General features: G+C 66.5%; 57 protein-coding genes (2 of these 57 only partly in view). 22 read left to right on the forward strand and 35 right to left on the reverse strand.

Going from position 1 to position 54320, the window contains the following annotated elements:
- The 8 genes in view from BLV15_RS06965 to BLV15_RS07000 are tightly spaced (at most 11 nt apart) and all read right to left on the reverse strand, a layout consistent with a single transcriptional unit that may run on beyond the window.
- Positions 1–409, reverse strand: the 5' end (the start) of a protein-coding gene (locus BLV15_RS06965; protein WP_090225864.1) for a glycosyltransferase family 4 protein. The gene continues 710 nt to the left of window position 1, outside the view; 409 of the gene's 1119 nt are visible here — the first part of the coding sequence; its start codon is at positions 407–409; its stop codon lies off the left edge, out of view.
- An 11-nt stretch (positions 410–420) separates the two neighbouring features.
- Positions 421–1512: a glycosyltransferase gene (locus BLV15_RS06970; RefSeq protein WP_090225866.1), complete on the reverse strand. Its 1092-nt coding sequence runs from the start codon at positions 1510–1512 to the stop codon at positions 421–423.
- Positions 1509–2621, reverse strand: coding sequence for a glycosyltransferase (locus BLV15_RS06975; protein ID WP_090225869.1), 1113 nt, complete (start codon positions 2619–2621; stop codon positions 1509–1511). Before BLV15_RS06975 ends, BLV15_RS06970 begins: the two co-directional genes overlap by 4 nt.
- Positions 2618–3814: a glycosyltransferase gene (locus BLV15_RS06980; RefSeq protein ID WP_090225871.1), complete on the reverse strand. Its 1197-nt coding sequence runs from the start codon at positions 3812–3814 to the stop codon at positions 2618–2620. The genes BLV15_RS06975 and BLV15_RS06980 overlap by 4 nt, the downstream gene beginning before the upstream one ends.
- The gene (locus BLV15_RS06985) at positions 3811–5541 is read right to left on the reverse strand and encodes an ATP-binding cassette domain-containing protein (RefSeq protein WP_090225874.1); all 1731 of its coding nucleotides are present in this window, start codon (positions 5539–5541) and stop codon (positions 3811–3813) included. The genes BLV15_RS06980 and BLV15_RS06985 overlap by 4 nt, the downstream gene beginning before the upstream one ends.
- Entirely contained in the window at positions 5538–6452 is a 915-nt protein-coding gene (locus BLV15_RS06990; RefSeq protein WP_090225877.1) for a glycosyltransferase, read from the reverse strand. The genes BLV15_RS06985 and BLV15_RS06990 overlap by 4 nt, the downstream gene beginning before the upstream one ends.
- On the reverse strand, positions 6449–7621 hold the full coding sequence (locus BLV15_RS06995) for a glycosyltransferase family protein (RefSeq protein ID WP_090225879.1): 1173 nt from the start codon (positions 7619–7621) through the stop codon (positions 6449–6451). The genes BLV15_RS06990 and BLV15_RS06995 overlap by 4 nt, the downstream gene beginning before the upstream one ends.
- 1 nt (position 7622) lies before the next feature.
- A complete protein-coding gene (locus BLV15_RS07000) occupies positions 7623–8522 on the reverse strand; it encodes a glycosyltransferase family 2 protein (protein WP_090225882.1) in 900 nt (299 codons plus the stop codon).
- A gap of 573 nt (positions 8523–9095) precedes the next feature.
- Here BLV15_RS07000 and BLV15_RS07005 point away from each other — a divergent pair.
- From BLV15_RS07005 to BLV15_RS07015, 3 genes are read left to right on the forward strand one after another with little or no spacing between them, the layout of a single operon-like run.
- Positions 9096–10148 (forward strand): Wzz/FepE/Etk N-terminal domain-containing protein, encoded by a 1053-nt coding sequence (locus tag BLV15_RS07005; protein ID WP_090225885.1) that lies wholly within the window; start codon positions 9096–9098, stop codon positions 10146–10148.
- A gap of 2 nt (positions 10149–10150) precedes the next feature.
- Complete coding sequence (locus BLV15_RS07010; RefSeq protein ID WP_090225888.1) at positions 10151–11086, forward strand: glycosyltransferase; 936 nt, start codon at positions 10151–10153, stop codon at positions 11084–11086.
- Positions 11076–12389, forward strand: coding sequence for a hypothetical protein (locus tag BLV15_RS07015; protein WP_139210693.1), 1314 nt, complete (start codon positions 11076–11078; stop codon positions 12387–12389). Before BLV15_RS07010 ends, BLV15_RS07015 begins: the two co-directional genes overlap by 11 nt.
- On the opposite strand, the gene BLV15_RS07020 is transcribed toward BLV15_RS07015, so the two are convergent.
- The 9 genes from BLV15_RS07020 to BLV15_RS07055 all read right to left on the reverse strand — a co-directional run bounded on the left by BLV15_RS07020 (position 12374) and on the right by BLV15_RS07055 (position 19965).
- On the reverse strand, positions 12374–13321 hold the full coding sequence (locus BLV15_RS07020) for a glycosyltransferase (protein ID WP_090225892.1): 948 nt from the start codon (positions 13319–13321) through the stop codon (positions 12374–12376). The genes BLV15_RS07015 and BLV15_RS07020 overlap by 16 nt on opposite strands.
- Positions 13318–14673, reverse strand: coding sequence for a lipopolysaccharide biosynthesis protein (locus tag BLV15_RS07025; RefSeq protein ID WP_090225895.1), 1356 nt, complete (start codon positions 14671–14673; stop codon positions 13318–13320). The genes BLV15_RS07020 and BLV15_RS07025 overlap by 4 nt, the downstream gene beginning before the upstream one ends.
- Positions 14670–14825, reverse strand: coding sequence for a hypothetical protein (locus BLV15_RS22070; RefSeq protein ID WP_175534310.1), 156 nt, complete (start codon positions 14823–14825; stop codon positions 14670–14672). Before BLV15_RS22070 ends, BLV15_RS07025 begins: the two co-directional genes overlap by 4 nt.
- Positions 14822–15280: a Rossmann-fold NAD(P)-binding domain-containing protein gene (locus tag BLV15_RS07030; RefSeq protein ID WP_090225898.1), complete on the reverse strand. Its 459-nt coding sequence runs from the start codon at positions 15278–15280 to the stop codon at positions 14822–14824. Before BLV15_RS07030 ends, BLV15_RS22070 begins: the two co-directional genes overlap by 4 nt.
- Positions 15281–15303: 23 nt before the next feature.
- On the reverse strand, positions 15304–16440 hold the full coding sequence (locus tag BLV15_RS07035) for a glycosyltransferase family 4 protein (protein ID WP_175534311.1): 1137 nt from the start codon (positions 16438–16440) through the stop codon (positions 15304–15306).
- Complete coding sequence (locus BLV15_RS07040) at positions 16437–17399, reverse strand: NAD-dependent epimerase/dehydratase family protein (protein ID WP_175534312.1); 963 nt, start codon at positions 17397–17399, stop codon at positions 16437–16439. The genes BLV15_RS07035 and BLV15_RS07040 overlap by 4 nt, the downstream gene beginning before the upstream one ends.
- 461 nt (positions 17400–17860) lie before the next feature.
- Positions 17861–18388 (reverse strand): inorganic diphosphatase, encoded by a 528-nt coding sequence (gene ppa, locus BLV15_RS07045; protein ID WP_090225905.1) that lies wholly within the window; start codon positions 18386–18388, stop codon positions 17861–17863.
- Between the two features lie 107 nt (positions 18389–18495).
- The gene (locus BLV15_RS07050) at positions 18496–19308 is read right to left on the reverse strand and encodes a M90 family metallopeptidase (protein WP_090225906.1); all 813 of its coding nucleotides are present in this window, start codon (positions 19306–19308) and stop codon (positions 18496–18498) included.
- A 6-nt stretch (positions 19309–19314) separates the two neighbouring features.
- A complete protein-coding gene (locus BLV15_RS07055; RefSeq protein WP_090225909.1) occupies positions 19315–19965 on the reverse strand; it encodes a DedA family protein in 651 nt (216 codons plus the stop codon).
- 142 nt (positions 19966–20107) lie between these two features.
- Between BLV15_RS07055 and mpl the strand changes: the two genes are divergently transcribed.
- The 3 genes from mpl to BLV15_RS07070 all read left to right on the forward strand — a co-directional run bounded on the left by mpl (position 20108) and on the right by BLV15_RS07070 (position 22537).
- Positions 20108–21457 carry a UDP-N-acetylmuramate:L-alanyl-gamma-D-glutamyl-meso-diaminopimelate ligase gene (mpl, locus tag BLV15_RS07060; RefSeq protein ID WP_090225911.1) on the forward strand — a complete coding sequence of 450 codons (1350 nt, stop codon included), beginning with the start codon at positions 20108–20110 and terminating at the stop codon, positions 21455–21457.
- A gap of 154 nt (positions 21458–21611) precedes the next feature.
- Complete coding sequence (gene ubiX / locus BLV15_RS07065; protein WP_090225914.1) at positions 21612–22241, forward strand: flavin prenyltransferase UbiX; 630 nt, start codon at positions 21612–21614, stop codon at positions 22239–22241.
- Positions 22241–22537, forward strand: a complete 297-nt coding sequence (locus tag BLV15_RS07070; RefSeq protein ID WP_090225917.1) for a YceK/YidQ family lipoprotein — start codon at positions 22241–22243, stop codon at positions 22535–22537. Before ubiX ends, BLV15_RS07070 begins: the two co-directional genes overlap by 1 nt.
- A 65-nt stretch (positions 22538–22602) precedes the next feature.
- On the opposite strand, the gene BLV15_RS07075 is transcribed toward BLV15_RS07070, so the two are convergent.
- From BLV15_RS07075 to BLV15_RS07095, 5 genes are all read right to left on the reverse strand, one after another.
- Positions 22603–23535: a 2-hydroxyacid dehydrogenase gene (locus BLV15_RS07075; protein WP_090225919.1), complete on the reverse strand. Its 933-nt coding sequence runs from the start codon at positions 23533–23535 to the stop codon at positions 22603–22605.
- 33 nt (positions 23536–23568) lie between these two features.
- Entirely contained in the window at positions 23569–24042 is a 474-nt protein-coding gene (locus tag BLV15_RS07080; RefSeq protein ID WP_090225923.1) for a YbaK/EbsC family protein, read from the reverse strand.
- Positions 24043–24116: 74 nt separating this feature from the next.
- Entirely contained in the window at positions 24117–24758 is a 642-nt protein-coding gene (locus BLV15_RS07085; protein ID WP_090225925.1) for an oxidoreductase, read from the reverse strand.
- Positions 24759–24803: 45 nt separating this feature from the next.
- A complete protein-coding gene (locus tag BLV15_RS07090; protein ID WP_090225927.1) occupies positions 24804–26354 on the reverse strand; it encodes a C13 family peptidase in 1551 nt (516 codons plus the stop codon).
- 91 nt (positions 26355–26445) lie between these two features.
- Positions 26446–26901 carry a MaoC family dehydratase gene (locus BLV15_RS07095; RefSeq protein ID WP_090225930.1) on the reverse strand — a complete coding sequence of 152 codons (456 nt, stop codon included), beginning with the start codon at positions 26899–26901 and terminating at the stop codon, positions 26446–26448.
- Between the two features lie 147 nt (positions 26902–27048).
- Here BLV15_RS07095 and BLV15_RS07100 point away from each other — a divergent pair, with 147 nt between their 5' ends.
- Genes BLV15_RS07100 through BLV15_RS07110 form a run of 3 tightly spaced genes read left to right on the forward strand, consistent with a single transcriptional unit; the run spans position 27049 to position 28716 of the window.
- Positions 27049–27411, forward strand: a complete 363-nt coding sequence (locus BLV15_RS07100) for a CidA/LrgA family protein (RefSeq protein ID WP_090225931.1) — start codon at positions 27049–27051, stop codon at positions 27409–27411.
- Positions 27408–28124 carry an LrgB family protein gene (locus BLV15_RS07105; protein WP_090225933.1) on the forward strand — a complete coding sequence of 239 codons (717 nt, stop codon included), beginning with the start codon at positions 27408–27410 and terminating at the stop codon, positions 28122–28124. Before BLV15_RS07100 ends, BLV15_RS07105 begins: the two co-directional genes overlap by 4 nt.
- Positions 28125–28131: 7 nt before the next feature.
- A complete protein-coding gene (locus BLV15_RS07110) occupies positions 28132–28716 on the forward strand; it encodes an LON peptidase substrate-binding domain-containing protein (protein WP_090225936.1) in 585 nt (194 codons plus the stop codon).
- Between the two features lie 12 nt (positions 28717–28728).
- On the opposite strand, the gene BLV15_RS07115 is transcribed toward BLV15_RS07110, so the two are convergent.
- Together BLV15_RS07115 and BLV15_RS07120 are read right to left on the reverse strand one after the other, a co-directional pair.
- The gene (locus BLV15_RS07115; protein ID WP_090225939.1) at positions 28729–30045 is read right to left on the reverse strand and encodes a bifunctional DedA family/phosphatase PAP2 family protein; all 1317 of its coding nucleotides are present in this window, start codon (positions 30043–30045) and stop codon (positions 28729–28731) included.
- Positions 30042–30758, reverse strand: a complete 717-nt coding sequence (locus tag BLV15_RS07120) for a DNA-3-methyladenine glycosylase (protein ID WP_090225941.1) — start codon at positions 30756–30758, stop codon at positions 30042–30044. Before BLV15_RS07120 ends, BLV15_RS07115 begins: the two co-directional genes overlap by 4 nt.
- 204 nt (positions 30759–30962) lie before the next feature.
- On the opposite strand from BLV15_RS07120, the gene BLV15_RS07125 reads away from it, so the two are divergent.
- The 11 genes from BLV15_RS07125 to lipB all read left to right on the forward strand — a co-directional run bounded on the left by BLV15_RS07125 (position 30963) and on the right by lipB (position 41058).
- Positions 30963–32228, forward strand: a complete 1266-nt coding sequence (locus tag BLV15_RS07125) for a glutamate-5-semialdehyde dehydrogenase (RefSeq protein ID WP_090225944.1) — start codon at positions 30963–30965, stop codon at positions 32226–32228.
- Positions 32228–32887 carry a nicotinate-nucleotide adenylyltransferase gene (nadD, locus tag BLV15_RS07130; RefSeq protein ID WP_090227385.1) on the forward strand — a complete coding sequence of 220 codons (660 nt, stop codon included), beginning with the start codon at positions 32228–32230 and terminating at the stop codon, positions 32885–32887. Before BLV15_RS07125 ends, nadD begins: the two co-directional genes overlap by 1 nt.
- A gap of 16 nt (positions 32888–32903) precedes the next feature.
- Positions 32904–33290: a ribosome silencing factor gene (gene rsfS / locus BLV15_RS07135; RefSeq protein ID WP_090225946.1), complete on the forward strand. Its 387-nt coding sequence runs from the start codon at positions 32904–32906 to the stop codon at positions 33288–33290.
- A gap of 9 nt (positions 33291–33299) precedes the next feature.
- On the forward strand, positions 33300–33767 hold the full coding sequence (rlmH, locus tag BLV15_RS07140; protein ID WP_090225949.1) for a 23S rRNA (pseudouridine(1915)-N(3))-methyltransferase RlmH: 468 nt from the start codon (positions 33300–33302) through the stop codon (positions 33765–33767).
- A 10-nt stretch (positions 33768–33777) separates the two neighbouring features.
- The gene (gene mrdA / locus BLV15_RS07145) at positions 33778–35673 is read left to right on the forward strand and encodes a penicillin-binding protein 2 (protein WP_090225951.1); all 1896 of its coding nucleotides are present in this window, start codon (positions 33778–33780) and stop codon (positions 35671–35673) included.
- Between the two features lie 31 nt (positions 35674–35704).
- On the forward strand, positions 35705–36808 hold the full coding sequence (gene rodA / locus BLV15_RS07150; protein WP_175534331.1) for a rod shape-determining protein RodA: 1104 nt from the start codon (positions 35705–35707) through the stop codon (positions 36806–36808).
- Positions 36809–36825: 17 nt separating this feature from the next.
- The gene (gene mltB / locus BLV15_RS07155; protein WP_090225957.1) at positions 36826–37836 is read left to right on the forward strand and encodes a lytic murein transglycosylase B; all 1011 of its coding nucleotides are present in this window, start codon (positions 36826–36828) and stop codon (positions 37834–37836) included.
- On the forward strand, positions 37836–38834 hold the full coding sequence (locus tag BLV15_RS07160) for a septal ring lytic transglycosylase RlpA family protein (RefSeq protein ID WP_090225959.1): 999 nt from the start codon (positions 37836–37838) through the stop codon (positions 38832–38834). Before mltB ends, BLV15_RS07160 begins: the two co-directional genes overlap by 1 nt.
- Before the next feature lie 95 nt (positions 38835–38929).
- Complete coding sequence (locus tag BLV15_RS07165; protein WP_090225962.1) at positions 38930–40090, forward strand: D-alanyl-D-alanine carboxypeptidase family protein; 1161 nt, start codon at positions 38930–38932, stop codon at positions 40088–40090.
- Positions 40091–40156: 66 nt separating this feature from the next.
- Positions 40157–40432: a DUF493 domain-containing protein gene (locus BLV15_RS07170; RefSeq protein ID WP_090225965.1), complete on the forward strand. Its 276-nt coding sequence runs from the start codon at positions 40157–40159 to the stop codon at positions 40430–40432.
- Positions 40432–41058, forward strand: coding sequence for a lipoyl(octanoyl) transferase LipB (gene lipB, locus BLV15_RS07175; RefSeq protein WP_090225968.1), 627 nt, complete (start codon positions 40432–40434; stop codon positions 41056–41058). Before BLV15_RS07170 ends, lipB begins: the two co-directional genes overlap by 1 nt.
- 101 nt (positions 41059–41159) lie before the next feature.
- Here the strand turns inward: lipB and lipA are convergent, their stop codons facing one another.
- The 6 genes from lipA to leuS all read right to left on the reverse strand — a co-directional run bounded on the left by lipA (position 41160) and on the right by leuS (position 48251).
- Complete coding sequence (lipA, locus tag BLV15_RS07180; protein ID WP_090225970.1) at positions 41160–42212, reverse strand: lipoyl synthase; 1053 nt, start codon at positions 42210–42212, stop codon at positions 41160–41162.
- Positions 42213–42323: 111 nt separating this feature from the next.
- Positions 42324–43619, reverse strand: coding sequence for a lytic murein transglycosylase (locus tag BLV15_RS07185; RefSeq protein ID WP_090225973.1), 1296 nt, complete (start codon positions 43617–43619; stop codon positions 42324–42326).
- Positions 43620–43676: 57 nt separating this feature from the next.
- A complete protein-coding gene (gene arfA, locus BLV15_RS07190) occupies positions 43677–43838 on the reverse strand; it encodes an alternative ribosome rescue factor ArfA (RefSeq protein ID WP_090225975.1) in 162 nt (53 codons plus the stop codon).
- A 63-nt stretch (positions 43839–43901) separates the two neighbouring features.
- Positions 43902–44939, reverse strand: coding sequence for a DNA polymerase III subunit delta (gene holA, locus BLV15_RS07195; RefSeq protein ID WP_090225978.1), 1038 nt, complete (start codon positions 44937–44939; stop codon positions 43902–43904).
- A 37-nt stretch (positions 44940–44976) separates the two neighbouring features.
- Positions 44977–45588: an LPS-assembly lipoprotein LptE gene (locus BLV15_RS07200; protein WP_090225981.1), complete on the reverse strand. Its 612-nt coding sequence runs from the start codon at positions 45586–45588 to the stop codon at positions 44977–44979.
- A 56-nt stretch (positions 45589–45644) separates the two neighbouring features.
- Positions 45645–48251, reverse strand: a complete 2607-nt coding sequence (gene leuS / locus BLV15_RS07205; RefSeq protein ID WP_090225982.1) for a leucine--tRNA ligase — start codon at positions 48249–48251, stop codon at positions 45645–45647.
- A 293-nt stretch (positions 48252–48544) separates the two neighbouring features.
- Here leuS and BLV15_RS07210 point away from each other — a divergent pair, with 293 nt between their 5' ends.
- Both BLV15_RS07210 and BLV15_RS07215 read left to right on the forward strand, forming a co-directional pair.
- Positions 48545–48847, forward strand: coding sequence for a hypothetical protein (locus BLV15_RS07210; protein WP_090225984.1), 303 nt, complete (start codon positions 48545–48547; stop codon positions 48845–48847).
- Between the two features lie 25 nt (positions 48848–48872).
- The gene (locus BLV15_RS07215) at positions 48873–49646 is read left to right on the forward strand and encodes a YdcF family protein (protein ID WP_090225986.1); all 774 of its coding nucleotides are present in this window, start codon (positions 48873–48875) and stop codon (positions 49644–49646) included.
- A 37-nt stretch (positions 49647–49683) separates the two neighbouring features.
- On the opposite strand, the gene lnt is transcribed toward BLV15_RS07215, so the two are convergent.
- The 5 genes from lnt to miaB form a co-directional block, all read right to left on the reverse strand.
- Positions 49684–51204 carry an apolipoprotein N-acyltransferase gene (gene lnt, locus BLV15_RS07220; protein ID WP_090225989.1) on the reverse strand — a complete coding sequence of 507 codons (1521 nt, stop codon included), beginning with the start codon at positions 51202–51204 and terminating at the stop codon, positions 49684–49686.
- Positions 51205–51344: 140 nt separating this feature from the next.
- Complete coding sequence (locus BLV15_RS07225; RefSeq protein ID WP_090225992.1) at positions 51345–52184, reverse strand: CorC family transporter; 840 nt, start codon at positions 52182–52184, stop codon at positions 51345–51347.
- 10 nt (positions 52185–52194) lie between these two features.
- A complete protein-coding gene (gene ybeY / locus BLV15_RS07230; RefSeq protein WP_090225994.1) occupies positions 52195–52668 on the reverse strand; it encodes an rRNA maturation RNase YbeY in 474 nt (157 codons plus the stop codon).
- Complete coding sequence (locus tag BLV15_RS07235; protein ID WP_090225997.1) at positions 52661–53686, reverse strand: PhoH family protein; 1026 nt, start codon at positions 53684–53686, stop codon at positions 52661–52663. The genes ybeY and BLV15_RS07235 overlap by 8 nt, the downstream gene beginning before the upstream one ends.
- A gap of 147 nt (positions 53687–53833) precedes the next feature.
- Positions 53834–54320 carry the 3' end of a tRNA (N6-isopentenyl adenosine(37)-C2)-methylthiotransferase MiaB gene (gene miaB, locus BLV15_RS07240; protein WP_090226000.1) on the reverse strand. 854 nt of this gene lie beyond the right edge of the window, so 487 of the gene's 1341 nt are visible here — the last part of the coding sequence; its start codon lies off the right edge, out of view; its stop codon occupies positions 53834–53836.

Consider the following 54320-nt stretch of genomic DNA (forward strand, 5'->3'; position numbering starts at 1 on the left):
GGAAGCGCCGCTCCAGCGGCCGGTAGAGCTTGAGCAGGTTCTTCTGCCGGATGATGTCCGAGTGGTAGGTGACCAGCGTCGGCTTGCGGGTGCGACTGAGGAAGTGCACCAGATCCATGAACGGCCACGGAAAGTGGTAGTGGATCAGGTCGGCCTGTTTCGCCAGGCGGGCGAACAGCGGGAATGCGGACAGCGAGAATCCAGTGGAGGCGATCTGGAAGTCCAGCCTGGCCCGGTAGCCGTGGTAGCCGTTGATCTCCATCGGCCGTTCGATGCGTTGCTCGCCCAGCGACAGCACGTCGGTGGTCACCCCGAGGCCGGCCGCGCCGCGGGCGATCTGATCGATGACCTGTTCGATTCCACCGATGCTGTCGGGAAGGGAGGTCTTGTAGAAGTGCAGCACGCGCATGGTGAAGGTACTTATTGGATGATGCTTCTGAAGGCGTCGAGGAAACGTGCCCGGGAGAACTCCGCCGCCCGCGCCTCGCAGGCGGCGCGCATGCCCAACGCCCGCTCGGCGGACATTCGTCCGACCGCCTCTGCGATGGTTTCCGCGCTCGGGTCCGCGGGCAGCAGCAGGCCCGTGCGCTGGTCGACGACGCTTTCGCGCAGCCCGCCCTCGGCGACGCCGATCAGCGGTTTGCCCGCCGCCATGGCCTCGACCGCGGACATGCCGAAATCCTCGTCCTGCGGCACGTAGAGCGCGGCGATGGCATTGCCCATGAGCTGCGCCAGGGCGTCGTCGTCGAGCCAGCCGGCGAAACGGATGTTCGGCGCGCCGTTCGCCAGCGCCTTCAGGGCCTCGAGCTGCGAGCCGCCGGAGGCGACTACCAGTTGCTTGTCCGGCATGCCGAGAAAGGCGCGGACGATGCGGTCGACCCGCTTGTTGGGTTCCAGGCGCCCCAGCGACAGGTAGTAGCCCTGCTGGCCGAGAAAGCGAAACCCGGTGGTATCGATGGGCGGGTAGACGACCTCGGCGGCAATCCCGGTGTGTTCGAGCAGGCGCTCGCGGACATGCAGCGAGTTGGTCAGCACCCGATCCATGCGCTGCAGCGCGTGCAGGTAGGCGTGGCGATAGCGTTCGATGGCCAGCCGCAGCGCCGGCCTGGCCAGCGCCGGAGTGCGCGCCAGGTAGCGCTCGCGCTGGTCGAAGGCGAAACGCGGCGGCGTGTGGCAATAGTAGAGGCGCCGCCCGCGCGGCTGTTCGAGCGCCGTCAGCGGGGCATAGAGCCCGCTGTAGATCACCTGCCGCGCCTCACGCAGGTGCGCGGGCGGACGGGAGAACGCGGCCAGCGCCCGGGGGATGCGCGGCAGCATGCGCAGGGACGCGGCGCCGATCACCTGGGGCCGCACGGCGCCGCAATCCCCGGATTCGCGGAACGCCGGGTAAACCCCCGATACTCCCAAGGAGAAACCGGGCAGTCCGTTGGCCAGGGCGATGACCAGCCGCTCGGCCCCGCCGTTCACCTGCAGGTAGTCGTGCAGGACCCAGTGCGAGGAAGGTACGTTCATGGTTGCCCCGCATCCGACAGGTTCAGCCGTTCCAGCAACTGCCGGGTGACCGCGTCGGCCTCGTAGCGTTCGACGACCTTGGCGTGACCGGCTTCGCCCAGGCGCCGGCACAGCTCCGGCGAGGAAGCCAGGCGCAGCAGCGCTTCGGCGAGCGCCTGGGTGTCGCCCTCCGGCACCAGCAGGCCGTCGACCTCGTGCTCGATCAGCTGCGCGGGCGCGCCTGTGGCGTAGGCGATTACCGGTTTGCGCCGCGACCAGGCCTCTATGACGGTTCTACCGAAGGTCTCCGGCCCGCCGGAATGCGACACCGAGGCCACCACCACGGCGCGGCAGCTGCGCAGCAGGGCGGAGGGGTCAGCCACGTAGTCGCCGAGCCGGTAGCTGGCGCCGATGCCGAGCCGTTCGATCAACTGCCGCAAGCGCTGTTGAAGCGCCGGGTCATCCTGCGGTCCGCAGGACAACAGGGCCAGTGGCTGCTGGCGCTCGTGCAGGTGATGCAGCGCCAGGGCCAGATCGGTATGGCCCTTCCAGGGATTGAGCGTGGCCAGATGCAGGATCGGACCTTCGTAGGAAACCGCCTCGTCGGGGATTTCCACCATGTCCGGCACCACCGACCAGGGCGAGGGGCCGAAGGGCGCCGTGTACGCGGGGCTCAGGTAGCCCTGGCGCTGCATCACCACGCTGTTCGGTAGCAGAATCGGCGCGCCGGGCAGGCGGGCGAAGATGAAATCCAGGTCCTGCCAGAGGTAGTCGCGCACGTAGAGATGGCAGCGTCGGGCCAGCGGGCGGACGAACCGCGCGGCCATGGCGGCGATGAGCGCCGAACGCTGGGTGTTCAGCAGGATCGCGTCGGGGCGATGGCGCAGGAACGCGAGCAGCAGTTGCAGCGCCGCGATTCGCCGGCCGGCGGTGTTCTGGCTGGTGCGCACATGAATCAGGCGCGCATTGGCCGGCAATGCTCCCGGCTGTAGCAGGCGCTCCCGGTGCGCATTGCTCTGGGCGAAGATCACCACCCGCAGGTCCGCTGGCAAATGACGCAGGACGATCTCGATGCTGCGCTCGGCGCCGCCGTAGCCCTGCTCGATGGAGAGGATGAACAGGGTTTTCATGGCCGCGCGTACTGCTGTCGGCAGAGCGCCCAGCCGGCGTTCGCGATGCGTTCGGCAAGCTCGCGCCGGGTCGCCAGGGCGACGATTGATGCGGCGAATTCCTCGGCGCCGTGGGCCGCGAGGTAGTGCTCGCCGGACGTCACCGCGAGGCCGCGCACGCCTTGCCGGGTGGAAATCACCGGGCGGCGGTGGGCGAAACCTTCGAGCGTCTTGAGCTTGGTCCCGCCGCCGGCGAACAGCGGGACCAGGACGATGTGGCTGCGCGCATAGCTGTCGTCGAGGTCGCCGACTTCGGCGGTGAACTCCACCTGCGGCGTGTCGCGCAGCAGCGCTTGCAGCGCCGTGGAGGCATGCCGGCCGATGATGCGTAGGCGCCAGGGCGACGTCAGCGTCGTCGACAGGCGGGGAATCAGGCGCGTCAGCAGGAAGCGCACGGCTTCTTCGTTGGGCGGGTAGTTCAGTGTGCCGACGAACAGCAGGCCAAGTGGCCCGTCGCAGGGGAGACCGGCAGGCGTCGCCGGCAGGGCGATCCGGTTGGGCCGGCAGGCGATGGACAGGCCGGGACGCGCCGGCAAGTGCCGCGCATCGTCGCTCGCGGCCAGGTAGAGGGTTCGGTACTGCCGCGCGATGTCGCGCTCGACCAGGCGGTACTGGATCGCCGTGGACAGCCCGCGCAGCGCGTCCCGGTACTGCCCCATGCGCCAGGAGGCCAGCGCCACGCTGGTTCGCGTGCGGGACTCCAGATCGTCCAGGTCGAGTGCGTAGTCGGCGTGCGGATAGCGCGCGGCCAGTGCTGTCCCGAGGTCTTGCAGGTAAAGCCGGAACACCACGATGCGCTGCACCGTCTCGCCGGCGAGGCGGGCTTCCAGCGCCTCCAGCGTCGATGTCGACGTCCACTGCTGCCAGTCGCTGACGAAGCGACGGGAACACAGGGCAAGCAGCGGCAGCGACAGGCCTGCCAGGCGGCGATAGCGGCGCGTCGTGCTGACCCCGTCCGCCAGCGGCCAGAGCGCTTCGGCGGGGTAGTCCGCGGGCAATGTCGGCCAGCTGTCGCGGTCACCGGCGACCAGCAGGTGCACCCGGTGGTCGCGGCTCAGCGTCTGCAGCCAGTCCCAGGCACGCAGCGCGCGGCCCGAGCCGCCCGGCAAGGGCAGGACCGGCGTGACGAACAGGGCAACCGGTCTGGATGTCATTCGGCGTTCACCGCCAGGTCTTCGAGCACGCCGTTCTGCAGGCGCACGGTGCGGTCGGCGAAGCGCAGGTTGCTGCTGCGGTGGGTGATGTAGACCACGCTCATCGCCGGGCAATCGCTGCGCAGCCGGGACAGCAGGCGGGTTTCACTGGCTTCGTCGAGGCCGGAAGTGGCCTCGTCGAGCAGCAGCAGGTCCGGCCGCCTGTACAGCGCCCGCGCCAGCGCCAGCCGCTGGCGTTCCCCGCCGGAAAGACGCGCGCCGTCGGCGCCGGCCGCGGCGTGGCGACCGCCGGCGAGGCGGGCGACGACCTCCTCCAGCCCGGCCTGGCGCAGCGCGGTATCGACCCGCTCGCCGTCACCGTCGTCGAAGCCGAACACCACGTTCTGCTCGATGCTGTCATCCAGCAGGGCCACGTGTTGCGGGATGTAGGCGATGGTGGGTGACGAGCCTTCGGGCCAGGCGTGGCGGACATTGCCCGACTGCGGTTGGTGAATGCCGCAGAGCAGCTCCATCAGCGTGCTCTTGCCGGTGCCGGACGGGCCGACGATGGCGACCCAGGACGGATGCGCGATGTGCAGCGTCGCCTCGTCGAGCACCGTCGGCAGCTGGGGGCCGTGGCGGAAGGTCACCCGCTCGAGGGTGAACGTCGGGGTGTCTGCGGCCTGCGCCGTGATGCCCACACGCTGGGTGTAGCCGGCGGCGGCGCGTTCCAGCTCGCCAAGGACCAGTTCGATGTTGTACACCGCGCCGAACAGCGCGGTGCGCGTGCCCAGCACGCTCATCATCGCGGGCAGCAGCGCCCGCGCCACCACGGCGTAGAAGATCAGTTGCGGCAGCAGCAGGTTCAGCGGTCGCCCCATCAGCATCCACAGCGAGACCACCAGCAGGAGGATGCCCAGCACGGCGAAGTCCAGCACCAGTCGCGGCAGCGTCGGGAAGACGGTCAGCCTGACGTTGGCGGCGGCCAGGGCCTTGAGCGAATGGTCGATGTGGCGCAGGAAAAAGGGCTCGAGGTGGTATACGCGAATCTCGCGGAACGAGGCGAAGGCCTCGGCCATGCTGGTGTTCCAGCGCTGCAACGCGGCCTCGCGCGCGTGCGAAGCCTGCTTCTGGCCCCTGCTCAGCAGCCGGTGGGTCAGGGTATTGAGCAGCAGGAATCCCAGGGCCAGCAGGACGGACGCCAGCGGGTACTGCCAGAGCATCAGCGCGGAGAGGAACACCAGCATCAAACTGGAGGAGATCATCGTCACGCATTGCTGGCTGACGTAGGCGGCATCCACCGCCGTGGCCGCGCAGCGGCGGAAGTAATGGGTTCGGCTCTCGCTGCGAAAGCCCATCCAGTCCAGATGCAGGTAGCCCTCCAGCAGGCGGCTGACGGTGTAGCGCTGAACCTGCTGGTTGAAGCGCGCACCGCGCCAGGCCAGCCCGGCCTGGACCATCAGCTTCACGCAGATCAGCAGGAACAGGCCAAGGCTGAGGGTCGGGATGACCGACCAGCCGAGCCGCTGCAGCGTCGATTCGATCAGTACCGGACACTGCTCGTTGAGGCAGGCGACGTAGGGGATGACGGTGGCGGCGACGAGCATTTCCAGCGCCGACAGCCCGCAGGCCCAGATCGACACCCAGTACAGCTGGCGCTTGTGCGCCGGTGACAGGAAACGTGACAGCGCGGCGCCGAACTGGCGCAGCTTCCCCCAGTTGTCGTCGAAGTCCTGGCGGGCAGTCATCGCGAGTTCAGCCAGGATCGGACGCTGTGCCGGGGATGGCTCAGCAGGGTCATCGCGCGTTGCCGCTGGTAGGCCAGCAGGCTGGGCCTGGCGTCCGCCGGCAGGAAACGCCGGGCATTGCGCGCGTAGGTGGTGTCGGCGAAGGCGACGTAGTCGACCGTCAACAGGCCGGCATGGAAATGGCTGAAGTCCAGGCGCGACTCGTCGAACCACAGGTGATTCCACAGGTGCAGGCTGCGGGCCTCGTCCGGCAGCGTCACGTTTCGCAGCAGCAGGTCTTCGATGCCCTTTGGGGTCCAGTCCAGCGAATAGAAGGAAGTGGGCGGCTGGATATCCAGCAGGTCGGGGAAGCGCTTGCTGAGGCGGTACGGCAACAGCGTGGAGTGATTGCTCCAGCTGCCGTCGAACGCCTCGGTCATCGCGTCGAGCCAGTGCCGGCAGAATTCGGCACCGGGCGCCGAGGCGATCCAGGCGTTGCACAGCGAGCGGTCGTCCTCGGCGCCGGCGGGGGCCTTTTCCTCGCCGAGGATAAATTGCCGCGAATGCCAGTCCGTCGGCAAGGGGCGCAGGAACAGGCTGTCGATGTCGGCGTAGATGCCGCCTTCTTCCAGCAGTATCCGCAGTCGCGCGAAATCGGCCAGGTGGGCATAGCGGAACGCCGCCACCGTGGGGTCGTCGTAGCGGTAGTCGGCGACGAAGCGCTCGGGGTCGATGCGCCGCAGGCGCAGCCGCGGCTTGATTCGCTCCCACCATTCGCCGTGTGGCTCATTGTGATAGTGGAAGTGCACCTCGTCGGGCTGGTTCACCTCCAGGCACGAGGCCAGGCAGAGGTAGTACATCAGGTGGAACGGCTCGGTCTGTTCGCGCAGGCCGAAGACGAAATGGAAGACGTTGGGGATCGGGCTGGTCATGCGAGGGCCTCGAGGAGGGCCGCGATCACGGCATCCGGGGAAAAATCGCGGGCGATGCTCGCCGCCTGCTGCGCCGCGCGCTGGCGGGCTGCGACGGGCTCGTCGAAGATCGTCCGCAGCTGGCGCGCGGCCTGCTCCACCGAGGGTTCGGCCCAAAGGTCGGACGGCTTGTAGCTGGCGGACCAGGTCGGTTCGTGGACGGGCACCAGGGTGTAGTCGATCAGCGCGCTGAGTGCGGGGTCGAGATAGTCCAGCTGCCCGCCATAGCCGGTGATCACCACCGGCTTGCCCTGCCGCGCCGCGTCGAAGGCACCCAGGCCCCAGCCTTCGGTACGCGTGAGCGAAACGAAGCAGTCGCCCATCTCGTGCAGTGCGAGCATTTCCTCGTCGCTCAGGGACTCCTCCGCGATCACCGCAACGGGCGCGGGATTGGCGAAGCGGCGTGCCAGCCGCGCGACGCTGCGCACCGGCGACGGATGCCGAAGGCGAAAGCCATTGCGCCAGTGGCGATGCCACTGGGTGATGTCGTTGCGACTGGTCTTCACGATCATCAACACCGGATCGCTGGCATCGAAGGCCTTCCAGTAGGCCTCCAGTGCCAGGTAGGGCGCCTTGCGGTTGGACCAATAGCCGACGGTGTAGAACACGAAGCGCTGCCGGTCGTCCCGCGGCAGGCGTGCCCGCAGCGCGGCGCGCGCCGCGGGGGCGGCTTCGGCGAGGCTCTCGAACTGGGGCAGGTGGGGCACCACGTGGATCGGCACGTTCACACCGGCGCGGCGAAACACCTCGACGTTCCACTGGCAAGGCACCAGCACCGCGTCCAGCTGGTTGAGAATCTCTGGCCAGTGCGTCGGCAGGTTTTCCAGCTCCCACACCGTGTAGCCGAGGATGCGTCGCCCGGCCTGGCGCTCCTGTTCGATCAGCGTGGGGAAATACTCCGGCACGGTGTGGATCAGCACGGTGTCGTAGTCGATCGGCCGGTTGCACACGCCGTTCAGCTTGGTTTCCGGCCAGTCGGTGACCGGCTGCAATTGATAGCGATCCGCGCCGGGCAGCATCGGTGCCCACGTCAGCTCGACGCCGGCATCCACAAGCGCGCGGACATAGGCCTTCGCCGCGACCGCGTAACCGGTGGTGTCACCCCAGGAAATGTACTTCAGCCCACGCATGTCATTTGCGCCAGGATGCCAGGTGGAAGGCGGTAAAGCCGCGCAGCATGCCGAGGATTCGCGCGGCGAAGGCCGCGCTTCTCCAGGCGTCCAGCGTGAACAGCTGGATGAACGAGGAAACCAGCGTACGCATGCCCCAGTTGAGCATATGAGGCTGCGGATTCTTCGCGATCAGCGCGCCATCGCCGATGGCATAGCTGTGGAAACGACCCACGGCCCAGGCATTCCAGGGCGGCATCTTGCTCGGGTGCTGCATCTTGATCCGCGGGCTGTAGCAGGCTTTCTGACCGTCCATGTGGTCGAACAGCCGGTTCATCAGGTCGATGCCTTCGGCCGCGGGGAAGGGGGCGCCGGGACCGAAGCGCTCATCGAAGCCGTCGGCCCGCAGGAACAGCTCGCGGCGCACGAAGAGCGTGGCTTCCGTCAGGCAACTGAACATCGTGCGGCGGGTGAACTCGGTCGGCTCCTGCTTCCAGCGCAGCACGTTGGGCGCGCCGGTTTCGTCGATGGTCTGGCCGGTGATCACCTGGGTCAGCGGGTCGTTGGAGAGTCGTTGCACTTCGCCCAGGGCATCCGAGAGCAACTGGCAGTCGTCGTCCGGAAAACCCAGCCAGATTCCCCGCGCCAGGCGCGCACCGAGGTTGCGCGCACGGGTGGCGCTGCGGAAGTCGACCTGCTCATGGCGTATATCGAGAAGCCCGGCGAAACGGGCGATCACCTCGACCAGGCGATCGTCGCCATTCTGGTCGACCACGATCACCTCGAACGTCGGCGCATTCTCCTGTTTCACCAGGCTCGCCAGGCAAGGCTCCAACTCGCCGTCGTCGTGCAGCGTAGCGATGACCAGCGAACAGTGTGGGGCAGAGGGCTGGCGCGCGACGCCGTCGGGGGAACGCTGCATGGTTTCTCGGTTCTATCGGCAAGTCGGCTGTTTCAACGGAACGCGCGGCGGGCCGGCTGTTCTATCGATCGATCGGATGATCGTATTTTCCGTACAGGCATGTCTTCTCCTCGCGCCGAGCGGTTCATGGCGTGGGAGTTGTTTCTTGGGGAGGCGCCGCGAGCAGGTATGTCCGGACGCCGCGGGAGAATGCCTTGGCGAGTGGCTATTTGCCAGTCCAGAAAGGGGATTTTCTCGTGTCGATAGCGTTACGAGGGACTAAAAACCGTATAACCGCTCCGTTTTGGTCTTTCAGATCGATCTTCTGTTTGCGCCTAAGCTATACCCGTTCAGGCCTCTCATCCGCGCAGGCAGGGTAGGTACGGAACAATTGAGAAACAGCAGGCAGGCGGTGGGCACCATCATGGACGGCGCGTCTCGTGGCGGGCCTGGTACGAAACGGTCGAAGGCTCGCCGCCGTGCGGGTAGTCCAGTGGTCTGAAGCCGCCTGGTTACGGGAAGCAACACTGGCGCCGCCGAATGAAATCGTTACTATCCCGCGAGCACGAATAATCGAGAGATCTCTTAGTGAACATGCTGACGCAACGTGGAACTGCGGACTCCTCTTATCACCTCGACCTCTTCGATTATCTGCGGCTTCTGTTGCATCGCTGGAGGTGGGTAGCCGGGCCGACGCTGGCCGCCCTGGCCTGCGCGGGGCTTTACCTGCTCCTCACTGCGCCGGTCTACCAGGCGAGAACCACGTTGTTGCCGCCGACGCCGGCGTCGATTGCCGGGTATAATCAGGACAACGGTCGGGCGGGACTGCCGGTCTGGGATTCGGACGCAGTCTACAGTGCGTTTCAGAAGTATCTGTTCAGCGACAGCCTGCGACTCAGCTTCTTCAGGGAAACGGTTTTGCCGGGCCTGAGCGAAGAGCAGCGCCGGAGGCCCGAGGGCGCCTTGCGCCGTGCGTTCGACACGCAGCTCCAGGCGTTAGCCCCGGACAGGCTCAAGCCTTATATCCTCCAGGTCGACGTATTGTCCGAGCAGCCTCAGCAGGCCGCCGACTGGGCCAACGCGTACGTGCGCAGCGCCGAGCGTCTGGCGGACCAGGAGATCCGCGAGACAGTCGAGGCGTCGATCCATCAGCGCGGCGCCCAGTTGCAGCGCCAGATCGATCTGTTGAGAGAAACGGCGCTGAAGCGGCGCAAGGACCGCATCGCGGCGCTGAAGGAGGCGCTGCAGATTGCCCGTAGCGTCGGTCTTGAGTCCCCGCAGGCGAGCTCCATGCGGGTTGCTGCGCAGGACAACCTTGCCTCGTTCATCGACGGCAGCCTGCTGTATCTGCGCGGCTCCAAGGCGATCAGCGAAGAAATCGCGTTGCTGGAGGCTCGCGAGTCCGATGATCCTTTCATCGAGTCGCTGCGGGATCTGGAAGAGCAGAAAGCGTTCCTCGGCGGTATCCGAATGCCCGACACCATGCGGACGGTACAGGTCGATCAGTTGGCGCTGCTGCCAGACGCCCCGGTGAAGCCACGCGCGGTTCTAGTACTGCTGGCCGCCTTGCTGATCGGACTGATCGCCGGGACGCTGCTGGCCTCGGTGCTCGGTGCGGCGACCATGCGAAAGGGCGAGGCGCGCTGAGCATGATGCCGCAGGCGCCACTGGTCACGCTGGTCACGCCTACCTACAACCAGGCGCGCTATCTGCAGAAATCACTGGACAGCGTGCTGGAGCAGACCTATCCGAACATCGAGTACATCGTCATCAACGACGGTTCCAGCGACGATACCGAGTCGGTGCTGAACCGCTACGATGGTCGCCTGAACTGGTCGACCCAGGCCAACCAAGGACAGGCCGCCACGCTGAACGCGGGGTGGAAGGTGGCACAGGGCAAGTACATCGGTTACCTGAGTTCGGACGATCTGCTCGCTCCGGACGCGGTGGCGCGGCTCGTCGCTGTGCTTGAACAGGATCCGTCGGTGGTCTGTGTCTATCCGGACTGCGACCTCATCGACGAGCATGGCGTGGTAGTCAAGCGTGGTCTCTGCAAAGGGTTCGATCTCGAAGAGTTGGTGGTCCGGCAGGAGTGCCACATCGGTCCCGGAGCATTGTTCAGGGCCGACGGCTTTCGCCGCGTGGGCGGCTGGAAAACCTATCTGCATCTGGCGCCGGACCGTGAGTTCTGGATGCGCCTGGCGGGCGAAGGAAGCATCCGTTTTCTGCCCGAGTCACTTGCCGGCTACCGCCTGCATGCGCAGTCCATTTCCTATCAATCGACTTCCGACGAGCAATCCAAGGAATACCTTCAGGTGCTGGATGAGTACTTCGCCGGGAACGTCGCGCCGAGCATCCTCGCACGAAAGCAGGAAGCCTATGCGTTCGCCTATTTCCTCATGGCGCGCAATGCCATGCGTAGCGGCCGCCCCCTGCGTGGTGGCCGCTATTTCGTCGAAGCCTGTTCGCGGCATCGCGGCTTCATGCATCCGCGATACCTGCTGCAGTTGGTGCGCAATACGCTGAGCAAGCCGGTCCGGGTGGCGATGGCACGTGTGCGAGCGAGGCGGCTGCGTGCTGACTGATCGCGTCCGGCTCATGCGATGGCTTTTCCCGCTGTTTTACTTCCAGGCATACCTGGGGCTGAGCGTGTTGCTGTTCTTCTTTGGTCCATGGCCTTGGCCGGTGCAGGAGCCGGAGTCGCTGCTGGTGTTCCTGCTGGCCTCCCAGGCATGCTTTCTCGTGGGCTATCTTGCCGCCGCCTGCGTGCCCTCCCCCAAAGGGGCCGTGCTGGACGAGGCGAAGGTGCGTCGCTTCTTCGATTTTTGCCTGGTGGTTAGCCTGGCCCTCGCGATCCCAACCAGCCTGGCCCGCGCGGGCAGCGCGGTGCCGGACATCCTGTTCGGCCTCAGCGATCCGGGACAGGCCTATGTGGATAACTACTATCGCCTGCTCGACGGCAACTCCTACGTATGGTCGGAGTATCTGCGGATTCTCCTGGCCGTCCCCGTTACCTCGACCTTTCCGCTTCTGGTCTATCTCTGGGGCGGTCTGGGCTGGGTACGGCGCTTATTGGGTATTGTCGCTGTCGTTTTCCACATGTGCGTATACATGGCGATCGGCACCAACAAGGGGATCGCGGACGTCGTCATCACCCTGCCGCTGCTGCTGGTGCTGGCGAGTTGGTCCGGCGGAATTCGCCTGCAGGTGTTCCGCCCCCGTTACCTGCTGCTGTTCGTCCTGGCGTTCGCGCTGTTCCTGGGATTCTTCTCGGCGGGCCAGGTCGGACGGGTGGGCGGGGTCGGGGAGGCGGGACTACTGCCGGCGGGGCAGGTGATGGTCCAGGCCGATCGCCGCGATGGTGAATATGCGCAAGTTCTGCCGCCGTCGCTGGCTATCACCTATGAGTCGCTGACGCGCTACTTGGGGCAGGGTTACTACGCCTTCGCCGTCAGCATGGACCTGGACTCGCCGAGCACATTTGGCTTCGGCAATTCCATGTTCCTGAATCGAAACATGGACGCATTGCTGGGCACCCACTACTTCACCGAGAATTCCCTGCCCAGCGTCCTGGAACAACGCAAGGGTTGGAGCATGATGATGCTCTGGCACTCGCTCTACACATGGTTGGTGTCGGATTTCGGCTTGGGCGGGACGCTGTTCCTGATGGGGTTTTTCGGCTTCCTGCTTTCGCTGGGCTGGCGCCGTTGCCTCGACCGGCAGGGCGTCCTCTGGCTGACGATGGCGTACATGATGTTGATCCTGTTCTATTACACCCCAGCCAACAACCAGCTATTCCAAATCGGAGAGACCACTTCCGCTTTCGTCATGGTGCTGCTCTGGCTGATGCTTTCCGGAGAACGGATCTTCTATCAGCGCAAGGGGTGATCGAGCCGCTGCCTGAGCCAGGCACGCCATGCATTCCTGGCACGCAAGCGCGGCAGGCCGAAAAGGCCGTTGGCCAGAAGTTTGAGGTTGCGGTAGCGGGTCGGCCAGGCCGGCCAACAGCGCGACGCTTCGGCAAGCGCGGTCGCCGCCTTGCGCCAGCGGCCTGCCAGCAAATGCAGGCGCGCCGTCAGCACCTGGGTGTTGGCGCGGGCGCGGAATTGCTGCCGAGCCAGACTGTCCGGTACATCATCGCGGGAGAAAAAGCGTTGCACGGCGATGGCGTACTCCCCCGCACGCTGTTCATCAGGCGCGCGAAAGGTCTGCGATTGTTCGTGTACGCGGAAAGCCGCGAGGGTTTCCGGATAGTGATGCACCGTACCGCACAGGCCCACGCGCAGCAGGAAATCCCAGTCGGGAATCAACCGCAGACGCACGTCCCATCCGCCGATTCGTTCCAGCACGCAGCGTCGTAGCAGGGCGCCGGGTCCAACCGGACAGAAGCCGTTGATCACCACCTCGTAGTGGTCGAACGGCGGTGCGATGACTTGCTTGAGTCGCCGACCCTCATGATCGATCAGCCAGTAGTCGGGATACACCAGCATTCGCTGTTCGTCTTCGAGCAGCGCGGCGACCAACTTGCCGATAGCGCTGGGTTCAAGGCGGTCATCGGCGCTCAGGTACCCCAGGATGTCGCCGGAGGCATGCCCCCAGCCGCGGTTGAGGCTGGCGGACTGGCCCTGATTGCTCTGTTGCAGCAACACGATCTTGCCGGTATAGCCCGCAAGAATGGAGGCCGTACGGTCGGTCGAGCCGTCGTCGACGACGATGACCTCAAGGTTGCCATAGTCCTGGGCAAGCAGGCTGTCCAGCGTGTCGGCGAGGTAATGCTCTGCGTTGTAGGCAGGTACAACCAGGCTTACGCGTGGGCTCATAGCAATCTCTTCAGGGTTCGCAGGGGGTGTAGCATCCCTTGTAGCGAGGCGACTGTCACTAGTCCCAGGCGCATTCTGACGCAGACACACATGGCCAGGCTCTGAAGACCCAAGGCAATGGCGACGCCGAGGGCGACGCCGCTGGCGCCGAGCCAAGTACCCAGCAAGAGCGCCAGTGGGATCAACAACGCACCGCTCAACCCGGTGATCCACAACATGTCGCGCTGGCGTCCGGTCATCATCAGGGTGTAGCCGGCCGAGCCGCAGAGCACGTTGACGCACTGCCCGGCGCCGAGGATCAGCAGAACCCCGTGAGCACCGCGATAGCTGGCGCCGAAGAACAGCTCGAGGAGCAGCGGGCCGGCGACAGCGAACAGGATCAGCGCCAAGATGGCTGGCAATGCCGCGAGTGCGGCCGAGTCGCGCAGAAGGCTCTGCAAACGGGCATGCTGGCCGAGCGCATGCTGTTCGCTGATCATCGGGACCAGGGCCGAATTGAGCACCAGCAGGGGCAGGGTGAGCAGTTGGGTCAATCGAGAGGCGGCTCCGTACAGGGCAACGTCGGTACTGTCGGCCAAATGGTTGAGAATCCACAGATCGGCCTGGGTCAGCACGACCAGAAGCAGATTGGTACCCCACAGGGGCAGCGATAGCGCCAGCAATGTCCGCCAGCCCGGCGTCTGTGGCGCAGGCAGTCGACGCAAAGCACGGCGCAGTGCCATCGAGCAGATGAGAACCGCCAGAAGCGTTGCTCCGGCTACCAGGATGACGGTCTGCCGTAGTGTTGGAGTGGCATACAGCGCGGCGATGCCGAGCGCCGTCAGGTACAGCAAGCTGGAGCAAAGGCCGCCATACGCCGAGGCGCGGAGTATGTCCTGCAGACCGCGAAAGGTTTCCGCAAGGGCTGACTGCAGCGCCAGGCCTATTGTCCAGATGATCAGGAGGATCGGCAGGAGCACGTCCGGCGGGAATTTCAGGAATGCCGCCAGTTGCCTGCTCACCGGCGGTAGCAACAACACGGTCGCATAGACCAGCGCGGCGAAGGCTAGCAGCTTCAGGGCCATCCATATGGCGCCCTTGGCCCGTGCTGGCCTGTCCAGGGCCATCGCTTCGGATACGAGTCGCACGACACTCAGATTCACGCCGCAACCGATCACGATGGCACTGATGGAGCAGAAGCTGAACAGGATGAAGTAGTTGCCCGCCGAGGCGGGCTCCAGCGTGCGGGTGATGAGTGTGGTGACGAGCAGCCCCGAGAGGGCTGCGAGCAGGCGCACCGCGAGGGAAATGGCGCTATTGCGTGCCAGGCTGGAAGATTTGCCTGCGGCAACCGGAGGGGGGGTGGAGTTCATGTCGGCACCGTTTCGCCCTTGAGCATCCCCAGCAGCGAGGCGCTCGCGGCAAGGTTGGACTGCGCTGTGCTCGGCACCATGAGTGCAAACTCCGAATTCACGCCGACCCGGCTTCCAGGCTCGTTGGAGCCGAAGACCATCACGGCGATCATGGGATCAGTCCGATTCGTCCAGATCGTTGTTCAGGGCCAACGGTTTCATCCGCCGGGCGATGACGGGTGATGGCAACCTCCTTCAGCGTCTTGGGAAGCGCCAGGGCGCTAGCCGGATAGGCCGCTTTGTCCGGTTTTCCGGTGCCCCTGATCTTGGTGCGCGCCGCTTGCGTGACGTCGGGCGCGCAGCAAGCAACCCGCTCGGGCGTCGCGACATGAAAGGCGTTGACGATATCGCGCGTCGCGCTCTGAAGGATGGCGGAATGGCGCGCATCGCGTCGGTGGATCTTCGACTTGGGATACGCATGGCGCGGCAGCAGCTCATCAGGCTGGCTCTTTTCGTCGCGACCAAGGGTGTGGATTCCCTTCGGGGCGCTGCGAAGAAAACCGCCGAAAGCGGCGTTGCCAAAGGGCCCCGTTCCTTCGGAGATCAGCAAACATCTGTCTTTCAGCATTCCCGCTCTCTTCGGTGTTTCCGTCACGCAGATGTTACGGAAATTCCTGAGTAGGCGCGCAGACAACGCTGGGCCACCTCGCGCCAGGTGTAGTCCTGCAGAACGAGCTGCTTGAGTCGCTGGCCTTGGGCGGGCAACAGGTCCCGCTGTGACAGCATCTGGCGCATACCTTCGGCAATTGCAGGCGCTTCGACCGGAACAACCCGGCCACCGGCGATTCTTTCCACTTCGTCGAAGCCGCATTGGTCGGTGAGCAGCACCGGTGTACCCGCCAGGCCCGCTTCCAGCGCGACGATGGACATTGCTTCCTTCCGGGAGGGTATCACCAGGAAATCCGCCGCGCGCAGCAGCGAGTATTTGCTGTCTGGCTGCAAGTGTCCGGGGAACTCGACGTTGCGGGCGATTCCCAACTGCTGTGCCATGGCTTCGAGTGTCGCGCGCTCACCGAAGTCCGAGCCCGCCACCACCAGGCGTGCGGTCGGATAGTCCTGCTTGACCTGGGCGAATGCTTCCAGCAACAGGTCAGGCCCTTTTATCGGCGCAAGGCGTCCGAGAAACGCGATCAAGGGTGATTCAGCGCTCCCCGGCTCCCAGCGGGGCGGCGAACGATCCTCCTCCTGATCTCGCTCGTGAACCCCATTGGGAATTAGCAGCGGCGCGTCGCTAGGGATGCCGTAGGGTGGGTAGTCCTTGCGCTCTGCGTCGGTTACCACCATGCAGCGTTCGGCGTTGCGGACCAGCTGGTAACCGATTACTGCGTTGTAAAGTTTCTTCAGCAGGCGCGACCGGCCCGCAACCGGTAGCGAGCCGGCCGGGCAATAGAAGTAGGGTATGTCGTGGCGCTGCGCGAGCCAGCCGACGAGCCCTGCGAGCCAACTCCAGTGTCCGGTGACCTGTACCACATCGGCCCGTGCTATCCAGTCGCTGATGCGTGTCGGAGAAGCCAGTGGCAGGTAGAAGCGGCGGCCCAGGTTGCTCAGCAGCAGGCACTCGAACTCGGCCAGTTCGGCGCGCCGTTCAGCGGTAAGTCCAACCGTGGTGCTCAGCAGCATGGCGGTGTGCCCAAGATCTTGCAGTGCCCTGGCCAATTGAAAGGTTCGCTCGGCCGTGCCGCCTCCCAGGGTGGTGTCGATGGAGTCACAGACCAGCAGTATCCTCATGAATTTTCCTTCCGCTGCAACGCGTACCATCGACCGTATTCCATCACGGCCTGTTCAAAATCTTTCTTCGGCGCGAATCCGAGTCTGGCTAGCCGGGTCCCGATGATCTGCAGGCGTGGGTCGTCCTGCGAACGCCGCGAGAGGCGCAGCAGGGCATGAAGCACCGAAGAGGGGATGCTCAGGGTAGAGCGCAGCTTCGGTACATCCATCGATGCAGCGAGGAGTTCGTCGATGCGTTGGTAGTGATTCGACGGATGTGCATCCTCTGCGACGATGAAAACCTGGCCCTGCAGCGGCTCTGGATGGAAAGCCAGCGATTCGACCGCCTGGACGACTGTTTCGACGGGCACCAGATGCATGTTTCGGTTGCCGTAAACGAAACGCAGCACGGCCCGGGTCCAGAGAGGCCAGTCCAGCATGCGTCGCGCCAGTTGCTCGAGATTCCTGGAGTCAGGACCGAACACCGCGGTCGGTCGCAGGATCGCCAGGTCGACCCGAGAACCCAGGGTGGCCGCTAGCGCCTTCTCCACCACCAGCTTGCTTTTCTCGTACCGGGACAACGGATTGGGCGGCGTATCCTCATTGGCTTCGCTGCAGTCGGAGCGACCCAACACCATCGCGGTGCTGACATGTATCAGCCGCCGAACGCCGTTTTCGAGGCAAGCCGAGGCGAGCTGACGAGCATGATCATGTGGAGACTCTTCGGCGGCGGTTGACCATGCGAGGTTGATCAGGACATCGGTGCCGGTGAGAAATGCCTGCAGCGAGTCGGGTGCGCTCAGGTTGCCAATGTAATGGCGGGTCCCATCCGCGGAGGGAGCAGATGTCGCCGAGCGACGCAGTTGCCGAATCTCGCATGGCAAAGGGAGAAGCGAATCCAGCAGGTGACGTCCGATGAAACCCGACGCGCCGATGAGGGCAATTGTCAGTGGCCGCTGGGAGGTTGGTCTGTCACTCACGAGTGGGCGCACCCCTTGCCTGATTGTCTCCATGAAAACAAACGGGCATGGCAATCAATGCGTACGAGTGTGCCCGGGTGGTGGGACCACCATGGCAGATACGGAATCCATTCATACATCCCCTGCTTCCATGTTTTTATTATGGTCTTCAAGCCACTAAATACCTGCCTGCGTTTGCATGTCCAGACACTTGGCATCTCAGGTTGATGCCTTTGATCGGAGTGGCGCCGATTAGTTGCGGTCTTCCTTGGTGGTTTCCCTCAACCAGGGGCTCGGCGAATCTGGGGTCGGTTTGGCTTTACACCTGCATCAGCGCTTTCGATACAACCCGTCCTCGTTGCAAGCATCGGAGCGCTGTATGTATCAAGCTTCCGATTCCTTGGATATTTGTTTCTAATTATTAATTTTTGTAGGCAATAAAAAAGCCGGCTTGTGGCCGGCTTTTAGGAGAGGGCAGCAGCTTACTTTTGGTAAGCCGCGGCCGCCTTGAGAATTTCGGCGCGGGCGGCGTCGGCGTTGCCCCAGCCTTCGACCTTCACCCATTTGCCTTTCTCGAGATCCTTGTAGTTCTCGAAGAAGTGCTTGATCTGCTCGATCAGCAGCGGCGGCAGGTCGGTGTATTCCTGGACGTCCTTATAGATGCTGCTCAGCTTGTCGTGCGGAACGGCGATCAGTTTGGCGTCGCCGCCGGCTTCGTCGGTCATGTGCAGCACGCCGACCGGGCGCGCGCGGATCACCGAGCCCGGCGCCACCGGGTACGGGGTCACGACCAGCACGTCGAGCGGGTCGCCGTCGTCGGCCAGGGTGTGCGGGATGAAGCCGTAGTTGGCCGGGTAGAACATCGGCGTGGCCATGAAGCGATCGACGAACAGGCAATCGGTGTCGTGATCGATCTCGTACTTGATCGGCGCGTGGTTGGCCGGGATCTCGATGGCGACGTAGATGTCGTTGGGCAGGTCTTTGCCAGCCGGAACCTTGCTGTAGCTCATGGGGTGACTCCCGGTATTAGGGCCAAAAAGTGGGCCGGATTATAGGCACATTCAATCGGCGATACCACGCCATTCAGCCTTTGGTCGGGGTTGTCCGGGACCATCGGTCAGGGCCGTTTGCGGTAGTCCGGATGCTCCGCCTGCAGGCGTTTCAGGCGCGCCAGCGGGTCCTGGCGGTAGAAGTGCGCGAGCTGGGCGTAAACCGCCGGGAAGGCCTGTTCGAGCAGATCCGGCGCGCTGAAGAAGTACTCGCTGGAGACGGCGAAGAACTCCGCCGGGTTTTCCGCGGCGTAGGGGTCGATGGCGGTGGCCGCGTCCGGATCGCGATCCAGCTGCGCGTTCATCGTGTCGTAGGCGCCCTGCATCGCCTGCGCCCAGTCGACCACGCGCATGTCGCGGTGCAGGGGCGGCAGGCCGTTGGCGTCGCCGCCGAGCATGTCCAGCTTATGCGCGATCTCGTGGATCACCAGGTTGTAGGCTTCCCAGCCACCGCTTTCGGTGACCCCCGGCCAGGCCAGGATCACCGGGCCCTGCGCCCAGGCCTCGCCGCTGCGCTCGTCGTCCCACTGGTGCTCGACGCCGGCATCGTCACGGTAGCGCTGCGGGCTGCGGAAATCGTCGGGGTAGAGCACCAGCTCGTGGAAGTTGCGCTGCCATTCGCCGTCCGGCAGGTGCAGCAGCGGAAGCTGCGCCTGGACGCCCAGGACCAGGCGATCCTCGCCGGACAGCTCCAGGTCGCCGAGCAGGCTGAGGTGCTTGTCATGCAGGAACAGCACGCTCAGCTCGCGCAGGCGCTGCAGTTCGGCCGGGTCCAGCCCGTCGAGGATCGGCAGTCGCGCCAGCACTGCCGCCCAGCGCGAGTCGTCGACGGGGTGCGCAGCGAGGATGCGGCGTTGGCGCCAGGCGCGCAGCGACCACACCGATGCTCAGCCCTGGCTGACGGCGCGCGAGCGGATGCGGTGGCGAATCCAGCCGATCAGCATCGGCAGCAGCGACAGGCCGATCACCAGCAGGATCATCGCGGTCAGGTTCTGCCGCACGAACGGCGTGTTGCCGAAGAAGTAGCCCAAGGTGCTCAGGCCGCCGACCCAGAGCAGGGTGCCCAGCAGGCTGAAGGCGAAGAAGCGCGGGTAATACATGCGCCCAAGACCGGCGACGAAGGGCGCGAAGGTGCGCAGGATGGGCAGGAAGCGCGCCATGGTCACCGTCTTGCCGCCGTGCTTGGCGTAGAAGGCCTCGGTATGCGCCAGGTAGTCGCGGCGGAAGATCTTCGAGTCGGGATTGCTGAACAGCCGTTCGCCCGCCGTTCGCCCGATCAGGTAGTTGCACGAGTCGCCCAGCAGCGCGGCGAGGCTCAGGCAGCCGATCAGCAGGCCGATGTCCATGCCACCCAGTGCGCTCAGCGCGCCGGCGAGGAACAGCAGGGAGTCACCGGGCAGGAACGGTGTCACCACCAGGCCGGTCTCGCAGAAGATCACCAGAAAGAGGATGGCGTAGATCCACACTCCGTACTGGGCGAGGAGCATTTCCAGATAGAGGTCGAGGTGCAGGATCAGGTCGATCGGATTGAAGTCCATGGCGGGGGCATTTGTCCGGGCGGAGGCGCCAGTATAACCACGCCGGTCCGCTTGGCGCTGCTGCCGGAGGTCCGTTGCAGGGGCTCTGTGCTAACCTGCGGCGCAGTTTTTCCGGGGTGGTTTCCCCGCTCAGAGGTCATCCATGCATATCCACATTCTCGGCATCTGCGGCACCTTCATGGGTTCGCTGGCCGTCCTGGCCAAGGAGCTCGGCCACCGCGTCACCGGCTCCGACGCCAACGTCTACCCGCCCATGAGCACTCAGCTGGAAGCCCAGGGCATCGAGCTGATGCAGGGCTACGATGCCGCGCACCTGGAGCCTGCGCCGGACCTGGTGGTGATCGGCAACGCCCTGTCGCGCGGCAATCCGGCGGTGGAGTACGTGCTGAACAAGGGTCTGCCCTACGTTTCCGGGCCGCAGTGGCTGGCCGACCACGTGCTGCAGGGGCGCTGGGTTCTCGGCGTCGCCGGCACCCACGGCAAGACCAGCACCAGCAGCATGCTCGCCTGGGTACTCGAGCACGCCGGCATGGCGCCGGGCTTCCTGATCGGCGGTGTGCCGCAGAACTTCGGCATCTCCGCGCGCCTCGGCGACACACCGTTCTTCGTGGTCGAGGCCGACGAGTACGACAGCGCCTTCTTCGACAAGCGCAGCAAGTTTGTCCACTACCGCCCGCGCACGGCGATCCTCAACAACCTCGAGTTCGACCACGCCGACATCTTCCCCGACCTGCCGGCCATCGAGCGGCAGTTCCACCATCTGGTGCGGACCATTCCCGGCGAAGGGCTGATCATCCACCCGGTCGCCGAAGCCGCGCTGGTACGCGTGCTGCAAATGGGCTGCTGGACGCCGGTGCAGACCACCGGCGACGGCGGTCAGTGGCAGGCGCGGTTGCTCAGTGAGGACGGCTCGCGCTTCGAGGTGAGCTTCGACGGCGTGCCGCAGGGCACCGTGGACTGGTCGCTGACCGGCCGCCACAACGTCGACAACGCCCTCGCCACCCTGGCCGCGGCGCGGCATGTCGGCGTGGTGCCGGAGCTGGGCATCGCCGGCCTGAGCCTGTTCAAGAGCGTCAAGCGGCGCATGGAGAAGGTCGCCGAGGTCGATGGCGTGACGATCTACGACGACTTCGCCCACCATCCGACGGCCATCGCCACCACGCTGGACGGTCTGCGCAAGCGCGTCGGCAGCGCCCAGGTGATCGCCGTGGTCGAGCCGCGCTCCAATTCGATGAAGCTCGGCGCTCACCGCGACGGCCTGGCCGAATCCGTGGTACAGGCCGACCGGGTGTACTGGTACGCGCCGCCGAACCTGGGCTGGGACCTGGCGGCCACGGTCGCCGGCGCGACGGTGCCGACCGAGGTCTGCGATTCGCTGGAGGCGATCATCGCCGGGGTCAGGGCCCACGCGGCGCCGGGCACCCAGGTGGTGATCATGAGCAACGGCGGTTTCGGCGGCCTGCATGGCAAACTGGCCGCGGCGCTGCAGTAAGAAAGCAAACTGCAAGTTCGCGCTCGAAGGGTCGTGAGCGCAGATGAGGCAAGGCGAAAGCCTGCGAGGAAGTGGAGTTTACTGTTGTAAATGAGCATTCCGAGCAGGCTTTCAACGCTGCATAAGCAAGCGAAACAGCTTCGAGAGTGAATTTATGAGCGGTCCCGAACGCATCACCTTGGCCATGACCGGCGCTTCCGGCGCGCAGTACGGCCTGCGCCTGCTCGACTGCCTGGTGCAGGAGGAGCGCGAGGTGCACTTCCTCATCTCCAAGGCGGCGCAACTGGTGATGGCCACCGAAACCGACGTGACCCTGCCGGCCAAGCCGCAGGCGATCCAGGCCTTCCTCAGCGAATACACGGGCGCTGCGGCGGGACAGATCCGCGTCTACGGCAAGGAGGACTGGATGGCGCCGCCGGCCTCGGGCTCCGGCGCGCCGACGGCGATGGTGGTGGTGCCCTGTTCCACCGGCACGCTGTCGGCGATCGCCACGGGCGCCTGTAACAACCTCATCGAGCGCGCCGCCGATGTCGCGCTGAAGGAGCGCCGGCAGCTGATCCTGGTGCCGCGCGAGGCGCCGTACTCGAGCATCCACCTGGAAAACATGCTCAAGCTGTCCAACCTCGGCGCGGTGATCCTGCCGGCCTCGCCGGGTTTCTATCACCAGCCGCAGACCCTCGACGACCTGATCGATTTCGTCGTCGCGCGCATCCTCAACCTGCTGGACATCCCCCAGGACATGTTGCCCCGCTGGGGCGAGCACCACCTGGGCAGCGCCGACTGATGCGTACCGCGGCGCTGCTGGCCGCCACGCTGGCTGCCGCGTCGCTGCTCGGCGGGTGCGCCAGCGTGCGCACGCTGGATGCGGCCAAGCCCGGCGCGCCGCTGATCTACGCCGGCACGCGGCTGGACTGGTATGAACTGCACGGGGGTTGCTGCCCGAAGGAGCGTTTCGGCGCCGAGGCCCCGCGTCATGCGGCGCTCGACCTGCCGGCCAGCGCGCTGCTCGACACCCTGTTGCTGCCGTTCGCCGTGGCCACCGAGCTGGGCATCGGCCTCGGCGTGCGCGGCGGCAACTGACGCCGCGGACGTTGCCCGTCGCCACGCGTTGCGCGCCACTCGGGCGGCGATGAAGTGACCAGACCCTAGAGCGGCGTCAGTAGCGGTTCGCCGGCGAAATGGCGGCGGACGTTCTCGATGAACTGGGTCAGCGCCTGCGCCACCGCCTGCGGTGAGTTGCCGCCCAGGTGTGGGCAGAGGATGACGTTGTCCAGGGCGACCAGCTCCTGCGGCGGCAGTGGCTCGCTTTCGTAGACGTCCAGCGCCGCGCCGCGAATGACCTGGCGCCGCAGCGCATCGGCCAGCGCGGCGGTATCCACCACGCTACCGCGCCCGACATTGACCAGGTAGCCGCCAGCGCCCAGCGCCTCGAGCATCTCGCGGCCGACCAGGTGATGGGTCGCCGCGCCGCCCGGAATCGCCACCACCAGGCAATCGGCCCAGCGCGCCAGCGCCAGCGGACTGTCGAAGTAGCGGTGCGGGCTGGCGTCTTTCGGCGTGCGGTTGTGGTAGCCGACGGACATCTCGAAGGCCATTGCGCGGGTGGCGATGCGCTCGCCGATGGCGCCGAGGCCGAGGATGCCGACACGTTTGCCACCGACGCCGTCCTGCGCCGGCAGCTGCGTGCGCCAGAGGCCGGCGCGGCAGGCGATGTCGAGGTTGCGCAGGTCGCGGATCGCCGCCAGCAGCAGGGCCATGGCGTGGTCGGCGACGCTGGCGGCGTTGCTGCCGGCACCGCTGCACAGGGCGATGCCGCGCTCGCGGGCGGCGCCGAGATCGATGTTTTCGTAACCGACGCCCAGCGCAGAGACCAGCTGCAGCGCCGGCAGGCGGGCTATTTCCGCACCCGCCAGGCCCACCGCGCCGGTGGTCAGCACCATCTGGATCGAGGCGGCGTGCTCGGCGATGGTCGTGCGCCGGCTCTCCGCATCGGGCGCGTAGTGGCAGTCGAAATGTTCGGCGAGTCGCGCCAGGGTGCTGGGCGGGGAAGGGCAGAGGATCAGCAGGCAGGGCTTCACGTGAAGTACCTCCAGGGTTGGATGGGGGCGCACTCAGGCGAGGCTGGCCTCCTGGCAGACATCCACCCACTGGGCGTCGGTGAGTTCGGCGATGCGCCCGGGCGCCAGGCGCACCGCGCTGTGGGTGGCGCCGGCGGCCGGCACCACTTCGTCGAAGGCTTGCAGCGACACGTCGCAATACACCGCCAGCGGCGTCGCCAGGCCGAACGGGCAGACGCCGCCGACCGGGTGTCCGGTCAGCGCCACCACGCTCTCGGCGTCGAGCATCTTGGCCTTGCCGCCGAAGGTTTCCTTGATCTTGCGGTTGTCGATGCGCGCATCGCCGCGAGCCACCACCAGCAGGTTGCGTTCGCCGACGCGGAAGGCCAGGGTCTTGGCGATCATTCCCGGCTCGACACCGTGCGCGGCGGCGGCCAGGGCGACGGTGGCGGTGCTGTCGTCGAGTTCGATGACGGTGAGGTCGGGCGCCTTTTCGGCGAAGAAGGCGCGGACGGACTCCAGGCTCATGCAACTGCTCCCTTGGCGAAAAACGCCACCTTGGCGCTCCGCGCCGGCTCCGTCAATCGCCCGGGGCGGGCGGTTCAGCGGCCGAGGCGGCGCAGGTCGTCGGACTCGACGATGCGCGCGCCGGGCTGTTCCTCCAGCGCCAGGCGCCACAGCGCGCGGGCCAGTACCGTGGCTTCGATGCCCTGCCACTTGCCCGGCAGCACCCGGCTGAGCGGCGCCGCCAGGCGTTCGCCGAGGCGAAATTCCTGGCGCGCGCCGAGCAGCATCGAGGGGCGGGCGAGGGTGAGTTGAGGCCAGTCCTGGGCGAGCAGCGCCGCTTCGGTCTCGCCTTTCACGCGGTTGTAGAACACCGACGACTGCGCGTCGGCGCCGATCGCGCTGATCACCAGCAGATGCCGGGCGCCCAGTGCCCGGGCGCGCTCCGCGAAGGCGAGAACCAGGTCATGGTCGACCGCGCGGAAGGCGTCCTGCGAACCGGCCTGCTTGATCGTCGTGCCGAGGCAGCAGAAGGCGGTGTCCACCGGCCCTTCGAGGCGCGGCAGCAGCGCGGCGAGTTCGCCGACCGGGTTGTCCAGGCGCGGATGCTCGGCCAGCGGGCGCCGGGACGGTGCCAGCACGCACTCCACAGTCGGCTCGTCGAGCAGACGGTCGAGCAGGTGTTCGCCGGTCAGGCCGGTCGCGCCGGCGATGAGGATGCGCTGCGGTGTCAGGTACATGTTCGCCTCCGGTGACAGCGGCGCGGTGCGCCCACTCCTGTTTCTTCAGAGTTTGGCAGTTGCCGCTTTGTTCTGGGCGGTGCGATAGCGATTCCAGCGTTCGAGCACCGCCTTGGGAGCCCAGATCTGCGGCTCGGAGGCCTCGAAGTCCTCGGCGACCTCGCGTTCGGCGACTTTCGTCCTGGCGATCTCGAAGGCCTTGGCGAGGTCGTCGGTCTGCTGCAACGCCTCGCCGAACAGGGCGCGGCCGAAGTAGGTGAAGTCGGCTTCTTCCGAGCAGCCGAAGGACACCCGGTCGGCGCGGGCGGCGGTGATGATCAGGGTCTTGTCGTCCTTCAGCGGCGGGATGAAACCGCCGGAATAGCAGGCCGAGACCACCAGCACCTTGTAGCGGTCCTTGAGTGGGCGCATCAGCTCGGCCAGCGAGGTGGCGGAGAGGTCGGCCAGGTTCAGGCGCGGCACGTCGAGGCTCAGGCGGTGGTCGGCCGAGCCGTGGCTGGTCAGGTAGATGAACAGCAGGTCTTCCGGTCCGCTGCGCTTGGCCAGCGTATTCAGGCTGCGAGCGAGGCTCTCGCGGGTGGCCAGCGGGCGGTCGGCGAGGTGGTCGCGGTGGTTGGCAAGGGTCACCACGCCGCGCGCGCCGAAGCGCTTGCCGAGCAGGTCGGCGACGTAGTCCGCCTCGCGCAGGAACACGCTCTGCTTGCCGTCGCCGGCCAGGGTCAGTGCGTAGAGTTCGGTGGCCGGGGTCGACGCGGGTATCGCCGCGAGGGCTTCGCCGAGCAGCCGGCTCTGTTCCAGCAGGCCGACGTCCAGCGGGTCCGGCAGCGCCTTGCCCTGTTCGTCGCGGATGCGTTGGCCGGCTTGCCAAGAACCCTTGCGGGTGCTGCCGTCGGCCAGCGTGAGCACGCCGGGGCCATCGTAGGCGCCCTGCTTGAAACCGCCCTCGTAGACGCTGCCATCGGCCAGTTGCAGACGGCCTTCGCCGTCGTACTGCCAGTCCTTGAACTGGCCCAGGTAGCGGCTGCCGTCGGCGCCGCGGAATTCGCCCTGGCCGCTCAACTGGCCGTGGACGAACTGGCCGAGCCAGGTGTCGCCGTCGCTGGAATAGCTGCCCTGGCCGTGGAAGTCGCCCTCCTCGAAGGCGCCGCCATATTCCTCGCCATGCGCGCCGCGGTAATGCCCCGCTCCATTGAGTTCGCCGTCGCGGAACACGCCCGACCAGCTTTCACCGTTCTGCTCCAGGGTGCCCTGGCCCTGCATCTTGCCCTTGTCGAAGAGGCCTTCGTAGCGGCTGCCGTCGGCGTAGGTGAAGGTGCCCTTGCCGTGGTACTGGCCGAGGTGGAACTCGCCGACGTAGGTTTCCCCGCCGGCGCCGTGCCAGCTGCCCTGGCCCTCGAACTGGCCGTCCTTGAAATTGCCTTCGTAGTAGCTGCCGTTGGCGTAGTCGATGCGCCCGGGCCCCTGTAGCAAGCCGTCCACCAGCTCGCCGCGGTAGTGGCCGCCGTCCGGCAACTGCGCATTCGGCGATTTCATCGGTTCGCCCTCGCCACAGGCGGCGAGCAGCAGGATCAGCAGGGCGGGTAGAGCTGGGCGCATGAAGAGGGTCCGGTCTGGCAACAGGCCCTAGTATGCCGCAGCGGGGTTGGCGACGCGCGGCGCACCCTGTGGCAGGGTGCGCCGGGGGCGATCAGACGAAGCAGAGGGTCAGTGGTTCGGCGATGTAGGCGGGTTTTTCCTGGCCTTCGATCTCCATCACCACGCGTGCCTTGAGCAGCCACTGGCCGGGGTTCTTCTCATGGGCGTCGGTCAGGCTCAGGCCCAGGCGCACCCGCGAGCCGACCTTCACCGGCTGGATGAAGCGCAGGCTGTCGAGGCCGTAGTTGACCGCCATCTTCAACCCTTCGGGGAGGATCATCCGGTCCTCCATGAGCATCGGCATCAGCGACAGCGAAAGGAAACCGTGGGCGATGGTGCTGCCGAACGGTGTCTGCCGGGCCTTCTCCGGGTCGACGTGGATGAACTGGTGGTCGCCGGTGCATTCGGCGAACTGGTCGATGCGCGTCTGGTCGACTTCCAGCCAGTCGGAATGACCGAGATCCTTGCCGATGTGGTCCTTGAGTTGTGCGACGGGTACGAATGGCATGTGTCCTCCGGGGCTCTTGTTGTTGTCGAGGTCGCAGATCAGCACGCACCCGGTGGACGGTCAAGCTCGCATGGCCCCGGCGAATGGCGCGTCATAGGGCCACGGGGGAATGCCTATAATGAGGACCTCGAGCCCTTGGAGAATCCGATGCTGCTACGCGGCCTTACCTGGCTGGTGCTGTTCCAGATGCTCGGCACCGCGCTGAACGTGCTGTTCCTGTCCATGCTGCCCGGCCCGATCATCGGCCTGGTGCTGCTGTTCCTCTTCATGCTCGCCCGCGGCGAAGTGGGCGAACCGCTGAGCGTCGCCGCCAGCAGCCTGCTGCGCTACCTGCCGCTGATCCTGGTGGTGCCGGCGGTGGGCGTGATGGTCTACGCGCGGGAAATCGCCGCGGATTTCTGGGCGATCGTCGGCGCGCTGGGCCTCTCGCTGGTGATCTCGCTGTGCTTCGCCGGCTGGCTGATGGAGAAGCTCATCCGCCGCCAGGGCCGTGCCCGGGAGGACGCATGAGCGTCAACTGGCTGGGCGCATGGCAGGCGCTGATCCATCATCCGCTGTTCGGCGTCGGTATCACCCTGGCGGTGTATCAGCTCGCCCTGGCCGCCTACGAACGCAGCCGCTGGGTGATGCTGCAGCCGGTGCTGGTGTCGATGATCGGGATCATCGCCATCCTGCTGGCCTGCGGCCTTAGCTACGCCGAGTACCGCAAGAGCACCGAGACCATGACCATCCTGCTCGGGCCGGCGACCGTGGCGCTGGCGGTGCCGCTGTTCCTCAACCTGCGGCGCATTCGCCTGCTGTTCTGGCCGATCGTCATCACCCTGGCGGTGGCCGGCGTGTTCGCCACCGCGTGCGGCGTGGCGCTCGCCTGGTTGTTCGGCGCGGAGCGGCAGATCCTGATGACCCTCGCGCCGAAGTCGGTGACGTCGCCCATCGCCATGCTGGTGGCCGAGCAGATCGGCGGCGTGGCGGCGCTGGCGGCGGTGTTCGTGATGATCACCGGTGTGATTGGCGCGATCGTCGGCCCTTCGCTGCTGCGCCTGGTCGGGGTGCGCAGCTCCGCCGCCCAGGGCATGGCGCTGGGCCTCACCGCGCATGCCGTGGGCACCGCGCGGGCGTTGCAGGAAAGCGACGAAGCCGGCGCCTTCGCAGCGCTGGGGATGAGCCTGATGGGTGTGGCCAGCGCGGTGTTCCTGCCGCTGGCCGTGGCGATAGTGAGCTGAGGTACCGATGACCCTTCCCCTGTTCCCCCTTTCCACCGTGCTGTTTCCGGGCTGCCAGCTCGACCTGCAGATCTTCGAGGCGCGCTATCTGGATATGCTCAGCCGCTGCCTGAGGCAGGACTCCGAATTCGGCGTGGTGTGCATCATCGAAGGTGCAGAGGTCGGCCAGGCCGCCAGGCGCTTCGCCGATGTCGGCTGCGCGGCGAGCATCCGCGACTGGCAGCAGCGTCCCAACGGGCTGCTCGGCATCCGTGTCGAAGGCACGCGACGCTTCCGCGTGCTGAGTTCGCAGGTGCAGCGCGACCAGTCGACCCTCGCCGACGTGGAGTGGCTGGACGAACCGCCGGAGCGGCCGCTGCTCGCCGGGCACGCCGACCTCGCGGCGCTGCTCGAGGCGCTGGCCGAGCATCCGCTGGTCGCCGCGCTGGGCATGGGCGGCGTGGCCGAGGGGCAGCAGGCGCTGGCCAATCAACTGGGCTACCTGTTGCCGTTCAGCGAAGAGGCCAAGCTGGAGCTGCTGGCGATCGGCGATCCGCCGCAACGCCTGGAGCGCATCCAGCAGCTGCTCGAGCAATTGCAGGGCGAAGACTGAGCCAGGCGGCCTTCAGTAGCGGTACATCTGCACGGCGGCCGGCAGCGCCCAGGTGGCAACGCCGCCGAGCAGCGCGATGCAGGCCGGCAGGATCAGCCACCAGGCGCGCGGAGACAGCGCGCCGAGCGGCTCGCGCCACTGCACCGCGGCCAGGCTGGCGGCGCACAGCGCGCTGGCCAGCATCGCCCCGGCGAGCACGTCGGTCGGCCAGTGCACCCCCAGGTAAACCCGCGACATCGCGATCGCCAGCGCCGGCAGGCAGGCCATCACCATCCACGCCAGGCGCAGGCGCGCCGGTTGCCCGCGGCCGGCGAGGGTGCCGAGCACCAGGAAGAAGGCGAACGCCGCCGAACTGTGACCGCTGGGAAAGCTGTAGGTGTGCAGCGGTTCGAGCAGCACTTCCGGCCGGGTACGGGCGAACAGGTGCTTCAGCAGGCCGTTGAGCAGCGCCGTACCGAGCAGCGCGCTGCCGGCGAATAGCAGTGCGCGCCATTGGCGGGTGAGCGCCAGCAGCGCGCAGAGCAGCACGCCGACGAACAGCTGGGTCTTGAAGTCGCCGAGCCGGGTGATCAGCACCATCAGATGGTCGAGGTGCGGCGCACGCTCGTCCTGCATCACCGCCAGCAGGCCGTTGTCCAGCGCCTGCAGGTGCGGCATGCCGAGGAACAGGCCGATCAGGATCGCCGCGCTCAGTGCCGTCGCCAGGTACGGCGTGCGGCGCTGATGGTGCAGGCTTTGCTGCGCGCAGAGGCCGATCAGCACCGCGAACGCCGCGGCGACCACGCCGGCCTGGGGCCAGAAGCCCTCAGGCAGGGGCAGGCGCAACGCGGCGCCGGTGGCCCAGCCCGGCATCAGGTAGGCGATCGCCCAGCCGGCCGCCGCCACCAGGCTGACCAGGATGAAGCGCGGCATCGGCATGTCGAGCATCCCGGCGATCATCGGCAGCATCGGCCGCAGCGGGCCGATGAAACGGCCGACCAGCAGGCTGGCGATGCCGTACTTGTGGAAATAGCTCTCCGCGCCGGTCATCCATTCCGGGTGATGGCGCAGCACCGGCAGGCGCCGGATGTTCTGGTGGAAGCGCCGGCCGAGGGCATAGGACAGCGCATCGCCGAGCAGGCCGCCGGCGTAGCCGAGCAGCAGTGTCTGCCAGAGCGTCAGCGCGCCGCCGCCAGCGGCCACCGCCACGGCGAACATCAGCACCGTGCCCGGCACGATGATCCCGGCGATCGCCAGGCACTCGACGCAGGCGATGACGAAGATCGCCAGGCCGAGCCATTCCGGATTCTGCGTCAGCCAGCCGCTGAGGCTTTCGAGCCATTGGCTCATCGATCGAACTCCTGTGTCTGCAGCAGATGGTAGTCGCGACCTTCGAGCTGTCCGCGGCGCAACGGGTTCCGTGTGCAGTGGCGCGCGTGCGCGGCATCGACGAAGCGGTAGGCGAGGTGCTCGTCGCGGCCGGGCGGAATGCCCAGGCGCGTCGTCTGGATGATCTGCGCCGGGCGCTCGCCGACGTCGTCGACGAAGAAGCGCTGCACGTCGAAGCGCCGCGCGTTCCATTCGCTCACCTTGAGCCCGAGCGCCCGGCATAGCAGGGTCTGCCCGGCACACAGGCGCTCCGCTGCGCGCGGCCCGCCATTCGCGGCAGGGCTGTTGAGCAACATGCGTTGCAGGCTGGCGGGGCCGGAAACGGCATCCAGCCAGGGATGCGCGGACTTGATCAGGACCGCGTTGCCGGCGCCGGCAACGCTCATGTTCAGGCTGTCGCCGCCGCGTGCGTAGTACATGTAGATGTGCCCGGCGTCCATGAACAGCGCGCGCCGCGAGGGCGTCTGGCCAAGCGAGGCGTGGCTGCCTTTCTCGTCCAGGTAATAGGCCTCGGTCTCGATGATCCGCACCGCCAGCCAGAGCCCGTCGACCCGGTGCCGCAGCACCTTGCCCAGCAGGTCGCGGGCCACCTGCTGCGCGTCGCGGTCGAAGAATGCGTCCGCCAGCGGCCGCGCGCCGGGCCAGGGTGGCTCGCAGTGGAAAGGATCGGTCATCGGGGTTCTTCGAAGGTTGGGCCGGCAGCAGCATACCAAACGGCCTTTTCGCCCATGCGGCTGGCGGCGCGGCGAAAAGGTGTCGGGAAATTACCTCCGCGGCGGCCCTGGCCTGCGCGCGTTCGCCATCTGCCGGGCGCCGCTGGGCGTGGGCGCCCGCGACCGCTATAATCAGCCGTTTTCCAAGACTGCCAGGCCGCCGAGATGACCGAGTCCGTGCACGATTACATGATCCGTCTGGGCCGCGCCGCACGCGCCGCCTCGCGGGTCGCCGCGCGCGCCAGCACCGCGCAGAAGAACCGCGCGCTGCAGGCCGCCGCCAACGCCCTCGACGCCGCGCGCGCCGAACTCGCCCAGGCCAACGAGCTGGACCTGGCCGCCGCCCGCGCCAACGGCCTGGAACCGGCCATGGTCGACCGCCTGGCGCTGACTCCGGCGGTCATCGACAGCATGATCGAGGGCTTGCGCCAGGTGGCCACGCTGCCCGATCCGATCGGCGAGATCCGCGACATGCGCTACCTGCCCTCCGGCATCCAGGTCGGCAAGATGCGCGTGCCGCTGGGGGTGATCGGGATCATCTACGAATCGCGACCCAACGTGACGATCGACGCCGCCAGCCTGTGCCTGAAATCCGGCAACGCGACCATTCTGCGCGGCGGTTCCGAGGCGATCCATTCCAACCAGGCCATCGCCCGCTGCATCCAGCAGGGCCTGGCCGAAGCCGAGCTGCCAGCGGCGCTGGTGCAGGTGGTGGAAACCACCGACCGCGAGGCCGTCGGCGCGCTGATCAGCATGCCGGAGTTCGTCGACGTCATCGTGCCGCGGGGCGGCAAGGGCCTGATCGAGCGCATCAGCCGTGACGCCAAGGTGCCGGTGATCAAGCACCTGGACGGCGTCTGCCACGTCTACATCGACGTCGCCGCCGATCTGGACAAGGCGATCCGCGTCGCCGACAACGCCAAGACCCAGCGCTATTCGCCGTGCAATGCCATGGAAACCCTGCTGGTGCACGCCGACATCGCCGCTCGCGTGCTGCCGCCCCTCGCCGCGATCTACCGCGACAAGGGCGTCGAACTGCGGAGCGATGCAGCGACACGCGCGCTGCTCGGCAGCGACGTGCTGGAAGCCAGCGAGGATGACTGGTTCGCCGAGTACAACGCGCCGATCCTGGCGATCCGCATCGTCGATTCGCTGGAAGCGGCCATCGAGCACATCAACCATTACGGCTCGCAGCACACCGATGCGATCGTCACCGAGAACTTCAGCGATGCGCGGCGCTTCCTCACCGAGGTGGATTCCAGCTCGGTGATGGTCAACGCCTCGACGCGCTTCGCCGACGGCTTCGAGTACGGTCTCGGCGCGGAGATCGGGATTTCCACCGACAAGCTGCACGCCCGCGGCCCGGTCGGTCTGGAAGGCCTGACCAGCGAGAAATACGTCGTCTTCGGCGACGGTCACGTGCGCACTTGATCGGCTCTTCGCCGACCCCGCGGCGTATCGGGATTCTCGGCGGAACCTTCGATCCGGTGCACATCGGCCACCTGCGTGGCGCGCTGGAAATGGTCGAGCAGTTCGCCCTCGACGAATTGCGCCTGATTCCGGCGGCGCGCCCGCCGCATCGCGATCAGCCGCAGACCAGCGCTGAGGATCGTCTGGCGATGGTGCGCAGCGCGGTGGCCGGGGTGGCGCCGCTGACGGTGGACGACCGCGAGCTCAAGCGCGACAAGCCGTCCTACACCATCGATACCCTGGAGTCGTTGCGCGCCGAAGTGGCCGCACACGACCAACTGTTCCTGATCCTGGGCTGGGATGCCTTCTGCGGCCTGCCGGGCTGGCATCGCTGGAGCGAGTTGCTCGAGCACTGCCACATCCTGGTGTTGCAGCGTCCGGATGCCGACAGCGAGCCGTCGCAGGAACTGCGCGATCTGCTCGCCGCGCGCAGCATCAGCGATCCGCAGGCGCTGGACGGGCCCGGCGGCAAGATCGCCATCGTCTGGCAGACGCCCTTGCAGGTGTCCGCCACGCAAATCCGTCAATTGCTGGCCAGCGGCCGCTCGGTGCGCTATCTGGTGCCGGACGCGGTGCTGGCCTACATCCAGGCGCACGGGCTTTACCCGGCGTCTCACTGAACTTGAGGTAGTTGCTTTGCAGAATGAAGAACTGGTCCAGCTGGCGGTCGCCGCCCTGGAAGACATGAAGGCCAAGGACATCACCGTGATCGATGTGCGCGGCAAGACCAGCGTCACCGATTTCATGGTGATCGCCAGCGGCACCTCCAGCCGCCACGTCAAATCCCTGGCCGACAACGTGCTGGAGAAGGTCAAGGAACAGGGTGTGCGGCCGATCGGCAGCGAAGGCCTGGACAGCGGCGAATGGGCCCTGCTCGACCTCGGCGACGTGGTCGTGCATGCCATGCAGGTCGCTACCCGGCAGTTCTACGACCTCGAACGCCTGTGGCAGGGCGCCGAGCAGAGCCGCGCGCAGCATGGCGGGACCCAGGGCTACGAGCCGCCGGACTTCGACAAGGAGTAACCCGCGGCCGTGCGCATCAAGCTGATCGCTGTCGGGTCGCGCATGCCGCGCTGGGTGGAGGAGGGCTGGCAGGAATATGCCAAGCGCATGCCCGCCGAGCTGGCCGTCGACCTGGTGGAAATCCCGCTCAATACCCGCGGCAAGAACGCCGACGTGGCGCGCCTGATCCGTCAGGAAGGCGAAGCCATGCTCGCCAAGGTGCAGCCCGGCGAGCGCATCGTCACCCTCGAAGTCGAAGGCAAGCCGTGGAGCACCGGGCAACTGGCCCGGGAGCTGGAGCGCTGGCGGCTGGATTCGCGCACGGTCAACCTCATGGTGGGCGGCCCGGAAGGGCTGGCGCCGGAAGTCTGTGCGCGCAGTGAACAGCGCTGGTCGCTGTCGCCGCTGACGTTGCCGCATCCGCTGGTGCGCATCCTCGTCGGCGAGCAGCTCTATCGCGCCTGGACGGTCATCTCCGGCCACCCGTACCACAAGTAGCAGTCCGAACATGCCGCAGCCGATTCGCCTCAAGGACCACGAAAAAGACGCCAGTCTGGTGCGTCGGCGGGTGATCGTCGGCGCGGTGGTGGTGGTCCTGCTGACCCTGACGCTGGTGGCGCGGCTGTATTACCTGCAGGTGATCCAGTACGACTACCACTCGACGCTGTCGGAGAACAACCGCGTCCACGTGCAGCCAATCCCGCCGACCCGCGGGCTGATCTACGACCGCAACGGCGTGATCGTCGCCGACAACCGGCCCAGCTTCAGCCTCACGGTGACGCGCGAGCGCACCGGCGACTGGCAGTCGGTGCTCGACACCATCGTCGAGGTGCTGCAGCTCAGCGAAGAGGACCGGGCGATCTTCGAGAAGCGCATGAAGCAGGGGCGCCGGCCGTTCGAGCCGGTGCCGATCCTGTTCGAGCTGTCCGAGGAGCAGATCGCCCGCATCGCCGTGAACCAGTTCCGCCTGCCCGGCGTGGAAGTGGTGGCGCAGTTGGTCCGGCATTACCCGCAGGGCGAGCATTTCGCGCATTCGGTGGGGTACGTCGGACGGATCAACGAGGCCGAGCTCAAGCGCCTCGATCCGGTCAACTACAGCGGCACCCACCACATCGGCAAGACCGGCATCGAGCGCTTCTACGAGAATGAGCTGCATGGCCAGGTCGGCTACGAAGAGGTCGAGACCAACGCCCGCGGCCGCGTGCTGCGGGTGCTCAAGCGTACCGATCCGACGCCCGGCAAGGACATCCACCTGACCCTCGACATCAAGCTGCAGGAAGCCGCCGAGGCGGCGCTGGGCGGGCGGCGCGGCGCGGTGGTGGCGATCGATCCGGCCAACGGCGACGTGCTGGCGATGGTCAGCCAGCCGAGCTTCGACCCCAACCTGTTCGTCACCGGCATCGGCTTCAATGCCTATGCCGCACTGCGCGATTCCGAGGACCGCCCGCTGTTCAACCGCGTGCTGCGCGGCCAGTACCCGCCAGGGTCGACGATCAAGCCGGCGGTGGCGGTCTCGGGGCTCGAGGCCGGGGTGATCACGCCGGATACACGGGTGTTCGATCCGGGCTATTACCAACTGCCCAACTACGACCACAAGTACCGCAACTGGAACCACAGCGGAGACGGCTGGCTGAGCCTGGAAACCGCGATCATGCGCTCCAACGACACCTACTTCTACGAACTCGCCCACCGCATGGGCATCGACCGTCTGCACGACTACCTGAGCCGCTTCGGCATCGGCAGGAAGGTCTCGCTGGACATGTTCGAGGAAGCCGAAGGGCTGATGCCGTCGCGCGAATGGAAGCGCGCGCGCTACCGCCAGGCGTGGTTCCCGGGGGAAACGCTGATCCTCGGCATCGGCCAGGGCTACATGCAGGCGACCCCGCTGCAACTGGCGCAGACCGCGGCGCTGCTGGCCAACCACGGCAAGTGGATTCGCCCGCACCTGGCGAAGACCATCGAGGACCAGCCGCCGGTGGACGAGAACCCGATACCCGACATCCTGGTGCGCGATCCGAAGTTCTGGGACTACGCGCGCAACGGCATGGTCCAGGTGATGCACAGCGCCCGCGGCACCGCTCGGCGGGTCGGCGAGACGGCGGCCTATCACATCGCCGGCAAGAGCGGCACGGCTCAGGTGGTGGCGATCCGTCAGGGCGAGAAGTACGACCGCAACAAGCTGCAGGAGCGCCACCGCGACCACGCCCTGTTCATCGGTTTCGCGCCGGCGGAGAAGCCGCGTATCGCCGTGTCGGTGATGATCGAGAACGGCGAGTCCGGTTCCGGCGTCGCCGCGCCGGTGGTCAAGCAGGTGATGGACGCCTGGCTGCTCGGCGCCGATGGCCAGCTGAAACCCGAATACGTGCCGAACGCGCCGCTGGAGAACCTCGATGGGCAACGGTAACTTCGACCGCACGCTGTCCGATCAGGACGTGATGCGCCGGCGCGCGACGCTGCTGCAACGCCTGCACGTCGACGGCATCCTGCTGACCCTGCTGCTGGTCCTGGCGTCGGGCAGCCTCTTCGTTCTCTATTCGGCCAGCGGTCGCGACTGGGACCTGCTGATCAAGCAGGCCAGCTCCTTCGGCCTCGGCCTGCTGGGCATGGTGGTGATCGCCCAGTTCGAGCCGCGCTTCCTCGCCCGCTGGGTGCCGCCGGCCTACGTGGTGGGCGTCAGCCTGCTGGTGGTGGTGGACGTGATGGGCCATAACGCGATGGGCGCGACCCGCTGGATCAACATCCCCGGGGTGATCCGCTTCCAGCCCGCGGAATTCATGAAGATCATCATGCCGGCGACCATCGCCTGGTACATGTCCAAGCGCAGCCTGCCGCCGCGGCTGAAACATCTGGCGATAAGCCTGTTGTTGATCGGTATCCCCTTCGTGCTGATCATCCGCCAGCCGGACCTCGGCACGTCGCTGCTGGTCCTGGCGTCGGGGGCCTTCGTGCTGTTCATCGGCGGTTTGCGCTGGCGCTGGATCATCGGCGCGGTGACCGCGGTGATTCCGGTGGCGGTGGCGATGTGGTTCTTCGTCATGCACGACTACCAGAAGCAACGGGTACTGACGTTCCTCGATCCGGAGAGCGATCCGCTGGGCACCGGCTGGAACATCATCCAGTCGAAGGCGGCGATCGGTTCCGGCGGCGTGTTCGGCAAGGGCTGGCTGCTCGGCACCCAGTCGCACCTGGATTTTTTGCCGGAAAGTCACACGGACTTTATCATTGCCGTCCTCGGCGAGGAGTTCGGCCTGGTTGGCGTTTGCCTGCTGCTGCTGATCTACTTGCTGCTGATCGGCCGCGGCCTGGTGATCACCGCCCAGGCCCAGACGCTGTTCGGCAAGCTGCTGGCGGGCAGCCTGACCATGACGTTCTTCGTCTACGTATTCGTCAACATCGGCATGGTCAGCGGGCTGTTGCCGGTGGTGGGAGTTCCGCTCCCCTTCATCAGTTATGGCGGAACTTCGCTGGTGACCCTGCTGTCAGGGTTCGGGGTTTTGATGTCGATCCACACCCACCGCAAGTGGATCGCACAGGTTTGATAAGAGTGAAGAATTCAATGCAGGTATTGCGCGGCTGGGCTGCTCGTAACTCACGTTTGATCGGTCTGGCTGGCAGCCTGGGGGTGATCGCTCCGGTGCAGGCGGGTGACTACGACGCGTCGCAGCCGGTGGCCGACTTCGTGGCCGGCATGACCCGCGACTACGGGTTCGCCAGCGAACAGCTGACCACGCTGTTCCACGAAGTGGAGCGCAAGCAGGCGATCCTCGACGCCATCTCGCGGCCGGCCGAGAAGGTCAAGCCGTGGAAGGACTACCGGCCGATCTTCATCACCGATGCGCGCGTCGCCCAGGGCCTGGACTTCTGGCGCCAGCACGAAGACGCGCTGGCTCGCGCCGAGCAGGAATACGGCGTGCCGGCGCAGATCATCGTGGCAATCATCGGCGTGGAGACCTTCTACGGGCGCAACACCGGCAACTACCGGGTGATCGACGCGCTGTCGACGCTGTGCTTCGACTATCCGGCACGTGCGCCTTTCTTCTGCCAGCAGCTCAAGGAGTTCCTCCTGCTGTCCCGCGAAGAACAGGTCGATCCGCTCACCGTGAAGGGTTCCTACGCTGGCGCCATGGGCCTGCCGCAGTTCATGCCCGGCAGCTTCCGCGCCTACGCGGTGGACTTCGACAATGACGGCCACATCGACATCTGGGGCAACCCGGTGGACGCCATCGGCAGCGTCGCCAGCTACTTCAAGCGGCACGGCTGGACGCCGGGCGAACCGGTGGTGAGCCTGGCGACCACGCGGGGCGAAAGGGTGGACGAAGGCCTCACCGACGGCCTCGATCCGGTGAAGAACGTCGGCGAACTGCGCGCCCTCGGCTGGGCCAGCAGCACCGCGCTGCGCGATGACATCCCGGTCACCGCCTTCCGTCTGGATGGCGAAAATGGCGCCGAATACTGGATGGGCTTGCCCAACTTCTTCGTCATCACCCGCTACAATCGCAGCGTGATGTACTCCATGGCGGTTTATCAATTGTCCGATCTGCTGGTCAAAGCCCGAGGCAACAAGTGATGCCACAGCGCCCGTTCCGCCTGGCGATGCTCAGCGCCCTGGCGCTGCTGATGGTCAGCTGCTCCAGCAGTCGCGCGCCGCAGTCGCCGTCGAGCGGCGCCGTGGTCGGCGGCGACTACAACCGCCCGCACCGCGACGGCGCGCCCTGGTGGGACGTCGACGTCTCGCAGATTCCCGACGCCGTGCCGATGCCCAACTACGGCCCGGTGAAGGCCAATCCCTACACCGTGCTCGGCAAGACCTATTACCCGCTCAACGAAAGCCGCCGCTACCAGGCGGTCGGCACCGCGTCCTGGTACGGCACCAAGTTCCACGGCCAGGCCACCGCCAACGGCGAGAAGTACGACCTCTACGGGATGAGCGCGGCGCACAAGACACTGCCGCTGCCCAGCTACGTGCGCGTGACCAACCTGGACAACGGCAAGAGCGTGGTGCTGCGGGTCAACGATCGCGGGCCGTTCTATTCCGACCGGATCATCGACCTGTCCTTCGCCGCGGCGAAGAAGCTCGGCTACGCCGAAACCGGCACTGCGCGGGTCAAGGTCGAAGGCATCGACCCGGCCGAATGGTGGGCCAAGCAGGGCCGGCCGGTGCCGATGATGCTCGCCCAGCCGCAGATGGCCACGGCGGCGCCCGTCGCGCGCACTCCGGCGCAGGTCGCCACGCAGCCGGTCGAGCAGTACACCCCGCCGCCCCAGCAACACGCCGCCGCCGTCCTGCCCGTGCAGATCGACGCAAAAAAAAACGCTTCGCTCGCAGCCTCTGGCCTGTATCTCCAGGTGGGCGCCTTCGCCAATCCGGACGCTGCGGAGCTTCTCAAGGAGAAGCTGAGTACGGTGGTGACTGCACCGGTGTTCATCAGCTCGATAGCGCGCAACCAGCAGATACTGCATCGCGTGCGTCTGGGGCCGATCGACACTCAGGGTGAGGCCGAACAAGTACAGAGCAGCGTGCGGCTGGCGAAGCTCGGCCAGCCCACCCTGGTCCGCCCGGACTGAGGACATAGCCCGCACGGGGCATCCGCAGGACGCGGAACAGGCGACCGACGTCCAGGCGACGGTCGCGATTTCCAGCAAACACATCAGAGAGTCGGATGAATACCACCAGCTTTGCGCAACGCCTGCTTGTCTCGTTTCTGCTCGTCGCCACGCCGGCCGCCTGGGCCGCCGATCAGGCGATCCCCGCGCCGCCGCAACTCGCCGCCAAGGCCTACGTGCTGATGGACGGCGCCAGCGGCCAGGTGCTGATCGAGAACAACGGTGACGAACGCCTGCCTCCGGCGAGCCTGACCAAGTTGATGACCGCCTACATCGCCACCAACGAGATCCAGGGTGGGCGCATCGGCGAGAGCGACATGGTCACCGTCAGCGAGCACGCCTGGCGCACCGGCGGTTCGCGGATGTTCATCCAGGTCGGCACCCAGGTGTCGGTCAGCGACCTGCTGCACGGCATCATCATTCAGTCCGGCAACGACGCCAGCGTGGCCATCGCCGAGCACATCGCCGGCAGCGAAGACGCCTTCGCCGATATGATGAACACCACCGCGCAGAAGCTCGGCATGACCAACAGCCACTTCATGGATGCCACCGGCCTGCCCAATCCGGACCACTATTCCTCGGCCCGCGACATGGCGATCCTGGCGCGCGCGATCATCTACGGCGAGCCGACCCACTACGCGATCTACGCGCAGAAGGAATTCTTCTGGAACAACATCAAGCAGCCCAACCGCAACCTGCTGCTGTGGCGCGACAAGACCGTCGACGGCCTGAAGACCGGCCATACCGAAGAAGCCGGCTACTGCCTGGTGGCGTCCGCCCTGCGTGACGGCCAGCGGATGATCGCCGTGGTCTTCGGCACCGCCAGCGAGCAGGCGCGTGCCGCCGAGACACAGAAGCTGCTGACCTACGGCTTCCGCTTCTTCGAGACCCAGACCTTCTACCAGAAGGGTGCCGAGCTGGCCAAAGCGCCGGTCTGGAAAGGCGCCACCCGCGAAGTGCGCGCCGGGCTCGCCGAGGACCTGTCGATGACCCTGCCGCGCGGCCAGATCAAGGCCCTGCAGGCGAGCATGACGCTCAACCCGCAGCTGGTCGCCCCGATCGCCAAGGGTGACGTGATTGGCAAGGTCGAAGTCAAACTGCAGGACAAGGTCGTCCATAGCGCCGACCTGATCGCCCTCGACGCGGTCGAGGAAGGTGGTATCTTCCGCCGCCTGTGGGACAGCATCCGCCTGTTCTTCTACGGTTTGTTCAACTGACCTTCCGCTGGCGGCGGCCCTGATCCGGGGCCGCCGCCTCGCGGATCACGAGCCCGCGTGCGTCCCATGACCGAAGAAACCCAAGCCCCGAAAATCGAATTCCCCAGCGAGCGCTATCCGATCAAAGTGATCGGCGACGCCCATGAAAGCTTCGTCGACATGGTCGTTGAAGTGATCCAGCGCCACGCCCCGGACCTCGACGCCTCCACCGTGGTGAAGCGCGACAGCCGCAATGGCCGCTTCCTCTCGGTGCAGGTGCTGATCACCGCCACCGGTGTCGAGCAACTGCAGGCCATCAACGTCGACCTGCGCGCCACCGGCCGTGTGCACATGGTGATCTAGTGGTACCCGCCGAACTCGTCGTGCGTCATCTCGGGCTGGTGGACTATCTGCCGACTCTGGAGGCCATGCGCCGCCTGACCGCCGAGCGCGACGCAACCACGCCCGACGAGATTTGGCTGCTGCAGCATCCCCGCGTCTTCACCCAGGGCCAGGCCGGCAAGGCCGAGCATCTGCTGGCTCCGGGCGACATTCCCGTGGTTCAGGTCGATCGTGGCGGTCAGGTCACCTACCACGGCCCCGGCCAGCTGGTGGCCTACCTGATGCTGGACCTGCGTCGGCTCGGGCTCGGCGTGCGTGAGCTGGTCACGGCGATGGAGCAGAGCCTGGTGGAGCTGCTGGCCGGCTATGCCGTCGACGCGGCGCCCAAGGCGGATGCGCCCGGCGTCTATGTCGCCGGCGACAAGGTCGCCTCGCTGGGGCTGCGGGTCAGCCGTGGCTGTTCCTTCCACGGCCTGGCGCTCAACGTGGACATGGACATGTCGCCGTTCGGTCGGATCAATCCTTGTGGTTACGCGGGGTTGAAGATGGTCCAGCTCCGCGACCTGCTGGAGACGCCACCGACGCTGGACGAGGTGGCGCAGCGTCTGGAGCGGATTCTGCGCCAGCGCCTGGGCTACGTCCGCTAACTCGGCGATACGGCTTCAGGGCCGCCCTTCGCGAAAAAAGAGATTTCCTGAACGATGCGAACACCCCGGATTGCCGCGGGGTGTGTTGCCGTGTGTGCGACTCAGTTCAGGTTGAGCGCGGGAATCAGGCCGGTGACCAGCGGCTGGCCGGGAACCGGAACGGGCGCGGCGAGGCCCAGGTTGTTCTTCTCGAACACCCGGTCGGCGCGGTAGCTGGAGCGCACCAGCGGGCCGGCGGCGACTTCCATGAAGCCCTTTTCCAGGCCGATCTCGCGCAAGCGGTTGAATTCCTCCGGGCTCACCCAGCGCTTCACCGTCAGGTGATTGCGGGTCGGCTGCAGGTACTGGCCGAGGGTCAGGATGTCCACGCCGATGGCGCGCAGGTCGTCCATGGTCGCCAGCACTTCCTCGTCGGTCTCGCCCAGGCCAAGCATCAGGCTGGTCTTGGTGAGGACCTCGGGACGGTGGCGCTTGGCGTGTTCCAGCGCGCGCAGGGTCTTCGCGTAGCCGGCGCGTGGGTCGCGCACTTCATGGGTCAGCCGCTCGACCGTCTCGACGTTCTGCGCGAACACTTCCAAGCCGGAGTCGACCACCCGTTCGATGGCCAGCAGGTCGCCGTCGAAGTCCGGGGTCAGCGCCTCCACCACCACCTGCGGGGTGCGCTCCTTGATGGCGCGCACGCAGGCGGCGTAGTGGCCGGCGCCGCCGTCGTCGAGGTCGTCGCGGTCCACCGAGGTCAGCACGATGTAGCGCAGCGCCATCAGTTCGACCGATTTGGCAGTGTTCTGCGGTTCTTCCTCGTCCAGCCAGCCGTTGGGGTTGCCGGTGTCGACGGCGCAGAAGCGGCAAGCGCGGGTGCACACGGAACCCATCAGCATGATGGTGGCGGTGCCGTTGGACCAGCATTCGCCCATGTTCGGGCAGTGCGATTCCTGGCACACGGTGCTCAGCCGATGCTCGCCGACATTGCGCTTCACCGCCTCGAAACGGCTCCCGCTCGGCGCCTTGACCCGCAGCCACGAAGGCTTGGGTTCGTGCACCTGGGGCTGCGCCGAGGCGCGGCGCTTCTGGCCATCCTTGATCGCGGTGATGCCCTGCGCGGTGCGGAACTTTTCGCCGCTGGCGACGGGTTTTGACGAGTCTATGTCGGACATCGGAACTGGCTCCGTAAGAGGCTCCGTTGGCAGCCGCAGGGGCAAATGGGGGAGGCGAAGTGTATCACAGGGGCGCGCCGCCGAGCCTGGGTGCCCGGCGGCGAACGGCGATCAGCGGCCTTCGCGCAACTGCTTGATCAGTTCCTGGCTCGGGTAGCCGTCTGCCGGCCAGCCCAAGGACTGCTGGTAGGCGCGGATCGCCTTGCGGGTGTTGGCGCCGATGATGCTGTCCGCCGCGCCCGGCTCGTAGCCGCGTGCGCTCAGGCGTTCCTGCAGTTCGATGCGCTCGCTGCGGCTCAGCGGGAGATCGTCGCGCGGCCACTCGCCGATAACCTTTCCGGCGCCCTGGAAGCGCTCGGAAAGCAGGCCGATGGCCAGCGCGTAGGAAGACGAGTTGTTGTACTTGAGGATCGCGCGGAAGTTGCTCAGCACCAGGAACGCCGGACCACGATGACCGGCCGGCAGCAACAGCGAAGCGCTTTCGTCGGTCAGCTGGCCTGGAAGCACCGGCGGCGCGATGCCCAACCCCTGCCATTCGCGCAGGGGTTTGCGGATGTCGGCATCGGCCAGGGCGTAGTCGAAGCCCTTGGGCAGCGTCACCTCGAAGCCCCAAGGCAGGCCGTGGCGCCAGCCGGAAGCCTGCAGGTAGTGGGCGGTGGAGGCCAGTGCGTCGGCCGAGGAGTCCCAGATGTCGCGCCGCCCGTCGCCGTCGAAGTCCACGGCGTGGGTGTCGTAGGTGGTCGGGATGAACTGGGTCTGGCCCATCGCGCCGGCCCAGGAGCCGATCATCCGCTCCGGTTTCACGTCGCCGTGCTGGAGAATCAGCAGTGCGGCGATCAGCTGGCTCTGGGCGAAGCCCGGACGACGGCCTTCGTAGGCCAGGGTCGCCAGCGAGCGGATCACCGAACGGCTGCCCATGATCTGGCCGAAGTTGCTTTCCATGCCCCATACCGCGACCAGTGTTTGCGGCTCGACGCCGTAGCGCTCTTCGATGCTGGCGAGCAGGGCGGCGTTCTGCTGGATCAGCGCCTTGCCCTTGGCGACACGCTGGGCGGACAGCGCGCCGTCGAGGTATTCCCAGACCGGCCGGGTGAACTCGGGCTGGCTGCGGTCGGCGTCGATGACGGCCTGGTCGGGGGTCACGCCACTGAAGGCGCGGTCGAAGACCTCGGCGCGGATGCCCGCATTGAGTGCCTGGCTGCGGAACCCGTCGCGCCATTGCTCGAAGCTGATGCTCGGCGGGATCACGGGCTGTGCGTCGCCGCTGGCGGCCGCGGTGACGGCGGCGGGCGCGGCGGGTGGCGTGGTGGCGGCTTGCGGGGGGTTATCGGCGCAGGCGGAAAGGAAAGCCAGGGTGGCGCCCGTGAGCAGGGTACGAGTCAGCTCGGGTGCTTTGGGATAGGGCATGAAATCGAGGGTCTCGGTCGGTATCAGTGCATGACCTTAGCATGGCCGCCGGCTTTTTTAAGCCGCCAGAAGGACCGAAGCCTCTCCGTTGTATGACGGAGAGGCTTCGCGGCGGTAGCTGCCTTTGCCTTTTCTCGGGACTTCCTGGCGGCAGCGGAACAGCGGTTGCGCGATCAGGGATTTGGCCTTGTTCGGCCGCGATTTGGCTTTTCTGGACATGCCGATACTCCTGCGAAAGGGCGGCGCGCATGGTGCGCCCGAGCGGCATGGAAGTCCAGATGCTCAGTGGCTGGGAAGGCTCAGCCGCTTGCCGGAAAGTTGCAGGCAGAGCAGCGCCAGGCCGTTCCACGGCGAGCCCTCGGCCTGGCCCTTGATCTGCGCGTCGATGCGCTGGGCGTCGCCCAGCAACTGTTGCCAGCGCGCTGCGGAGTGCCGTTGCAGGGCGCGGGTCATCAGCGGTTTGCGCTTGTCCCAGACCGGCGGTCGTGCCTGGCTGAAGGCGCGGTCGAGCGGGATGCCCTGGGCCTGCTGGCGTGACAGGTTGGCCAGCAGGCGCAGCTCGCGGGCCATCGCCCAGAGGATCACCGGGGTTTCCACGCCCTCGCCACGCAGGCCTTCGAGCATGCGCAGGGCGTGCGCGGATTCGCCGTTGAGGGCGGCGTCGATCAGCCCGAAGACGTCGAAGCGGGCGCTGTCGGCCACGGCGGCCTGCACGGTCTCGACGTCGATCTGCTCGCCCTCGGCGATCAGCTTGAGTTTCTCGATCTCCTGAGCGGCGGCGAGCAGGTTGCCCTCCACCCGCGCGGCGATCAGCTCCACCGCTTCCTGGCTGGCGCTCAGGCCGGCCTGCGCCAGGCGCTGGCGAATCCATTGCGGCAACTGCGCGGCGTCCACTGGCCAGATCTGCACGAACTGCGCCTGTGGACCTTCGATGATGGCCTTGGCCCATTTGGTCTTCTGCGTGCTGCCATCGAGCTTGGGCAGGCTGACCAGCAGCAGGGTGTCTTCGGCGGGGCGGCCCAGGTATTCGATCAGCGCGGCGGCGCCCTTGTCACCCGGCTTGCCGGAGGGAATGCGCAGCTCGATCAGGCGCCGTTCGGCGAACAGCGAGAGGCTGGCGCCGGCTTCGTAGAGCAGGCCCCAGTCGAAATTGGTGTCGGCATGGAACACCTGGCGTTCGCCGAAGGCTTCGCGGCGCGCGGCGGCGCGGATCGCATCGCAGGCTTCCTGGCACAGCAGCGGATCGTCGCCGCTGACCACGTACACCGGGGCGAGGCTGCCCTGCAGGTGCTTGCCGAGTTGGGCGACGTTGAGTTTCATCGGAAGGGAATCGGGCCGCCGAGGCGGCCCGTGACGATCACTTGGTCGGGATCGGCAGTTCGATCGGCGACTGCTGCGGCACCGCGGCGCGCGCGCGGCGCTCGGCTTCCGCCGCTTCGGCTTCGGCGCGGGCACGAGCTTCGGCGGCTTCCTGCAGCTGGGCCAGGCGATCCGGGCTGAGCAGTTGCAGGCGCAGGGCCAGTTGCTGAACCAGTTCGCGGGTCATCTCGGCGCGCAGTTGCTGGCCTTCCTGGCTGGAGCCGATCAGGTTGTTCTGGTCGTGCACGTAGGTCTGCTGGACTTCGACGCTGTCCTCGAGCAGGACGAGGTCTTTCCCGGCGCGGATCTGGTAGTGAAGGGTGCGGCTGATTTCGTACTCGGCACTGCGCGCGGAGCTGGTGTAGCTGGCGGTGCGCTGCTTCTCTTCCTCGCGGGCGATGATCAGCTTGTAGGGCGCGCCCTGGTAGACCTTCACGTCGCTGCGTTCCAGCAGGGCGGTGAGCTGCTTGGCGACTTCGCCGTAGGCATCGCGCGCCTGCAGGTCGAGTTCCTTGAGGGCGAACTGGGTTTCGCCGGTGCCGCGCAGCTGGAAGCCGCAGGCACTCAGGAGCAAGGTCAGGCCGACGAGCAGCAGGTTCCGTTTGAGCATTTCTTCTATCCCCTTGGCAGGCATTCCGGCGCCTTCTGGTCGGCGCCGGATGGTGTTCAGTTGGCGACGATGTTGACCAATTTACCCGGAACCACGATCACCTTGCGGATCGTCAGCCCTTCGGTGAAGCGCAGGACGTTCTCGTTCTGCCGCGCCGCCGCTTCGATTTCCTCGCGACCGGCGCTGGCCGGCATCTCGATCTGTCCGCGCAGCTTGCCGTTGACCTGGATGACCAGTTGCAGGCTGTCCTGAACCAGAGCGGACTCGTCCAGTTCCGGCCATTTCGCGTCGATCACCGCGCCATCGTGGCCCAGCCGGTTCCAGAGTTCATGGCAGATGTGCGGCGTGATTGGCGCCAGCAGCAGGGTCACGGTCTCGAGGCCTTCGTGCAGCAGCGCGCGATCCTGGCCGCTGTCCTGGGCGGCTTTTTCCAGCACGTTCATCAGCGTCATCACCTGGGCGATGGCGGTGTTGAATTTGTGATGCTGGCCGACGTCCTGGCTGGCCTGGCGGATCGCCAGGTGAATGGCGCGGCGGACCTCCTTCTGCGCGTCGTTCAGGCTGGCCACATCCAGCGCGCCCGGCAGACCGCCGGTGACGTGCGCGTGGGCCAGGCGCCAGACGCGGCGCAGGAAGCGGCTGGCGCCTTCGACACCGGAGTCGGACCATTCCAGGCTCATGTCCGGCGGCGAGGCGAACATCATGAACAGGCGACAGGTGTCGGCACCGTAGGCATCGATCATCGATTGCGGATCGACGCCGTTGTTCTTCGACTTGGACATCTTCTCGACGCCGCCGATTTCCACCGGCTGGCCGTCGCTCTTCAGTTTGGCGCCGATGACCTTGGCCTTGGCATCGCGCTCGACTTCGACGTCGGCCGGGTTGAACCAGTCCTTGCCGCCGTTGGCGAGCACGCGGTAGTAGGTCTCGGCGACTACCATGCCCTGGGTCAGCAGGTTCTCGAACGGCTCGCTGGAGTCGATCAGGCCCTGGTCGCGCATCAGTTTGTGGAAGAAGCGCGCGTAGAGCAGGTGCAGGATGGCGTGCTCGATGCCGCCGATGTACTGGTCGACCGGCAGCCAGTAGTTGGCTTCTTCCTTGTCCAGCATGCCGCCGGTGAAGTTCGGCGAGGCATAGCGGGCGAAGTACCAGGACGACTCGACGAAGGTGTCCATCGTGTCGGTTTCGCGGCGCGCCGGCTTGCCGGTGCGCGGGTCGGTGGTTTCGTAGAACGAGGGCAGGCGCGCCAGCGGCGAACCGGCGCCGTCCGGCACCACGTCTTCGGGCAGCACGACCGGGAGCATGTCGGCCGGCACCGGGATGTCGTCGCCGTCTTCGCTGTGGATGATCGGGATCGGGCAGCCCCAGTAGCGCTGGCGGCTGATGCCCCAATCGCGCAGGCGGAACTGCGTGCGCGCCTGGCCCAGGCCCTTGTCGCGAAGGGCGACTTCGATGGCATCGAAGGCACCGGCGAAGTCGAGCCCGTCGAAGGCCCCGGAATTGATCAGTTGGCCGTGCTCGCCGTAGGCGTCCTGCCAGGGCGCTGGCGTTTCATCGCCGGCCGAGGTGCGCACCACCGGCTTGATCGGCAGACCGTACTTGCTGGCGAACTCGAAGTCGCGCTCGTCGTGCGCGGGGACCGCCATCACCGCGCCGTCGCCGTAATGCATCAGCACGTAGTTGGCGACCCACACCGGGAGCAGCTCGCCGGTCAGCGGGTGCTGTACGCGCAGGCGGGTGGCGTAGCCTTTCTTTTCCTGGGTGGCGATATCGGCCTCGGCCACGCCGCCGCGTTTGCATTCGTCGATGAACGCCTGCAGCTCGGCATCGCCCTGGGCGGCCAGGGTCGCCAGCGGGTGCTCGGCGGCGACCGCGACGTAGGTGGCGCCCATCAGCGTGTCGGCGCGGGTGGTGAAGACCTTCAGCGCGCCTTCGCTGCCGATGCTGGCGACGTCGTAGGGGAAGCTGACTTCCATGCCGCGCGACTTGCCGATCCAGTTGCGCTGCATGGTCTTGACCTGTTCCGGCCAGCCGGGAAGGTCGTCGAGGCTGCTCAGCAGTTCATCCGCGTATGCGGTGATCTTGAAGTAGTACATCGGGATTTCGCGCTTCTCGATCAGCGCGCCCGAGCGCCAGCCGCGGCCGTCGATGACCTGCTCGTTGGCCAGGACGGTCTGGTCGACCGGGTCCCAGTTCACCGTGCCGTTCTTGCGGTAGATGATCCCTTTCTCGAACAGCTGGGTGAACAGCCACTGCTCCCAGCGGTAGTAGTCCGGCTTGCAGGTGGTGACTTCGCGCGACCAGTCGATCGCCAGACCCAGGCTCTTCAGCTGGGTCTTCATGTAGGCGATGTTGTCGTAGGTCCACTGCGCCGGCGCGACGTTGTTCTTCATCGCCGCGTTCTCGGCCGGCATGCCGAAGGCGTCCCAGCCCATCGGCTGCAGCACGTTCTTGCCCTGCATGCGCTGGTAGCGGGCGATCACGTCGCCGATGGTGTAGTTGCGCACGTGCCCCATGTGCAGCTTGCCGCTGGGGTAGGGGAACATCGACAGGCAGTAGAACTTCTCCTGGCCGGGCTTCATGGTGGCGAGGAAGGACTGGTTCTGATCCCAGAAGGATTGCGCGGCGGCTTCGATTTCGCGGGGCTGATACTGTTCGTGCATGGCTACTGGCGCTGGAGATGAGGGCGGGGAGCCGGTTTCCGATCGACGGCGAAGGGGTCCGGGCAGAGCATGAAAAACGACCCGCGGGAGGCGTCCAATCCGTTTTTCGGCGTACCTGGCCTGCGCACTTTTCGATACCGAACAGGCTCTTGCAGGAAACGCCGTAGCATACATGACCGGCCTTGACCGTGGGAAACCCAGATTGCCCGTCCGCCTGTCGCCAGGTTGGTGCAGTGGGCGGGCGGCACCTAGACTTTCACGGTGGATGCCAATGTCCGGTACCGGGAGGCATGATGGCTACGCAACACGACGGTGACATCTACGCGCATCTGCTGCAGCGTATCGCGCTGGCGCTGGAAGGGGCGGAAACCGACCGCGCCTTCCGCAATCACAGCTCGGTCGAGCTGGAGATCAGCGGGCTGTCGGGGACCGAGCTGGCGCTGATTCAGGCCTATCTGCAGCACGACCCCGAACTGCATGGCGGCCTGTCCGAGGGGCTCGCCGCCGCGTCTGGCCAGGAGGGAGGCGATCCGCGTTTCCCGCGCGCGCCCGGGCAAGCTCCCGGCCCGCTTTCGCCGCGCGTGCTTCCCCGTTAGGCTGCGGGCACCCAGGAGGTGCCCGATGTCGATCCGCTACATCTTCAAACAACTGCTGATGCCGCCAGGCGGCCTGTTGCTGCTGTTGCTGCTCGGCTGGTACCTGCGCCGGCGCGCTCCGCGGCTGTCGGCGCTGTGCCTGTTGCTCGGCTTCGGCGGGCTCTGGGTCATGAGCCTGCCCGTCACGGTAGAGAAGGGCGCGCAGTGGCTGGAACGTCACGAGCAGCCGTTGGCGGAAGCCGACTGGCCGGCGCTGGCGCAGCAGGCCGAGGTGATCGTTGTGCTGGGCGCCGGGCAGGTGCCGGACGACCCGGCCTGGGGTGGCGTCGCCCAGCCGGCGCCGATGGCCATCGAACGCATGCGCTACGCCGCGCGACTGGCGAGAGCCTCGAAGCTGCCTCTGCTGACGTCCGGTGGCTCGCCCTACGGCCAGCCGCTCAGCGAGGCGCAGATGATGGCCGACTCGCTCGCCCGGGACTTCGGCACGCCGGTGCGCTGGCAGGAACCGGCCAGCCGCACCACCTGGGAAAACGCGCTGTTCACCGCGAAACTGCTCCGCGAGCAGGGCATCACCCGAGTGGTGCTGGTGACCCAGGCCTGGCACATGCCTCGCGCGCGCTGGAGTTTCGAGCAGCAGGGCTTGCAGGTGATCGGCGCGCCCTCCGGTTTCCTTGGGATGCCGAACGGACGCCCGACCGGAGGTTGGCTGCCGGAAGGCGCCGCGGTGTGGCAAAGCGGGCAATTGCTCAACGAAGCCATCGGCCTGCTGGCCTACCCGCTGGCCTACGGTCGCCCATGAACGGATCGCCGCGGCGCCTACCGGTGATCCGTCAGCTTTAGAGCGTCTTCGCCCAGCGGCTGGCCAGCAGCGCCCAGCCGAACAACAGGCCGCAGAGGATCATCATGGGCCAGGCACGCCAGCGCAGGTACGGCGTCAGGCCCTGCATCGGTGTCACTTCGCCGTACATCACGACCTGCTGGAATTGCGGGACCTGCTCGGTAATGCGGCCGAACGGATCGATCAGCGCGCTGACCCCGTTGTTGGTCGCGCGGATCATCCAGCGGCCGGCTTCCAGGGCGCGCATCCGGGCCATCTGCAGGTGCTGCAGCGGGCCGATGGAACGGCCGAACCAGGTGTCGTTGCTCACCGTGAGCAGCAGGTCGCTACGGGCGGCGAGGCCCGCGGCGAATTCCGGATAGACCACCTCGTAGCAGATGTATGGGGCGATCCTGTAACCCTTGGCCTGCAGCAGTGCCTGGTCGGCCGGGCCGCGGGCGAAGTCCGACATCGGCAGGTCGAAGAAGGCGATCAGCCCGCGTAGCAGGTCCTGCAGCGGCACGTATTCGCCGAACGGCACCAGCTTCTGTTTCAGGTAGGTGCCTTCGCCCTGGCCGACCACGGTGATGCCGTTGTAGTAGCGCAGCTCGCCGCGTTGATTGGCCTGGCGCACCGGCACGCCGGTGATCAGTGCGCTGCGGCGTTCATCGGCGAAGCGGCCCATGCTCTGCAGGTAGGGCTCGGCATAATCCTTGACCACCGGCACTGCGGTTTCCGGCCAGACCAGCAGGTCCACCGGACGGGCTCCTACGCTGAGGTCGCGGTACAGCTTGAGCTGGGCGTTGAGGTGTTCGCGGTCCCACTTCATCTCCTGGGCGACGTTGCCCTGTACCGCCGCCACCTGCAGCGGGGTACCCATGGCGAGGGTCCAGGCGTGGCCCTTGAGCAGCACGCCGACCAGCCAGGGCGCCAGCAACAACGCCAGGGCGCCAGCGAAGAACGCCCGGCGTTCGCGCAGGCGCGGCAGGTTGACCAGCAGCGCGGCGCTCAGCGCCAGGACGAAGGACAGCAGCCAGACGCCGCCCAGCGGCGCCAGCCCGGCCAGCGGGCCTTCCAGCTGGGTATAGCCGGCGTACAGCCAGGGGAAGCCGGTGAGGAACCAGCCGCGAAAGGCTTCCTGGGCCAGCCACAGCGCGGCGAAGGCCAGCGCATCGGCCAGCGGCGCTTCGCTGCGGCGCAACCAGCGCGCCCAGAGCCAGGCGGGAAGCGCGAAGAACAGCGCCACGCAGGCCGAGAAACCCAGCGTGAGGAGCCCGGCCAGCGGCACGGAGGCGGCGCCGTAGTCGTGGATGCTGACGTAGATCCAGCCGGTGCCGGCCAGGTACAGGCCGAGGCCGAAACACCAGCCGCGGCGGAACGCGGCGTTGGCCGTCAGGTCGCGCAGGCCGAGGTAGAACAGGCCGATGCAGAGCAGCTGCAGGGGCCAGAAATCGAACGGGGCAAACGCCAGCGGGGTGAGGGCGCCCGCGGCCAGGGCCAGCAGGTTGCCCGGCCAGCCGGGGCGTGTGATCCAGCGCATCGTGAGTCCTTGAACGTAAATTCAGGCGGGCAAGGGTACTGGAAGCGGGAAGGGGGAGAAAGCGCGGGTACGGCGGCGCCGGTGTGCCGCTGGCGGGATGGGTCCGGCACCTCGACTCATCCCCGCCAGGGCGGGAGGGCTCAGCGCTCCAGCGGCGTCAGGCGCAGCAGGTGGATGCGCCGGCTATCGGCATTGAGGATGCGGAAACGGAAGGCGCCGATCTCGGTGATCTCGTTGCGCTTGGGGAGATGGCCGAAGGCGTTCATCACCAGGCCGCCGACGGTGTCGAACTCGTCGTCGGAGAAGGCGCTGTGGAAGCACTCGTTGAAGTTCTCGATCGGTGTCAGTGCCTTGATCAGGAAGTCGCCGCTGGGCAACGGCTTGATGTAGCTATCTTCCTCGACGTCGTGCTCGTCCTCGATGTCGCCGACGATCTGCTCCAGCACGTCCTCGATGGTCACCAGGCCGGCGACGCCGCCGTATTCGTCGATTACCACCGCCATGTGGTTGTGGTTGGCGCGGAATTCCTTGAGCAGCACGTTGAGGCGCTTGGATTCGGGAACGAAGGTGGCCGGGCGCAGCATGTCGCGGACGTTGAAGGTCTCGCGGTCCGGCTTGAGGATCAGCGGCAGCAGGTCCTTGGCCAGCAGGATGCCGACCACGTCGTCGAGGGTCTCGCCGACCACCGGGTAGCGCGAGTGGGCCGCCTCGATGATCGCCGGGAGGAATTCTTCGGGAGACTGGTTGGCGCGGATGCTGATCACCTGGGAGCGCGGCACCATGATGTCGCGAACCTGCAGGTCGGCGACCTGGATCGCGCCCTCGACGATGGACAGCGCCTCGCTGTCGAGCAGGTTGTTCTGGTGGGCTTCGCGCAGGAGTTCAAGCAGTTCCTGGCGATTCTTCGGTTCATGGACAAAGGCCTGGGTGATTTTCTCCAACCAGGATCTGTGTCCATTGCTCGATCGGTCTTCGCTCATTTTTCCTTGCTCAGTTTTCATCGCCGGCATAAGGGTCGGGATGACCCAGCTCGGCGAGCAATTCTCGTTCCAACGATTCCATTTCCTCGGCCTCGTCGTCTTCCAGGTGGTCATAGCCCAGCAGGTGCAGGCAACCGTGGATCACCAGGTGCGCCCAGTGGGCGTCGAGCGCCTTGCCCTGTTCGGCGGCCTCGCGCTCGACCACCGGCACGCAGATCACCAGGTCGCCGAGTAGCGGTATATCCAGCAGCGGTTCGCCGCCCGGACCTTCGGGGACGTCGGCGGGAAAGGACAGGACGTTGGTCGCGTAATCCTTGTGCCGCCAGGTGGCGTTGAGTTCGCGGCCCTCGTCCTCGTCGACCAGGCGGATGGTCAGCTCGGAGTCGGCGGTGCGCTGGCGCAGCGCCAGTTCGCACCAGCGGCGCAGCGCCGCCTCGTCGGGAACAGCGCCCTGGCTGGCGTTCTGCAGGTCGAGTTCAAGCATCGTCGGCGCGGGCACCCGGGTCGTTGTCGTCGCGTTGCAGCGGCGCCTGCTGGCGCTGCTCGAAGCGGTCGTAGGCTTCGACGATGCGTTGCACCAGCGGGTGGCGCACGACGTCCTTGGAGATGAAGTGGGTGAAGCTGATGCCCGGCACGTCGCGCAGCACCTCGATCACGTGGGTCAGCCCGGACTTGGTACCGCGCGGCAGGTCGACCTGGGTGATGTCGCCGGTGATCACCGCGGTGGAGCCGAAACCGATGCGGGTGAGGAACATCTTCATCTGTTCCAGCGTGGTGTTCTGGCTCTCGTCGAGGATGATGAAGCTGTTGTTAAGCGTGCGTCCGCGCATGTAGGCAAGCGGGGCGATCTCGATCACCTGCTTCTCGATGAGCTTGGCCACGGTCTCGAAGCCGAGCATCTCGTAGAGCGCGTCGTACAGCGGGCGCAGGTAGGGATCGATCTTCTGCGCCAGGTCACCGGGCAGGAAGCCGAGCTTCTCGCCGGCTTCCACCGCCGGACGCACCAACAGGATGCGTCGCACCTGTTCGCGTTCCAGCGCGTCCACCGCGCAGGCCACGGCGAGGTAGGTCTTGCCGGTGCCGGCCGGGCCGATGCCGAAGTTGATGTCGTTGTCCAGGATCGAACGCACGTAGCGCTGCTGGTTGGCACCGCGCGGTTTGATCATGCCCTTCTTGGTGCGCAGCGCGACGCTGGAGGCGTTCTGCGCGCTGGGGTTGACCAGCTCGTCCATCCCCGACTCCTGCAGGAACAGGTGGACCATGTCCGGCGACAGCTCGCTGCTCTGGGTCTCGCGGTAGAGGCGGCGCAGCAGGTTTTCCGCGGCGCGGGCGCGCTCGCTGTTACCGACGATCTCGAACTGGTTGCCGCGGTTGCGGATTTCCAGAGCGAGGCGCTGTTCGATCAGCCGCAAGTGCTCGTCGAACTGTCCGCAGAGGTTGGCGAAGCGGCGCGCTTCAAAGGGTTCGAGGGTAAAACGATGGGGTTCGGTGGGAGCGTTCAATGTCTTTTTATGGCCGCCGGAGGCAGTGAAAGGTGGAAGAAAGGATAACCCCATGCGGGCGAGGGTGAAAGCCGCCGCCCGGCCGTGCATCGGGCCGGCGGCACGACGGCGATGCACGGCCGCCGCGCCGCTTCGCAGCGTCGGGCGTCAGTGAACGGTACTTTCGATCAGGCTCCCGCGCAGCGAATGCGGCAGCGCGTCGTCGATGTGCACGTCGACGAACTGGCCGATCAGCCGCGGGTTGGCGCTGCGGAAGTTGACGATGCGGTTGTTCTCGGTACGCCCCTGAAGCATGCCCGGGTCCTTCTTCGAGAAGTCGCTGACGAGGATGCGCTGGGTGCTGCCAACCATCCGCCGGCTGATCTCGAAGCCCTGCTGGCTGATCCGCGTCTGCAGGATCGACAGGCGCTGCTTCTTCACTTCGTCGGGCGTGTCGTCGGGCAGATCGGCGGCCGGCGTGCCGGGGCGCGCGCTGTAGATGAAGGAGAAGGAGAAGTCGAAACCGACGTCCTGAACCAGTTTCATGGTCTGCTCGAAGTCCTTCTCGGTCTCGCCGGGGAAACCGATGATGAAGTCCGAGCTGATGCAGATGTCCGGCACCGCGGCGCGCAGCTTGCGGATGCGCGACTTGTAT

This window comes from Pseudomonas kuykendallii, from assembly GCF_900106975.1.
Taxonomy (GTDB): Bacteria; Pseudomonadota; Gammaproteobacteria; order Pseudomonadales; family Pseudomonadaceae; genus Pseudomonas_O; species Pseudomonas_O kuykendallii.

What these genes read in the sequence shown, in the direction of transcription:
- BLV15_RS06970 (WP_090225866.1), bottom strand. Translation starts at nt 1,512, where the DNA reads ATGAACGTACCTTCCTCGCACTGGGTCCTGCACGACTACCTGCAGGTG.
- BLV15_RS06975 (WP_090225869.1), bottom strand. Translation starts at nt 2,621, where the DNA reads ATGAAAACCCTGTTCATCCTCTCCATCGAGCAGGGCTACGGCGGCGCC.
- BLV15_RS06980 (WP_090225871.1), bottom strand. Translation starts at nt 3,814, where the DNA reads ATGACATCCAGACCGGTTGCCCTGTTCGTCACGCCGGTCCTGCCCTTG.
- BLV15_RS06985 (WP_090225874.1), bottom strand. Translation starts at nt 5,541, where the DNA reads ATGACTGCCCGCCAGGACTTCGACGACAACTGGGGGAAGCTGCGCCAG.
- BLV15_RS06990 (WP_090225877.1), bottom strand. Translation starts at nt 6,452, where the DNA reads ATGACCAGCCCGATCCCCAACGTCTTCCATTTCGTCTTCGGCCTGCGC.
- BLV15_RS06995 (WP_090225879.1), bottom strand. Translation starts at nt 7,621, where the DNA reads ATGCGTGGGCTGAAGTACATTTCCTGGGGTGACACCACCGGTTACGCG.
- BLV15_RS07000 (WP_090225882.1), bottom strand. Translation starts at nt 8,522, where the DNA reads ATGCAGCGTTCCCCCGACGGCGTCGCGCGCCAGCCCTCTGCCCCACAC.
- BLV15_RS07005 (WP_090225885.1), top strand. Translation starts at nt 9,096, where the DNA reads ATGCTGACGCAACGTGGAACTGCGGACTCCTCTTATCACCTCGACCTC.
- BLV15_RS07010 (WP_090225888.1), top strand. Translation starts at nt 10,151, where the DNA reads ATGATGCCGCAGGCGCCACTGGTCACGCTGGTCACGCCTACCTACAAC.
- BLV15_RS07020 (WP_090225892.1), bottom strand. Translation starts at nt 13,321, where the DNA reads ATGAGCCCACGCGTAAGCCTGGTTGTACCTGCCTACAACGCAGAGCAT.
- BLV15_RS07025 (WP_090225895.1), bottom strand. Translation starts at nt 14,673, where the DNA reads ATGAACTCCACCCCCCCTCCGGTTGCCGCAGGCAAATCTTCCAGCCTG.
- BLV15_RS22070 (WP_175534310.1), bottom strand. Translation starts at nt 14,825, where the DNA reads ATGATCGCCGTGATGGTCTTCGGCTCCAACGAGCCTGGAAGCCGGGTC.
- BLV15_RS07030 (WP_090225898.1), bottom strand. Translation starts at nt 15,280, where the DNA reads ATGCTGAAAGACAGATGTTTGCTGATCTCCGAAGGAACGGGGCCCTTT.
- BLV15_RS07035 (WP_175534311.1), bottom strand. Translation starts at nt 16,440, where the DNA reads ATGAGGATACTGCTGGTCTGTGACTCCATCGACACCACCCTGGGAGGC.
- ppa (WP_090225905.1), bottom strand. Translation starts at nt 18,388, where the DNA reads ATGAGCTACAGCAAGGTTCCGGCTGGCAAAGACCTGCCCAACGACATC.
- BLV15_RS07055 (WP_090225909.1), bottom strand. Translation starts at nt 19,965, where the DNA reads ATGGACTTCAATCCGATCGACCTGATCCTGCACCTCGACCTCTATCTG.
- mpl (WP_090225911.1), top strand. Translation starts at nt 20,108, where the DNA reads ATGCATATCCACATTCTCGGCATCTGCGGCACCTTCATGGGTTCGCTG.
- ubiX (WP_090225914.1), top strand. Translation starts at nt 21,612, where the DNA reads ATGAGCGGTCCCGAACGCATCACCTTGGCCATGACCGGCGCTTCCGGC.
- BLV15_RS07070 (WP_090225917.1), top strand. Translation starts at nt 22,241, where the DNA reads ATGCGTACCGCGGCGCTGCTGGCCGCCACGCTGGCTGCCGCGTCGCTG.
- BLV15_RS07080 (WP_090225923.1), bottom strand. Translation starts at nt 24,042, where the DNA reads ATGAGCCTGGAGTCCGTCCGCGCCTTCTTCGCCGAAAAGGCGCCCGAC.
- BLV15_RS07085 (WP_090225925.1), bottom strand. Translation starts at nt 24,758, where the DNA reads ATGTACCTGACACCGCAGCGCATCCTCATCGCCGGCGCGACCGGCCTG.
- BLV15_RS07090 (WP_090225927.1), bottom strand. Translation starts at nt 26,354, where the DNA reads ATGCGCCCAGCTCTACCCGCCCTGCTGATCCTGCTGCTCGCCGCCTGT.
- BLV15_RS07095 (WP_090225930.1), bottom strand. Translation starts at nt 26,901, where the DNA reads ATGCCATTCGTACCCGTCGCACAACTCAAGGACCACATCGGCAAGGAT.
- BLV15_RS07100 (WP_090225931.1), top strand. Translation starts at nt 27,049, where the DNA reads ATGCTGCTACGCGGCCTTACCTGGCTGGTGCTGTTCCAGATGCTCGGC.
- BLV15_RS07105 (WP_090225933.1), top strand. Translation starts at nt 27,408, where the DNA reads ATGAGCGTCAACTGGCTGGGCGCATGGCAGGCGCTGATCCATCATCCG.
- BLV15_RS07110 (WP_090225936.1), top strand. Translation starts at nt 28,132, where the DNA reads ATGACCCTTCCCCTGTTCCCCCTTTCCACCGTGCTGTTTCCGGGCTGC.
- BLV15_RS07115 (WP_090225939.1), bottom strand. Translation starts at nt 30,045, where the DNA reads ATGAGCCAATGGCTCGAAAGCCTCAGCGGCTGGCTGACGCAGAATCCG.
- BLV15_RS07120 (WP_090225941.1), bottom strand. Translation starts at nt 30,758, where the DNA reads ATGACCGATCCTTTCCACTGCGAGCCACCCTGGCCCGGCGCGCGGCCG.
- BLV15_RS07125 (WP_090225944.1), top strand. Translation starts at nt 30,963, where the DNA reads ATGACCGAGTCCGTGCACGATTACATGATCCGTCTGGGCCGCGCCGCA.
- mrdA (WP_090225951.1), top strand. Translation starts at nt 33,778, where the DNA reads ATGCCGCAGCCGATTCGCCTCAAGGACCACGAAAAAGACGCCAGTCTG.
- rodA (WP_175534331.1), top strand. Translation starts at nt 35,705, where the DNA reads ATGCGCCGGCGCGCGACGCTGCTGCAACGCCTGCACGTCGACGGCATC.
- mltB (WP_090225957.1), top strand. Translation starts at nt 36,826, where the DNA reads ATGCAGGTATTGCGCGGCTGGGCTGCTCGTAACTCACGTTTGATCGGT.
- BLV15_RS07160 (WP_090225959.1), top strand. Translation starts at nt 37,836, where the DNA reads ATGCCACAGCGCCCGTTCCGCCTGGCGATGCTCAGCGCCCTGGCGCTG.
- BLV15_RS07165 (WP_090225962.1), top strand. Translation starts at nt 38,930, where the DNA reads ATGAATACCACCAGCTTTGCGCAACGCCTGCTTGTCTCGTTTCTGCTC.
- BLV15_RS07170 (WP_090225965.1), top strand. Translation starts at nt 40,157, where the DNA reads ATGACCGAAGAAACCCAAGCCCCGAAAATCGAATTCCCCAGCGAGCGC.
- lipA (WP_090225970.1), bottom strand. Translation starts at nt 42,212, where the DNA reads ATGTCCGACATAGACTCGTCAAAACCCGTCGCCAGCGGCGAAAAGTTC.
- BLV15_RS07185 (WP_090225973.1), bottom strand. Translation starts at nt 43,619, where the DNA reads ATGCCCTATCCCAAAGCACCCGAGCTGACTCGTACCCTGCTCACGGGC.
- arfA (WP_090225975.1), bottom strand. Translation starts at nt 43,838, where the DNA reads ATGTCCAGAAAAGCCAAATCGCGGCCGAACAAGGCCAAATCCCTGATC.
- holA (WP_090225978.1), bottom strand. Translation starts at nt 44,939, where the DNA reads ATGAAACTCAACGTCGCCCAACTCGGCAAGCACCTGCAGGGCAGCCTC.
- BLV15_RS07200 (WP_090225981.1), bottom strand. Translation starts at nt 45,588, where the DNA reads ATGCTCAAACGGAACCTGCTGCTCGTCGGCCTGACCTTGCTCCTGAGT.
- leuS (WP_090225982.1), bottom strand. Translation starts at nt 48,251, where the DNA reads ATGCACGAACAGTATCAGCCCCGCGAAATCGAAGCCGCCGCGCAATCC.
- BLV15_RS07210 (WP_090225984.1), top strand. Translation starts at nt 48,545, where the DNA reads ATGGCTACGCAACACGACGGTGACATCTACGCGCATCTGCTGCAGCGT.
- BLV15_RS07215 (WP_090225986.1), top strand. Translation starts at nt 48,873, where the DNA reads ATGTCGATCCGCTACATCTTCAAACAACTGCTGATGCCGCCAGGCGGC.
- lnt (WP_090225989.1), bottom strand. Translation starts at nt 51,204, where the DNA reads ATGCGCTGGATCACACGCCCCGGCTGGCCGGGCAACCTGCTGGCCCTG.
- BLV15_RS07225 (WP_090225992.1), bottom strand. Translation starts at nt 52,184, where the DNA reads ATGAGCGAAGACCGATCGAGCAATGGACACAGATCCTGGTTGGAGAAA.
- ybeY (WP_090225994.1), bottom strand. Translation starts at nt 52,668, where the DNA reads ATGCTTGAACTCGACCTGCAGAACGCCAGCCAGGGCGCTGTTCCCGAC.